At 71.7% G+C, this 57,671-nt stretch carries 46 protein-coding genes (2 of these 46 cut by a window edge); 23 read left to right on the top strand and 23 right to left on the bottom strand.

The window, feature by feature from the left end:
- Nucleotides 1-410, bottom strand: partial view of a serine/threonine-protein kinase gene (locus DB32_RS10605; RefSeq protein ID WP_053232305.1) — the 5' portion only. It extends 1,024 nt beyond the left edge of the window; the window shows 410 of its 1,434 coding nt (coding positions 1-410); the start codon lies at nt 408-410; its stop codon lies off the left edge, out of view.
- A gap of 230 nt (nt 411-640) precedes the next feature.
- Here DB32_RS10605 and DB32_RS10600 point away from each other — a divergent pair, with 230 nt between their 5' ends.
- Together DB32_RS10600 and DB32_RS10595 are read left to right on the top strand one after the other, a co-directional pair.
- A complete protein-coding gene (locus DB32_RS10600; protein WP_053232304.1) occupies nt 641-2,029 on the top strand; it encodes a sigma 54-interacting transcriptional regulator in 1,389 nt (462 codons plus the stop codon).
- Nucleotides 2,030-2,095: 66 nt separating this feature from the next.
- Nucleotides 2,096-3,460, top strand: coding sequence for a sigma-54-dependent transcriptional regulator (locus tag DB32_RS10595; RefSeq protein ID WP_053232303.1), 1,365 nt, complete (start codon nt 2,096-2,098; stop codon nt 3,458-3,460).
- A gap of 155 nt (nt 3,461-3,615) precedes the next feature.
- Here DB32_RS10595 and DB32_RS10590 read toward each other — a convergent pair whose 3' ends face one another.
- The gene (locus DB32_RS10590; RefSeq protein ID WP_157068934.1) at nt 3,616-4,038 is read right to left on the bottom strand and encodes a hypothetical protein; all 423 of its coding nucleotides are present in this window, start codon (nt 4,036-4,038) and stop codon (nt 3,616-3,618) included.
- A 14-nt stretch (nt 4,039-4,052) separates the two neighbouring features.
- Nucleotides 4,053-5,108 carry a bifunctional DNA-binding transcriptional regulator/O6-methylguanine-DNA methyltransferase Ada gene (ada, locus tag DB32_RS10585; protein WP_053238760.1) on the bottom strand — a complete coding sequence of 352 codons (1,056 nt, stop codon included), beginning with the start codon at nt 5,106-5,108 and terminating at the stop codon, nt 4,053-4,055.
- Nucleotides 5,109-5,442: 334 nt separating this feature from the next.
- Between ada and DB32_RS10580 the strand changes: the two genes are divergently transcribed.
- Nucleotides 5,443-6,207: an SDR family oxidoreductase gene (locus tag DB32_RS10580; RefSeq protein ID WP_053232302.1), complete on the top strand. Its 765-nt coding sequence runs from the start codon at nt 5,443-5,445 to the stop codon at nt 6,205-6,207.
- A gap of 72 nt (nt 6,208-6,279) precedes the next feature.
- Here DB32_RS10580 and DB32_RS10575 read toward each other — a convergent pair whose 3' ends face one another.
- Complete coding sequence (locus tag DB32_RS10575) at nt 6,280-8,322, bottom strand: ankyrin repeat domain-containing protein (protein ID WP_169791405.1); 2,043 nt, start codon at nt 8,320-8,322, stop codon at nt 6,280-6,282.
- A gap of 365 nt (nt 8,323-8,687) precedes the next feature.
- On the opposite strand from DB32_RS10575, the gene mmsA reads away from it, so the two are divergent.
- From mmsA to upp, 4 genes are all read left to right on the top strand, one after another.
- Nucleotides 8,688-10,169 carry a CoA-acylating methylmalonate-semialdehyde dehydrogenase gene (mmsA, locus tag DB32_RS10570; protein WP_053232300.1) on the top strand — a complete coding sequence of 494 codons (1,482 nt, stop codon included), beginning with the start codon at nt 8,688-8,690 and terminating at the stop codon, nt 10,167-10,169.
- 13 nt (nt 10,170-10,182) lie between these two features.
- Nucleotides 10,183-11,436, top strand: coding sequence for a GTP cyclohydrolase II (locus DB32_RS10565; protein ID WP_053232299.1), 1,254 nt, complete (start codon nt 10,183-10,185; stop codon nt 11,434-11,436).
- A complete protein-coding gene (locus DB32_RS10560) occupies nt 11,433-12,659 on the top strand; it encodes a URC4/urg3 family protein (RefSeq protein WP_053232298.1) in 1,227 nt (408 codons plus the stop codon). Before DB32_RS10565 ends, DB32_RS10560 begins: the two co-directional genes overlap by 4 nt.
- 65 nt (nt 12,660-12,724) lie before the next feature.
- Complete coding sequence (gene upp, locus DB32_RS10555; RefSeq protein WP_053232297.1) at nt 12,725-13,357, top strand: uracil phosphoribosyltransferase; 633 nt, start codon at nt 12,725-12,727, stop codon at nt 13,355-13,357.
- 54 nt (nt 13,358-13,411) lie between these two features.
- Here the strand turns inward: upp and mscL are convergent, their stop codons facing one another.
- Nucleotides 13,412-13,816, bottom strand: a complete 405-nt coding sequence (mscL, locus tag DB32_RS10550) for a large conductance mechanosensitive channel protein MscL (protein ID WP_205627042.1) — start codon at nt 13,814-13,816, stop codon at nt 13,412-13,414.
- An 80-nt stretch (nt 13,817-13,896) separates the two neighbouring features.
- Here mscL and uvrA point away from each other — a divergent pair, with 80 nt between their 5' ends.
- A complete protein-coding gene (uvrA, locus tag DB32_RS10545) occupies nt 13,897-16,791 on the top strand; it encodes an excinuclease ABC subunit UvrA (protein ID WP_083457297.1) in 2,895 nt (964 codons plus the stop codon).
- A gap of 993 nt (nt 16,792-17,784) precedes the next feature.
- Here the strand turns inward: uvrA and DB32_RS10540 are convergent.
- Nucleotides 17,785-18,879, bottom strand: coding sequence for a YihY/virulence factor BrkB family protein (locus tag DB32_RS10540; RefSeq protein ID WP_157068933.1), 1,095 nt, complete (start codon nt 18,877-18,879; stop codon nt 17,785-17,787).
- A 354-nt stretch (nt 18,880-19,233) separates the two neighbouring features.
- Here DB32_RS10540 and DB32_RS49045 point away from each other — a divergent pair, with 354 nt between their 5' ends.
- Nucleotides 19,234-21,405 (top strand): SEC-C metal-binding domain-containing protein, encoded by a 2,172-nt coding sequence (locus tag DB32_RS49045; protein WP_240481188.1) that lies wholly within the window; start codon nt 19,234-19,236, stop codon nt 21,403-21,405.
- A gap of 218 nt (nt 21,406-21,623) precedes the next feature.
- Here DB32_RS49045 and DB32_RS10530 read toward each other — a convergent pair whose 3' ends face one another.
- Genes DB32_RS10530 through DB32_RS10520 form a run of 3 tightly spaced genes read right to left on the bottom strand, consistent with a single transcriptional unit; the run spans nt 21,624 to nt 27,125 of the window.
- Nucleotides 21,624-22,859 carry a TolC family protein gene (locus tag DB32_RS10530; protein ID WP_053232293.1) on the bottom strand — a complete coding sequence of 412 codons (1,236 nt, stop codon included), beginning with the start codon at nt 22,857-22,859 and terminating at the stop codon, nt 21,624-21,626.
- Nucleotides 22,856-25,960 (bottom strand): efflux RND transporter permease subunit, encoded by a 3,105-nt coding sequence (locus DB32_RS10525; RefSeq protein WP_053232292.1) that lies wholly within the window; start codon nt 25,958-25,960, stop codon nt 22,856-22,858. The genes DB32_RS10530 and DB32_RS10525 overlap by 4 nt, the downstream gene beginning before the upstream one ends.
- A 31-nt stretch (nt 25,961-25,991) precedes the next feature.
- Nucleotides 25,992-27,125 (bottom strand): efflux RND transporter periplasmic adaptor subunit, encoded by a 1,134-nt coding sequence (locus tag DB32_RS10520; protein WP_157068932.1) that lies wholly within the window; start codon nt 27,123-27,125, stop codon nt 25,992-25,994.
- 331 nt (nt 27,126-27,456) lie between these two features.
- Here DB32_RS10520 and DB32_RS10515 point away from each other — a divergent pair, with 331 nt between their 5' ends.
- From DB32_RS10515 to DB32_RS10500, 4 genes are all read left to right on the top strand, one after another.
- The gene (locus tag DB32_RS10515; protein WP_053232290.1) at nt 27,457-28,839 is read left to right on the top strand and encodes a sigma-54-dependent transcriptional regulator; all 1,383 of its coding nucleotides are present in this window, start codon (nt 27,457-27,459) and stop codon (nt 28,837-28,839) included.
- A 15-nt stretch (nt 28,840-28,854) separates the two neighbouring features.
- Nucleotides 28,855-30,363: a sensor histidine kinase gene (locus DB32_RS10510; protein WP_053232289.1), complete on the top strand. Its 1,509-nt coding sequence runs from the start codon at nt 28,855-28,857 to the stop codon at nt 30,361-30,363.
- 52 nt (nt 30,364-30,415) lie between these two features.
- Nucleotides 30,416-31,684 (top strand): tyrosine/phenylalanine carboxypeptidase domain-containing protein, encoded by a 1,269-nt coding sequence (locus DB32_RS10505; RefSeq protein WP_053232288.1) that lies wholly within the window; start codon nt 30,416-30,418, stop codon nt 31,682-31,684.
- 65 nt (nt 31,685-31,749) lie between these two features.
- Complete coding sequence (locus tag DB32_RS10500; protein WP_053232287.1) at nt 31,750-33,078, top strand: lysyl oxidase family protein; 1,329 nt, start codon at nt 31,750-31,752, stop codon at nt 33,076-33,078.
- A 7-nt stretch (nt 33,079-33,085) separates the two neighbouring features.
- Here DB32_RS10500 and DB32_RS48110 read toward each other — a convergent pair whose 3' ends face one another.
- The 6 genes from DB32_RS48110 to DB32_RS10470 form a co-directional block, all read right to left on the bottom strand.
- Nucleotides 33,086-33,439 carry a DUF2141 domain-containing protein gene (locus tag DB32_RS48110; protein ID WP_169791404.1) on the bottom strand — a complete coding sequence of 118 codons (354 nt, stop codon included), beginning with the start codon at nt 33,437-33,439 and terminating at the stop codon, nt 33,086-33,088.
- 384 nt (nt 33,440-33,823) lie between these two features.
- The gene (locus tag DB32_RS10490) at nt 33,824-34,252 is read right to left on the bottom strand and encodes a hypothetical protein (RefSeq protein ID WP_157068930.1); all 429 of its coding nucleotides are present in this window, start codon (nt 34,250-34,252) and stop codon (nt 33,824-33,826) included.
- A gap of 26 nt (nt 34,253-34,278) precedes the next feature.
- Nucleotides 34,279-34,602, bottom strand: coding sequence for a hypothetical protein (locus tag DB32_RS46585; protein ID WP_157068929.1), 324 nt, complete (start codon nt 34,600-34,602; stop codon nt 34,279-34,281).
- The gene (locus tag DB32_RS10480; RefSeq protein WP_157068928.1) at nt 34,586-35,878 is read right to left on the bottom strand and encodes a radical SAM/SPASM domain-containing protein; all 1,293 of its coding nucleotides are present in this window, start codon (nt 35,876-35,878) and stop codon (nt 34,586-34,588) included. Before DB32_RS10480 ends, DB32_RS46585 begins: the two co-directional genes overlap by 17 nt.
- A gap of 78 nt (nt 35,879-35,956) precedes the next feature.
- A complete protein-coding gene (locus DB32_RS10475) occupies nt 35,957-36,751 on the bottom strand; it encodes a hypothetical protein (protein ID WP_157068927.1) in 795 nt (264 codons plus the stop codon).
- Nucleotides 36,752-36,891: 140 nt separating this feature from the next.
- Nucleotides 36,892-38,694, bottom strand: coding sequence for a GMC family oxidoreductase N-terminal domain-containing protein (locus DB32_RS10470; protein WP_169791403.1), 1,803 nt, complete (start codon nt 38,692-38,694; stop codon nt 36,892-36,894).
- Between the two features lie 292 nt (nt 38,695-38,986).
- Here DB32_RS10470 and DB32_RS10465 point away from each other — a divergent pair, with 292 nt between their 5' ends.
- The 5 genes from DB32_RS10465 to DB32_RS10445 all read left to right on the top strand — a co-directional run bounded on the left by DB32_RS10465 (nt 38,987) and on the right by DB32_RS10445 (nt 44,277).
- Nucleotides 38,987-39,901 carry a bestrophin family protein gene (locus DB32_RS10465; RefSeq protein WP_053232280.1) on the top strand — a complete coding sequence of 305 codons (915 nt, stop codon included), beginning with the start codon at nt 38,987-38,989 and terminating at the stop codon, nt 39,899-39,901.
- A 13-nt stretch (nt 39,902-39,914) separates the two neighbouring features.
- Complete coding sequence (locus DB32_RS10460; RefSeq protein WP_157068925.1) at nt 39,915-40,409, top strand: MYXO-CTERM sorting domain-containing protein; 495 nt, start codon at nt 39,915-39,917, stop codon at nt 40,407-40,409.
- 78 nt (nt 40,410-40,487) lie between these two features.
- On the top strand, nt 40,488-41,594 hold the full coding sequence (locus DB32_RS10455) for a hypothetical protein (protein WP_157068924.1): 1,107 nt from the start codon (nt 40,488-40,490) through the stop codon (nt 41,592-41,594).
- On the top strand, nt 41,558-42,178 hold the full coding sequence (locus DB32_RS10450) for a hypothetical protein (RefSeq protein WP_053232277.1): 621 nt from the start codon (nt 41,558-41,560) through the stop codon (nt 42,176-42,178). The genes DB32_RS10455 and DB32_RS10450 overlap by 37 nt, the downstream gene beginning before the upstream one ends.
- Before the next feature lie 344 nt (nt 42,179-42,522).
- Entirely contained in the window at nt 42,523-44,277 is a 1,755-nt protein-coding gene (locus tag DB32_RS10445) for a serine/threonine-protein kinase (RefSeq protein WP_157068923.1), read from the top strand.
- A gap of 30 nt (nt 44,278-44,307) precedes the next feature.
- Here the strand turns inward: DB32_RS10445 and DB32_RS10440 are convergent, their stop codons facing one another.
- From DB32_RS10440 to DB32_RS49920, 4 genes are all read right to left on the bottom strand, one after another.
- Nucleotides 44,308-44,733 carry a hypothetical protein gene (locus tag DB32_RS10440; protein WP_053232275.1) on the bottom strand — a complete coding sequence of 142 codons (426 nt, stop codon included), beginning with the start codon at nt 44,731-44,733 and terminating at the stop codon, nt 44,308-44,310.
- Between the two features lie 196 nt (nt 44,734-44,929).
- Nucleotides 44,930-45,598, bottom strand: coding sequence for an AlkZ-related protein (locus DB32_RS10435; RefSeq protein WP_053232274.1), 669 nt, complete (start codon nt 45,596-45,598; stop codon nt 44,930-44,932).
- A 50-nt stretch (nt 45,599-45,648) separates the two neighbouring features.
- Complete coding sequence (locus DB32_RS10430; RefSeq protein ID WP_053232273.1) at nt 45,649-48,054, bottom strand: tetratricopeptide repeat protein; 2,406 nt, start codon at nt 48,052-48,054, stop codon at nt 45,649-45,651.
- A gap of 179 nt (nt 48,055-48,233) precedes the next feature.
- Nucleotides 48,234-48,359: a hypothetical protein gene (locus DB32_RS49920; RefSeq protein WP_275935465.1), complete on the bottom strand. Its 126-nt coding sequence runs from the start codon at nt 48,357-48,359 to the stop codon at nt 48,234-48,236.
- 463 nt (nt 48,360-48,822) lie between these two features.
- Between DB32_RS49920 and hrcA the strand changes: the two genes are divergently transcribed.
- The 4 genes from hrcA to DB32_RS10410 all read left to right on the top strand — a co-directional run bounded on the left by hrcA (nt 48,823) and on the right by DB32_RS10410 (nt 53,548).
- Nucleotides 48,823-49,950 (top strand): heat-inducible transcriptional repressor HrcA, encoded by a 1,128-nt coding sequence (hrcA, locus tag DB32_RS10425; RefSeq protein WP_083457294.1) that lies wholly within the window; start codon nt 48,823-48,825, stop codon nt 49,948-49,950.
- A 122-nt stretch (nt 49,951-50,072) separates the two neighbouring features.
- Nucleotides 50,073-50,639, top strand: a complete 567-nt coding sequence (locus DB32_RS10420) for a nucleotide exchange factor GrpE (RefSeq protein ID WP_053232272.1) — start codon at nt 50,073-50,075, stop codon at nt 50,637-50,639.
- Nucleotides 50,640-50,694: 55 nt separating this feature from the next.
- The gene (gene dnaK, locus DB32_RS10415; RefSeq protein ID WP_053232271.1) at nt 50,695-52,500 is read left to right on the top strand and encodes a molecular chaperone DnaK; all 1,806 of its coding nucleotides are present in this window, start codon (nt 50,695-50,697) and stop codon (nt 52,498-52,500) included.
- A 4-nt stretch (nt 52,501-52,504) separates the two neighbouring features.
- Nucleotides 52,505-53,548, top strand: a complete 1,044-nt coding sequence (locus DB32_RS10410; RefSeq protein ID WP_083457292.1) for a TraB/GumN family protein — start codon at nt 52,505-52,507, stop codon at nt 53,546-53,548.
- On the opposite strand, the gene DB32_RS10405 is transcribed toward DB32_RS10410, so the two are convergent.
- The 3 genes from DB32_RS10405 to DB32_RS10395 form a co-directional block, all read right to left on the bottom strand.
- A complete protein-coding gene (locus tag DB32_RS10405) occupies nt 53,549-53,986 on the bottom strand; it encodes a DNA-binding transcriptional response regulator (RefSeq protein WP_053232269.1) in 438 nt (145 codons plus the stop codon). It lies immediately after the preceding gene.
- A 72-nt stretch (nt 53,987-54,058) separates the two neighbouring features.
- Entirely contained in the window at nt 54,059-54,931 is an 873-nt protein-coding gene (locus tag DB32_RS10400) for a TerC family protein (RefSeq protein ID WP_083458489.1), read from the bottom strand.
- Between the two features lie 35 nt (nt 54,932-54,966).
- Entirely contained in the window at nt 54,967-55,257 is a 291-nt protein-coding gene (locus tag DB32_RS10395; protein WP_157068922.1) for a hypothetical protein, read from the bottom strand.
- Between the two features lie 195 nt (nt 55,258-55,452).
- Between DB32_RS10395 and nhaR the strand changes: the two genes are divergently transcribed.
- Nucleotides 55,453-56,355 (top strand): transcriptional activator NhaR, encoded by a 903-nt coding sequence (gene nhaR / locus DB32_RS10390; RefSeq protein WP_053232266.1) that lies wholly within the window; start codon nt 55,453-55,455, stop codon nt 56,353-56,355.
- Between the two features lie 4 nt (nt 56,356-56,359).
- Here the strand turns inward: nhaR and DB32_RS10385 are convergent, their stop codons facing one another.
- On the bottom strand, nt 56,360-57,671 hold the 3' portion of the coding sequence (locus tag DB32_RS10385; RefSeq protein WP_053232265.1) for a serine/threonine protein kinase. The gene runs 308 nt beyond the window's last position; only the last 1,312 of its 1,620 coding nucleotides appear in the window; the start codon falls outside the window, past its right edge; its stop codon occupies nt 56,360-56,362.

The raw sequence follows: 57,671 nt of genomic DNA, 5'->3' as shown, positions 1-57,671 counted from the left end.
CCGCGCGTCTCGTGCGCCGCGTGCAGACCCTCCGCGACCGCGATCGCGATGCGCACCGCGACGTCGGGCTCGATCCAGCGCCCGGCGCGTCGCAGTCGATCGAGGATCTGCGAGAGCGACGCGCCGTGCACGTACTCCATCACGAGGAAGTAGCGGCCGCGCTCTTCGCCGAGCTCCTCCACGTGCACCACGTTGGGGTGGACGATGCGCGCGGAGAGGCGCGCCTCGTCGACGAACATCCGGCGGAACGACTCGTCCTCCGCGAGGTGCGGGTGCACGAGCTTGATCGCGACGTCGCGCGCGAAGCCCGCCGGACCGACGCGACGCGCGAGGTAGAGCGCCGCCATCCCGCCCGAGCGCAGGTGCGTGACGATCTCGTAGTGCGCGACCCGATCCCCCGGCTGGAGCACGGAGCCAGCCTACAACGCGGAGCGCACGGTCGCAGCGCGATCACGCGCCGGCCCCGCGCGCTGCCACCACGATGCGCCATGCGTCGCTCACCTCCGTCGCGATGCCGGCAGCAACGCGCGTGCCTCGCGCCGGGGGCGCACGACGCGCGCGACGCACGTGGGCGGCCCACTGGGCGTCGCGCCCGTGACCCTTTCTGGCTCGAATGACGCACACTCCTCGTTCGGAACCGATGGGCTGGGACGAGGACCGCACCGATCAGAGCAGTCGACGCGCGCCCGCGGCGCGTCCTCTCGTGGCCACGCTGGTCGTGCTGCACGGCCCTCGCGGCGTCGCCGAGCCCCGAACGGTCGTGCTGTCGCCGGGCGAGACGACGATCGGACGCGCGGCGGCGCCGCGCACGATCCAGCTCGAGGACGCGCGCGTCTCGCGGCGGCACGCGCTCGTCGAGGTCTCGCCGCGCGGCGCGGTGCTGCGCGACATGGCGAGCTCGCACGGGACGTTCGTGGGCAGCGCGCGGATCGAGACGCCGCGCGTGCTCGCCGACGGCGACGTGATCCGCACCGGCGACTCGTTCCTGCTCTTCCGCGTGCGCCCGCTCGACGCGCCCGACGCGCCGATCGCGGGGCTCTCCGGGAGCGCGCCCGCGATCGCGCAGCTGCGCTCGAAGATCGCGCTGGTCGCGCCGACCGACGTCAACGTGCTGGTCATCGGCGAGAGCGGCACGGGCAAGGAGCTCGTCGCGCAGGCGATCCACGAGATGAGCGCGCGGCGCGGGCGCTTCGTCGCGGTGAACACGAGCGCGATCCCCGAGTCGCTCGCGGAGAGCCACCTGTTCGGCCACGCGGCGGGCGCGTTCACCGGCGCGAAGACGTCGCACCCCGGCTACTTCGAGCAGGCCGCGGGCGGCACGTTGTTCCTCGACGAGATCGGCGAGATGCCGCTGCCGCTCCAGGCGAAGCTGCTGCGCGTCATCGAGGAGCGCGCGGTGGTGCCGGTCGGGGCGACCCAGCCGCGCGCGGTCGACGTGCGCATCGTCGCTGCGACGCACCGCTCGCTCGAAAGCGCGGTCGAGCGCGGCACGTTCCGCGGCGATCTCTTCGCGCGCCTGTCCGACGTGCTGCTGCGCACGCCGGCGCTGCGCGAGCGACGCGAGGACGTGCTCCCGCTGCTCGCGCGCACGCTCGGTCCGCACGCGCCGCCGCTCGATCCCGATCTCGTCGAGGCACTCCTCCTCCACGGCTGGCCGTACAACGTGCGCGAGCTGATCAAGATCGCGACCGAGCTGCGCGTGCTCGGCGCGGGGAGCGCGACGCTCGACCTCTCGATGATCGCGTCGCGCCTCGGGCGCCGCGTCGACACCGGGCCGCTGCTCGCGCCGAGCGCGATCGACGAGCCCACGCAGGTCACGGCGAAGGCCGACACGCGCCCGCCGCCGCGCGAGCCCGAGCCCGAGCCGCGCGACGCGCCCTCGCCGGAGGTCGTCTCGGCGCTCTATCGCGAGCACGAGGGCAACATCTCGCGCATCGCCCGCGCGCTCGGCCGGTCACGCCGTCAGGTGCATCGCTACCTCGAGGCAGCGGGGCTGCGGAAGAAGGGCGACCCCGACGACGAGACCTGAAAGATCCTTCGGGTCCTCCGCGGCACGCCTTGCAGCGACGTCGCGCGCGGCGGACGATGCGCGACCGTGAGCAAAGCACGCGTCCTGGTGGTCGACGACGATCGCGCCGTCGGTCTGGTCCTCGCCTCGTTGCTCAAGCAAGCAGGCTACGAGTCGCACCACGTCGCGAGCGGCGAGGACGCGCTCGCGGCGCTCGCCTCGCGCGCGATCGACGTCGTGATCTCCGACGTGCGCATGCCGGGGATGGACGGGATGGAGCTGCTCGGCGAGGTGAAGCAGCGCACGCCCGACGTGCCGGTGCTGCTGCTCACCGCGCACGGATCGGTGCCGCTCGCGGTGGAGGCGATGAAGGCGGGCGCGGCCGAGTTCCTGCTCAAGCCCTTCGATCGCGACGAGGTGCTCTTCACGGTCGAGAAGGCGCTCGCGACGAACGCGCGCGTCGCCGCGCGTCCGCCCGATGCCCCGGTGCGCGGCGAGGGCCAGGTGCTCGGCGACTCCGACGCGATGCGCGAGACGATCGCGCGCCTCAAGAAGGCCGCGCCGACCGTCGCGACCGTGCTGCTGCGCGGCGAGAGCGGCACCGGCAAGGAGGTCGCGGCGCGCACACTGCACGGCTGGTCGCCGCGCCACGCGGGCCCCTTCGTCGCGGTGCACTGCGCGGCGCTGCCCGACAACCTGCTCGAGAGCGAGCTCTTCGGGTACGAGAAGGGCGCGTTCACCGGCGCGACGCAGCGCAAGCCGGGGCGCGTCGAGCTCGCGCAGGGCGGCACGCTCTTCCTCGACGAGATCGGCGACATCAGCCCCGCGGTGCAGGTGAAGCTGCTGCGCCTCCTGCAGGAGAAGGAGTTCCAGCGGCTCGGCGGCACGAGCGCCGAGAAGGTCGACGTGCGCTTCGTCGCGGCGACGCATCGCGACCTCGAGGCGATGGTCGAGGACGGCACGTTCCGCGAGGACCTCTTCTATCGACTGAACGTGGTGCCGGTGTGGATGCCGCCGCTGCGCGAGCGCGGTGACGACGTCGCGCTGCTCGCGAATCGCTTCTGCGCGGAGCTCGCGGATCAGAACGGGCGCGCCGGTCTTCGCTTCGCGGCGGACGGGATCGCGGCGCTGCGCGCGCACGACTGGCCGGGCAACGTGCGCGAGCTGCAGAACCTCGTCGAGCGTCTCGTGGTGTTCGCCGAGGGCGACGCGATCCGCGCGAGCGACGTCGAGCGCGAGCTCGGCGCGCGCAGCGCGCGCAACGGGCGTCCCTCGGGCAGCCCGGCCCCGATCGACGCGGGCACGCTCGACGCGCACCGCGTCGAGGCCGAGAAGGGCGCGATCCGCGACGCGCTGGCGCGCGCGCAGGGCAATCGGACCCAGGCCGCGCGCCTCCTCGGGATCAGCCGGCGCACCCTCTACAACAAGCTCGCGGAGCTCGGCCTCGAGTGACGCGGAGCTGCGCTCGAGCGGCTCCGATCATCGAGCATCGAAGATGCTCGAACGAGAGAAGGAGCTGAGATCGTGGCCTGAGCGCGACGGCTACGACGTTCGAGCATCGAAGATGCTCGATCCAAAGTCGCAGCAGACGCGCTCAGTCCACGATCTCAGCGCATTCGGCGCAGCTGGAACTCGGTGCAGCCCGGGCCGTCGACGCGGCCGCGCATCACGCCCTGCGCGACGTCGAACGTCCCGCTCATCGCGACCATCACGTAGCCGCGCGGCTGCTGCACCCAGCGCTCGGGCACGAGCTGGACGACCTCCGAGGTCGCCGAGAGCAGGCCCGTCATCGTGTAGCTGCCGCTCGGCACGTCGGGGTTCTCGGGCACCGCGTAGAACGAGAACGTCGCGGACACCCGATCGGCGCCGACCGGCCGCACCGTGAGCGTGAGCCCGGTGACGCCCTGCGCGCAGACGTAGCGACCTTGCCAGACCGACTCGTTCGGCGGCAGCGTCGGTCCCTTCGCGAGCGCCAGCGCGGGAACGAGCACGAACGTCACGACCACGAGCGCAGCGGCGAGTGCTCTCATGCCGATCGTTGGTATCACGACTCGCGTCGTAGCAGCTCGCGCTTGCGCTCGACGCCCCAGCGGTAGCCCGAGAGCTCACCGTCGCGGCGCACCACGCGATGACACGGGATCGCGACCGCGAGCGGGTTCGCGGCGCACGCGCCCGCGACGGCACGCGCGGCGTCGGGCATCCCGATCGCACGCGCGACGTCGGCGTAGCTCGCGGTCGTGCCCACCGGGATCGCGCGCAGCGCGGCCCACACGCGCTGCTGGAACGCGGTGCCGCGTACGTCGAGCGGCAGATCGAGCCCGACGCGCGGCGCCTCGACGAGGCCGACCACGCGCGCGACCCACGCGTCGAACTCGCGCTCACCGGCCTCGAACGTCGCGTGCGGGAAGCGCTCCTGCAGCTCCGCCGCGAGCGCGTCGGGATCGTCGCCGAGCAGGATGCTGCACACGCCGACGTCGGTCGCCGCGACGAGGATCGCGCCGAGCGAGCACGCGCCGATCGCGAAGCGGATCGTCAGCGAGCGCGCGCCCTCGCGGAACGCGCTCGGCACCATCCCGAGCATCGCGTCGCTGTGCTCGTAGAAGCGCCCGCTCGAGCGGAACCCCGCGGCGTACATCGCGCTCGTCACCGACGCGCCGCGCGCGAGCTCGCTGCGCACGCGCTCGGCGCGACGTGCGCGCGCGTACGCCTTGGGCGTCACTCCGGTGATCGACTTGAACACGCGCTGGAAGTGGAAGCGGCTCATCCCGGCGGAGGCCGCGAGCGCATCGAGGTCGTGCTCGCGATCCGCGTCGTCGAGCACGCGACAGATCTCCGCGATGCGCGCGGCCTGGCGTTCCGCGGGCGAAGCCTCGCCAGGACGACATCGCCGGCACGCGCGGAACCCCGCGCGCTCTGCCTCCGACGCGCCGCGATGGAACTCGACGTTCTCGCGCCGCGCGAGCCGCGACGCGCACGAAGGGCGGCAGTACACGCCGGTCGTGCGCACCGCGTAGACGAACGTTCCGTCGGCCGCGCGATCTCGCGCGACCACCGCAGCCCAGCGCGCATCGTCCTCGGTGCCCATCACGACAGCATCCATGACGTGACTCTGCGGCTCGCCCGCGTCGAACGGCACTCCGGATCTTGCTCGAGAATTTCCGGACCGCTGAGGAGAGCAGGAGGAGAAGGAACACCACGTCGAAGCGTCTTCCCGTCGACCCACCGCGCGACGAAGCGCCTCGACCAGGAGTTCCTATTCCCGCGCGGCTCGCAACGTCGAGTCGCAAGCGGGCACGGCACCGTGGTCTGCCTTCTCCTCCTGCTCTCCTCGAAAATTGCTCGGCAACATCCGGAGCGCGCCCCACGAAGCGCCTCTCCAGATTGGCTCCCACGCGACGAGGCGAATCGATCCCTCGCGCGCACCAGGAGTCGTCATGTCCGCACTGTTCCAGAAGGTCGCCATCGTCACCGGCGCGAGCTCCGGCATCGGCCGCGCAGCCGCGAAGCTCTTCGCGCGCGAAGGCGCGAAGCTCGTCGTCACCGCGCGGCGCGCGCACGAGCTCGAGACGCTCGTCGCCGAGATCCGCGACGCGGGCGGCGAGGCGATCGCGTTGCCCGGAGACGTCACCGACGAGCGCCACGCCCGCGCCCTCGTCGAGCTCGCGGTCGATCGCTTCGGCGGGCTCGACGTCGCGTTCGACAACGCCGGCGCGAGCGGCGCGCTCGGGCCCACGAGCGAGATCTCGCTCGACGGATGGAAGCGCACGATCGACACGAACCTGACCAGCGCGTTCCTCCTCGCGAAGCACCAGGCGCCTGCATTGGTCGCGCGCGGCGGAGGCTCGCTGATCTTCACGTCGACGTTCGTCGGTCACACCGTCGGGATGCCCGGCATGGCCGCGTACGCCGCGAGCAAGGCGGGCCTGATCGGCCTCGTGCAGACTCTCGCGGTCGAGCTCGGCGCGCAGGGCGTGCGCGTCAACGCGCTGCTCCCCGGCGGCACCGACACGCCCGCGTACCGCGCGATGAACGCGAGCGAGGACGCGCATCGATTCGTGAGCGGGCTGCACGCGCTCGGTCGCGTCGCGACCCCCGACGAGATCGCGCGCGCGGCGCTCTGGCTCGCATCGGACGCGTCGTCGTTCCAGACCGGCACCGCGATGCTCGTCGACGGCGGCATCTCGATCCGTCGCGCCTGATCGGTGCCCTCGCCCGAGCGGCCGGATGGCTCGGGCGAGGGCCTCACTCGCGTGACCGACGACGCCTGGTGCTCACGAGCGCCGGCGCTTCGACGACCGCCCGAGGCGCGACGCGAGCGCCACGAGAACCTCGCGATCGCGCGCATCGAGCGTGCCATCGCCGTCGTCGTGCACGACGACGGCGAAGCGCTCGACGGCCTCGGGCCACACCCCGCGCAGCACGAGCCCGATCCGTAGGCCGTCCCGGAGCGTCTCGTACGCGCACATGAAGGCGCCGCGCTCGGCGCACCAGGCGTCGACGTCGCCGTCGCGCTCGGCCGCGACGCTCCCGTCGGAGGCGTGCTCGATCGCGGCCGCGGGCCCGACCGCGAGCACCCGCGCGCCGAGCGCCCGTGCGATCGATCCCGCCTCGCACGCACGCGGCACGGGGTGAGGGACCACGACGGTCCACGGATTCCCGCGCCAGCCGACGATCGCGTCCCATCGCGCGGCCCACGGCACCGTCGCGTCGGGCATGTCCACGAACGACCGAATCGCCCGCCCCGCGCGCGCCTCCGCGACCGCCGCGACCGGAGCGTCGACGAAGTAGAGGACGCGCTGCGCGCCGTGCTCGCGGGTCGCTGCCACCCCCCGAGCGCGCTCGGGATCGACGTTGCGACTGCGATGCTTCACCTCGAGCGAACACCCGCGCGGAGCGCCGCCAGCGAGCCGGTGGGCGCCTCGCAGCAGCGCTCCGAGCTCGGCGCACGCTGCGGGCAGCGCCTGCTCGACGTGGTCGACGAGCTTGCGCGCATCGGTGAAGCGCTCGACGAGCAACCTCGCGGTCGCGTGGCGATCGAGCCCCGCCGCCGACTGCAACATCGGAGCGGCGTACGCTCCGCGCCCTCGGCTCACGATCGCCGCGGGGTCGGCACCCGCGTCGAGCAACACGCGCACGAGATCCTCGCGCTCCGCACCCAGGAAGTTCGACACTGCGTGCTCGAGCCATCGCTCGAGGTGCTTCTTCGCACGACCGGGCGACGTCGCGAGAGCGCGCAGGGTCTCGACCATGCCGAGCTCGAGCGAGAGCTCGGCGAGCGAAGCGTCCTCGACCCGGAGGGACTCGGCGCGCGCTCCGAGCTCGCCGCGACGCACGAGCGCGGCGACCTGCACGTCGACGCCCGCGATTCGCTCGCGAGGGTACGGGGCCCGCGACGCTCGCGACCGACTCTCGCCGGAGAGGGGCACGACATCGCCGGCCGCAGCTCCGAGCAACCGCGCGATGCTGGCGTCGTACGCCCCAACGGCAGTCGCACGACCGACGCGGGGCGGCTCCGCGAAAGGCCGCTCGCGCGCCAGCTGCGCGAGCAACGCGATCGCATCCGCTGGGCGCTCGGAGCGTGCGCCGAGGTGCGCCGAGAGCCATCGCTCGATGGAAGCGAGCTCCGCGTCGCGGGGTCGCATCGCGCGCGCGAGCTCGAGCGCGCTGGTGCCGTCGACCTCGGCCCGCGGATCGGCGCCGCCTCCGACGAGGAGCTGCACACGCTCGAGGCTCCCTGCCCCCGACGCGATCGCCGCGTGCAGCGGCGCCGCGCCCGCGTGATCGCGCACGTCCACGCGCGCCCCGGCGTCCAGGAGCGCCCTCACGACGTCGGTCCCGCCGCCCGCATGGAGCTGCGCGAGCAGCGGCGTCGCGCCCTCGTCGTCGCGCGCATCGACGTCGGCGCCACGCGAGACGAGCACACGCACGAGCTCGGCGTTGCTCGGACCCCGCGTACGCACGTCCACGCTGCGCGCGACCACGGCGTGGAGCGGCGACTGATCTCGCTCGTCGAGCACGCGCGGATCGGCGCCGCGGTCGAGCAACGAGCGCACGACGTCGACGACGTCCGCGCCGGCGTAGAGCGTCAGGATCGTGTGGAGCGCGGGACCGTGCGGCGGGTACTCGACGTCGGGATCGATCGCCGTCGCGAGGAGCTCGTCGAGGGTCGCGCGGTCGCCGGCAGCGAGCGCGAGAACGAAGCGCTCCTCGTCGCGCTGCGAGAGAGAGCCGACGCGGATCGATGCGCGCGCGTCGTCGACGGCCGTCTCCGCGGGCGCGCCGTCGTCCTCCGACGCGACCTCGCCGTCGGACACGAAGCCCGCCTCCTCACGTACGCTCGTCCGATCCTCGATGCGCCACTCGCGCTCGTCCGCGGAGGGCACACGACGCGAGCGGACGATCGGTGCAGCGCCGTCGTCCTGCAACCATTCGTCGACGAATGGTGGGTCCGAGCGGATCCCCCACCGTCGCTGCGAGCTCGTGCGGTGTCGGTACACCAGCCAGTCGGGTCGAGCGTCTCTCGGCACGCGCGCAGGCTACCACCGCGTTTCCCAAGGGCGCCTGACGACGCAGCGCGTCGTGGACCTCGGCCCTCGACCCGTGCGAGAGTGCTCGTTTCCGCTCCGTTTCGTACTCGGCGGAGCGGGCCAATCGCACGGGGAGCGAGGGGACCGAACGAATGAAGCTGGTGGACGTACCGGCGGCGACCATCCGTTGCCGAAACCTGATCGCGGGTGAGTGGCGCGACGCATCGAGCGGCGAGACGCGCGACGTCGTGAGCCCGTACACGGGCTCCGTCGTCGGCACCGTGCCGATGTCGAGCGCGAGCGACGTCGCAGCGGCCGTCGAGTCCGCGCACCACGCGTGGCAGTCGTGGCGCCGCACGCCGCTCAAGGAGCGCACGCAGCTGCTCTTCCGATATCGCGAGATCCTGCTCCGCGACCTCGATCTGCTCTCGCACCGCGCCGCGCTCGAAGCGGGCAAGACCGTCGAGGAAGCGCGCGCCGGGATCATGAAGGGCATCGAGGTCGCGGAGTTCGCGCTCTCGCTCCAGAACCTCGACGACGGCGGCGCGCTCGAGGTCAGCCGCGGCGTCACGTGCGAGGTGCGTCGCGAGCCGCTCGGCGTCTGCGTCGGGATCACGCCGTTCAACTTCCCGGCGATGGTGCCCATGTGGCTCTACCCGATCGCCGTCACGCTCGGGAACGCGTTCATCCTCAAGCCGAGCGAGAAGGTCCCGCTCACCGCGGTCCTGCAGGCCGAACGGATGCTCGAGGCGGGCTTCCCGAAGGGCGTGTTCTCGCTCGTGCACGGCGGGCGCGAGACCGTCGAGGCGCTCGTCGATCATCCGCTCGTCGCGGGCGTCGGCTTCGTGGGATCGAGCGGCGCCGCGCGCGCCGTCTACACCCGCGCGTCGAACCGCGGCGCTCGCGCGCTCTGCCTCGGCGGCGCGAAGAACGTCCTGATGATCACGCCCGACGCCGATCCCGACGTGACGATCCCGGGCGTCGTCGCGTCGTTCACCGGCTGCGCGGGACAGCGCTGCATGGCGGCGTCGCTGCTCGTCGCGGTCGGCGACGTCGATCACCTGATCGACGGCATCGTCGAGCGCGCGTCGCAGGTCCGTCTCGGCCGCGACATGGGCGCGATCATCGATCACGGCGCGCGCGAGCGCATCGTGCACGACATCGATCGCGCCGTCGCCGAGGGCGCGAAGCTGCGCCTCGACGGACGCGCCCCCGAGGCGCCCGAGGGCTACGCGCAGGGCGCGTGGCTCGGCCCCACGATCCTCGATCACGCGCGCGCCGACATGGAGTGCGCGACGAAGGAGCTCTTCGGGCCGGTCATCACGATCGTGCGCGTGAAGAACCTCGAGGAAGCGCTCGCGATCGAGGCGAGCGGCACCTACGGCAACGCATGCAGCGTGTTCACGTCGTCGGGCGCGGTCGCGCGACACGTCGCGGATCGCGCGACGAGCGGGATGATCGGCGTGAACGTCGGCGTGCCGGTGCCGCGCGAGCCGTTCTCGTTCGGAGGCACGAAGACCTCGCGTTACGGCGCGGGCGACGTCACCGGCCGCCAGGGCGTCGAGCACTGGAGCTGGCTCAAGAAGATCACCACGAAGTGGCAGATGCAGGGAGACGCCACGTGGATGTCGTGAGGGGGAGCGACGAATGACCACCGAGAACAAGCCGAAGTCGCGCAAGCACATCCAGCTGACGTCGCATCCGACCGGCGAGGTCGCGATGCCGATCCGCTGGGGCAACCCCGAGCCGCGCCAGCGCGGCCCGGTGATCGCGACGCTCTCGAAGCCCGAGCACCGCAACGCGATCGGCACGCACTCGGGCGCGTACGCCGTCTATCGCGCGCTCGCGGTCGCCGCGGGATCGCTGCAGGCGGATCATCGATCCGACCTCACCAACACCGCGCCCACCGATCGCTTCGGACCGCACGCGCAGTGGGGCGATCCCGAGCGCATCGTGTCGATCGATCCGTTCGGCGCGGTCGTGCAGGAGGTCTTCGCGGAGCAGATCGCGCAGGGCTTCGACATCCGCCCGACGATCGCGGTCACGAAGGCGCACCTGCAGATGCACGAGCTGCGGGACGCGATGGACAAGGGCCGCCTCCACGCCGACGGCACCGTGCTCAAGGCGAGCGGCGACGTCGTCGTGACCAAGGCCGCGATCGAGCCGGTGTGGTGGCTCCCCGGCATCGCGAAGCGCTTCGGCTGTGACGAGCACACGCTGCGGCGCACGCTCTTCGAGCAGACCGGCGGCATGTTCCCCGAGCTCGTCACGCGCCCCGACCTCGACGTGTTCCTGCCTCCGATCGGCGGGCACACGGTCTACGTGTTCGGCGACCCGAGCAAGCTCGGCAGTCGAGAGCACTCGCTGACCTGCCGCGTGCACGACGAGTGCAACGGCTCCGACGTGTTCGGCTCCGACATCTGCACGTGCCGCCCGTACCTCACGCACGGCATCGAGGAGTGCGTGAAGAGCGCGCAGGAAGGCGGCGTGGGCCTCGTCGTCTACAACCGCAAGGAAGGCCGCGCGCTCGGCGAGGTCACGAAGTTCCTCGTCTACAACGCGCGCAAGCGCCAGGAGGGCGGCGACAGCGCCGCGCAGTACTTCGCGCGCACCGAGTGCGTCGCGGGCGTGCAGGACATGCGCTTCCAGGAGCTCATGCCCGACGCGCTGCACTGGCTCGGCATCACGAAGATCGATCGCTTCGTGTCGATGTCGAACATGAAGCACGACGCGCTCACGCGGAGCGGCATCGAGATCGGCGAGCGCGTGAAGATCCCCGACGAGCTCATCCCCGCCGACGCGCGCGTCGAGATGGAGGCGAAGATGGCCGCGGGCTACTACTCGGCGGGCGAGGTCGTCACCGACGAGCGCCTGCGCGAGACGAAGGGACGCGCGCTGTGAGCGAGAGCGACATCGCGCTCCTGCGCTCGCCGTCGACCATCCGCGCACGCTGCCGCGCGATCCTCGACGCCGGTGTGCGCGGCGAGCTCGCGCAGCTCGACGTGCGCCTCGATCGCATGGACGCGGTCGTGGCGCGCGTGGTGCGCGTCACGCGCGCCGCGTACCCGGATCTGCGCATCCCCTATCACAGCCGCTGGGGGCACTTCCGCGCGGGCAAGGTCGATCGCGTCGCGTCGTTCGATCGCGAGATCGCGGCGCTCGATCGCGACGAGCAAGCGCGCGTGCGCTTCGAGCTCGCGATCACGAGCGTGCTGCTCGACGCCGGCGCAGGCACGAAGTGGCGCTACCACGAAGCGTCCAGCGCGCGCGACTACGATCGCAGCGAGGGCCTCGCCGTCGCGAGCTTCCACATGTTCCGCGACGGGCTCTTCAGCGGCGATCGCCGCTCGATGCGCGCCGACGCGGAAGGGCTCGATCGCGTGGACGCAGCGACGCTCGCGCGCGGCTTCCACGTGAGCGACGCGAACCCGATGGTCGGCCTCGACGGGCGCGCCTCGCTCCTCGCGCGTCTCGGCGCCGCGATGCGCGCTGCACCTCGTCTGTTCGGTGCCGATCATCCGCGCCTCGGCGGTCTCTACGATCACCTCCGCGCGCAGGTCGATGCGAACGGCGAGCTCCCCGCGCGCCTCGTCCTCGCCGCGCTGCTCGAGGGTCTCGCGCCGATCTGGCCGGGGCGCATCGAGCTCGGCGGCGTGAACCTCGGCGACGTCTGGCGTCACCCGCACGCGGGCGGCGAGGGGCTCACGAAGGGCCTCGTGCCCTTCCACAAGCTCTCGCAGTGGCTCGCGTACTCGCTCGTCGAGCCGCTCGAGCACGCGGGCATCCGCGTCACGTCGCTCGACGAGCTCACCGGCCTCGCCGAGTACCGCAACGGTGGTCTCTTCGTCGACGAGGGCGTGCTCGCGCCGCGTCGCGCCGAGATCCTCACGAGCCCGCACGCGCCCGGCGACGAGGTGATCGTCGAGTGGCGCGCGCTCACGGTCGCGCTGCTCGACGAGACCGCGACGCGCGTGCGCGCGGCGATCGGCAAGAGCGCCGCCGAGCTCCCGCTGTGCAACGTGCTCGAGGGCGGCACCTGGGCCGCGGGCCGCGAGATCGCGCGCGAGAAGCGCGAAGGCGGCGGCCCGCCGATCCAGGTCGTGTCCGACGGCACCGTGTTCTGAACCGCACCGTCTCCCGAGCAGCTCCGAGTTCTGAAACAGTCGTTCAACAACTGTCGCGAGGCTCCATGTCCCCCGAGGTCCACGTCGTCTCCCACCCGCTCGTGCAGCACAAGCTCTCGCTGATGCGCCGCGAGACCACGAGCGTCAGCCAGTTCCGCCAGCTGCTCGAGGAGATCAGCATGCTCCTCGCGTACGAGCTGACGCGCGACTTCCCGCTGTCGACCGAGCGCATCAAGACGCCGATCGCCGAGATGGACGCGCCGGTGATCGAGGGCAAGAAGCTCGTGATCATCTCGATCCTGCGCGCCGGTGACGGCTTCCTCACGGGCATGCTCCGCGTCATCCCGTCGGCGCGCGTCGGTCACATCGGGCTCTATCGCGACCCGAAGACGCTCATGGCCGTCGAGTACTACTTCAAGGTGCCGGGCGACCTCGCGGACCGCGACGTCATCGTCGTCGACCCGATGCTCGCGACCGGCAACTCGGCGGTCGCCGCGGTGGATCGCATCAAGAGCCGCGGCCCGAAGTCGATCAAGCTGATGTGCCTGCTCGCGGCGCCCGAGGGCATCAAGACGCTGCACGAGACGCACCCCGACGTGCCGGTGTGGACCTGCGCGGTCGACGAGAAGCTCAACGAGAAGGGCTACATCGTCCCGGGCCTCGGCGACGCGGGCGATCGTCTGTTCGGCACGAAGTGATCACGCGCGGCGCTCACCGTGTGGAACGCGCGGTGAGCGTCGCTCCGAGCTCGATCACGCCGTGGTCGTCGGCGTGCGCAGCGCGTCACGGATCTGCACGAGCACGTCGTGGTCGGTCTCGACCCGTGCAGCAGGTGTCGGCCGGCGCAGCGCGTTCACGCCCTTCACCACGAGGAAGAGCGCGGTGCCGACGAGCAGCAGGCTCACGAGCGCGGTGAGGAACACGCCGTAGCGGATCGGCGTGCCGTTCAGCTCGACCGCGAGGTCGTCGAAGCTCGGCTCGCCCACCGCCGCGGCGACCAGCGCCATGAGGATGCCCTCGGTGAACGCGGTCACCACGCGGGTGAACGCCGCGCCCATGACGAACGCGACCGCGAGGTCGAGCACGTTCCCGCGGAGCAGGAAGTCGCGGAGCTCCTTCAGCATGACGATGTAGATGGGCTCCACACGTGCTCCCACCAGCCGCGGCAATCCTGACAGCACACTGTCAGAGAACATGCGTTCAGCAGCCGATCACCCGTGCTAGATCGGGCGCGCCCATGCCGCCCCGCCGCGCTTCCCGCCCTTCGACCTCCACGCCCAACCACTCGAAGCGCTCCGCCGCCGCGCGCGAGCCCGACACGATCGAGATCACCGGCGCGCGCGAGCACAACCTCCAGGTCGATCACCTCTCGATCCCGAAGAACGCGCTCGTCGTGTTCACGGGGCCGAGCGGCTCCGGCAAGAGCTCGCTCGCGTTCGACACGCTCTACGCCGAGGGCCAGCGCCGCTACGTCGAGTCGCTCTCCGCGTACGCGCGCCAGTTCCTCGGCCGCCTCGAGCGACCCGCGGTCGAGCGCCTCAAGGGCCTCTCGCCGACGATCGCGATCGAGCAGAAGAGCGCGACGAACAACCCGCGCTCGACGGTCGGCACGATCACCGAGATCCAGGACTACCTGCGCGTGCTCTGGGCGCGCGCAGGGCGACAGCACTGCGTCGAGTGCGGCAAGGAAGTGCGCGGCCGCAGCACCGACGAGATCGTCCGCGACGTCCTCGGCATGCGCGAGGGCGCGAAGTTCCTCGTGCTCGCGCCGCTCGTCACCCATCGCAAGGGCGAGTTCCGCGATCTCTTCGAGGGCCTCGCGTCGCGCGGCTTCGCGCGCGTCCGGGTGAACGGCGAGATCCACCGCCTCGATGCGCCGCCCACGCTCGACAAGAAGCGGAAGCACGACATCGAGCTCGTGGTCGATCGACTCGTCGCCGACGCAGCGTCGCGCTCGCGCATCGCGGAGGCGGTCGAGCTGGGTCTCAAAGAAGGTCAAGGAGAGCTGACCATCGAGCCGGAGGGCTCGGACAAGCTCACGTTCAGCGCGTCGCGCTCGTGCTGCGGTCGCACCTATCCCGAGCTCAGCCCGCAATCGTTCTCGTTCAACTCGCCGCTCGGCTTCTGCAGCGCGTGCAACGGGCTCGGCACGCGCACCGAGATCGATGCGGACCTCGTCGTGCCCGATCGCACCAAGTCGATCCGCGAGGGCGCGATCGCGCCCTGGGCGACGTCGGTGGAGCGCGGCGAGGGCTGGACGTTCCGCATCATCGAGGCGATGAGCGAGGCGACCGGCGTCGACCTCGACGTGCCCTTCGGCAAGCTCCCGAAGAAGCTGCAGGAGACCGTCCTCTACGGCATCGAGGGCAAGAAGATCCGCGTCACCTGGGGCCAGGAGGGCAGCGAGTCCCACGGCTCGTGGGGCATCAAGTTCCACGGCGTGATCCCCACGCTGATGCGCCGCTATCGCGACACGACGAGCGAGCGCATGCGCGAGCACTACCGCCAGTACATGCGCGACGTCGCGTGCGACGCGTGCGACGGAAAGCGCCTGCGCCCCGAGTCGCTCTCGGTGAAGGTCGGCGGCCGTGGCCTCGCGGAGATCACGAACAGCACGGTGCGCGACTGCGCTCGTTGGTTCGAGGAGGGGATCACGCTCTCGAGCCACGACGCGCGCATCGCCGAGGGCGTGCTGCGCGAGATCCGATCGCGCCTCGGGTTCCTCCTCGACGTGGGCCTCGAGTACCTCACGCTCGATCGCGCGGGCCCGTCGCTCTCGGGCGGCGAGGCGCAGCGCATCCGCCTCGCGTCGCAGCTCGGCAGCGAGCTCTCGGGCGTGATGTACGTGCTCGACGAGCCCTCGATCGGCCTGCACCCGCGCGACAACGAGCGCCTGATCGCGACGCTCCGTCACCTGCGCGATCTCGGCAACTCGGTGATCGTCGTCGAGCACGACGAGGACACGATCCGCACCGCGGATCACGTGATCGACTTCGGTCCCGGCGCCGGCCACCTCGGCGGTCGCGTGGTGTTCGAGGGCGCGCCGAGCGAGCTCGCGACGGCGAAGGGCAGCATCACCGCGGACTACATCACCGGCCGCAAGAAGATCGAGGTGCCCGCCAAGCGCCGCAAGCACGAGCACGCGATCACGGTGCGCGGCGCGCGCGAGCACAACCTGAAGAACGTCGACGTGAGCTTCCCGCTCGGCTGCCTCGTCGCGGTCACGGGACCGAGCGGCGCGGGCAAGAGCTCGCTGGTCGACGGCATCCTGCTCCCGGCGCTCGCGCGCGCGCTGCACAACGCGACCGAGCCGGTCGGCGTGCACGATCGCATCGAGGGCCTGCAGCACGTCGACAAGGTGATCGCGATCGATCAGCGCCCGATCGGTCGAACTCCGCGGAGCAACCCCGGCACGTACACCAAGGCGTTCGACGAGATCCGCAACATCTTCGCGCAGCAGCCGGACTCGCGCGCGCGCGGCTGGGAGGCGGCGCGCTACTCGTTCAACGTGAAGGGCGGCCGCTGCGAGTCGTGCCAGGGCGACGGCGTGGTGCGCGTCGAGATGCACTTCCTCAGCGACGTGTACGTCCCGTGCGAGGTGTGCGGCGGGCGTCGTTACGACAGCGAGACGCTGAGCGTGAAGTACAAGGGCAAGAGCATCGCGGACGTGCTCGACACGAGCATCGCGGAGTGCCTCGAGCTGTTCTCACCGTACCCGAGCCTCGCGCGCGTCCTGCGCACGCTGACCGAGGTCGGTCTCGGCTACGCGAAGATCGGCCAGCCCGCGCCGACGCTGAGCGGCGGCGAAGCGCAGCGCGTGAAGCTCGCGAAGGAGCTCGCGCGCACCCAGACGGGCCGCACGCTGTACCTGCTCGACGAGCCCACGACGGGCCTGCACTTCGAGGACGTGCGCCACCTCCTCGAGGTGCTCGCGAAGCTCGTCGAAGCCGGCAACACGGTGGTCGTGATCGAGCACCACCTCGACGTGATCAAGTGCGCCGACTGGGTGATCGATCTCGGCCCGGAGGGCGGCGATGCGGGAGGCCGCGTGATCGCGACGGGCACGCCGGAACAGATCGCGAAGAACAAGGCGAGCGTGACCGGCAAGTGGCTCGCGCCGCTCTTGAAGTGAGCGATTCCCGCTGCGGAGAGCAGGAGGAGCTGGCGAGAGGACGAACGGCTCCCTCGCCCGCAGCTCGACGTGCGCCCACGTCGCGTCGGTGAACGGGCAGACCCGGCCCGCCCGGCGAATCTCCCAGATTCGACCCCCGACTTCAGGATCGTCCGGCGAATCTCCGAGATTCGTCCCCTGGATTCAAAATCCACCCACCGAATCTCCGAGATTCGACCCACGATTCCAGAATCGCCCAGCCAATCTCCGAGATTCGTCGCCTGGATTCAAAATCCACCCACCGAATCTCCGACATTCGTCCCCTGGATTCAAAATCCACCCACCGAATCTCCGACATTCGACCCGCGATTCCAAAATCGCCCAGCCAATCTCCGAGATTCGTCCCCTGGATTCAAAGTCCACCACCGAATCTCCGACATTCGACCCGCGATCCTGCGGACGATCGAAGCCCGCGGTTCGGCTGCCGATGCCCAAGGCCAATCGGAATCCGCTCCACGATGCCCGAAGGGCGAGTCCGAAAATTCGGCTCCACGATGCCCGAAGGGCGAGTCCGAAAATTCGGCTCCACGATGCCCGAAGGGCGAGTCAGTCCGCGTGACGAGCGAGGTCGCGAAGCGCCCTCGCGCGTCACGCGTCCCTCCACCACACCGAGGACCGCTCATCCCTCCCCGCGCGGCCGAAGCGCTACCAGCCGGGGCGCGGGGTGGGGGCCCGCGCGCAGTTGCTGCTCGACCCGCTCCTTCGTCGCGGGTCGAGCATTGCGCTCACGCCCGGCCGCCGCTTCGCGTCGTCCGTGCTTCGCGTCCGCAGCGCCCACCAGCCGCCGTCACAGCAGCGAATGCGAGTCAGCGCGGTCGCGAAGCGCCCGCGCTGGCGAGAACCCCGGCCATCGACCTCCACACCGCGCAGCAGGACGCAATCGCGAGGACTGTCCGAGCACGGGCCCCCACCCCGCGCCCCACACCGAAGCCTCCTCCGCGCGCGGCGATCAGCTCAGCTCACATGAGCGACCCACCACAAGAGCACCCAGGCAATCACCCCGCTCGTCCCGACCAACCCCAACCGCGCGACGAGCTCCACCGAAGCCCCGACCAGCCGCCGCCGCCGCAACCGCCGATCGAACTCCGTCTCGATCGCCTCCACCGCGCGCGCCACGAGCCCCTCGCGATAGGGCCCTTCCTCCGCGGGCATCGCGCCCAATCGCGCGAACACACGCCCGCGCGGCTTCTCCACGAGCGACCCATCCGACGCGCGCCATCCACGCGCGTCGATGCGCACCACCGCGCCGTCCTCGTCGTGCGCCACGAGCACGCGGCCTTCGCGCCGCGCGAGCACGAACGGACGCAGATCGCGCAGCCCCCACGACGTGCGCGTCAGGCGCGCGAGCTCGATGGCCGCCGGGAGCGTCGTCAGCACGCACGCCGCGGTCAGCGCGATCCCGAAGAGCGCCCACGCCGGCGGCATGCACGCGCACCCGATCGACGCGAGCACGATGAACGGGAACACCACGCGCGACTGCATCCACCACGCGTCGGGCCGCACACGATCGCGCGCATCGGGCCGCGCGATCCCGCGCGGGAGCGAGCGCAGCCGCGCCGCGAGCGGCTCGAGCCCGCGCGTCGTGCACGCGCGATCGGGCTGCCACTCGGGGAACGCGCCCTCGCTCGTCAGCATCGAGATGCAGCGCCCGTCGTCGTCGAACACGTGCGCCCACGCGATGCGCGCGTCGCGCGTCCCGAGCTCGGCGCGCGCGCGCTCCCACGCGATCGCGGTGCGCACGTGGAAGCCGTCCCACTCGACGATCCCCCAGTCGTCCCAGCTCACACGGAGCCTGCGCGACGCCACGCGTCGCACTGCGACGAAGAGCAGCGCCCACATCACGCTCGCCGGCACGAGCGCGCGTAGCGCATCTCCCCAGCGCGGCCCCTCGGAGGCGAACGCGCTCGACTCGCCCGCGATCGCCCAGATGGCGATCGGCACGCCGATCATCGTGGCCAGCCCCGCTCCTCCGAAGAGGGCGAGCATCCACAGCGGCGCGGGCTCGTGGAGCTCGAGCTCGCCCAACACCCCGGCGTCGTCTCGGTCCATCTCGAACAGCATGGGTGCCGACCCGCCGCGCGTCACGCGGTCACGAGCCCTCGCGCGATCTGCGCGCGATGCGTCCACGCGCGAGATCGACGTCGTGCCGCGTTGGCCGCGCTCGTGCTCCCACACGCTCGCACGACGCTTGCGTTCCGTCCTCGAGGTCACCATCGAAAAGACACGACGGTGCGGTCGCCCACCGTACCGCGCGTGTCGCGGCGCCTCGGTTCGCGGCGGTCCGTCCGCGAACCGGCAACCTTCGAATCGGCCCGCTGGCCGATTCGACAGCTCCCGAAATGCGGAGTGCGAACGCGGTGTTGGGACGGGCATCCGATGACCGTGCATGTCAGGAATTCCCAGTTGGCTCGACCCCGAAAGACGGCCCGCGCGAAGGCCACCGAGTCGACCGAGGTCGCCGTGCGCGACGCGTCGGACGTCAGCACCGCGCGTCCCATCGTGGAACGCGCGCCCGCGGACCCCGCGCTGATCGCGCGCGCGCGCAGCACGCCGCTCACGCGCGACGGCATCGCGGAGCTCGCGCGCGAGAGCGAGAGCGCGCTCGAGGCAGCGCTCGCCGAGACGCTCGACCGGCGCGACATCAAAGCCGCCACCGCGCTCGCGTTGGCGCTCGCGGCGGCGGATCGAACGCTCGATCCCGCGCTCGTCTCGCGCCTCGTGCCCGACGTCGATCAGCGTGACCTCGTTCCATCGCTCCTGCGCGCCTGCGGCGACTCGCCCCAGGCGCGCCTCGACGTGATGCGTCAGGCGCTCGAGCGCGGGCAGCTGAGCCACGACCGCGAGGCGATCGTCGCGTTCGTCGCGTCGCAGCTGCTCGGCGATGCGCCGTGGCCCGCGCCGTGGCCCGGCCTGTTGCGAACGCTCGCGCGCCAGCGCCTCGGCACCGAGGCAGGCGTGCTGCTCGGCACCGTCATCCAGCGCGCGGCCGACTCGCACCTGACAGCGGTCGGTCAGGAGTGGGTGGACCTCGCAGGCCGCAGCAACGCCGAGGAGATCTCGAAGTTCTGGCTCGAGGGTTGGACGCAGCCGGTGCTCGAGATCCTGCCCGAGACGGAGCCGCCGCGCGTCGTCGCGGGCTACACCGTGCGCAAGGCGCAGGAGCGCCCGGGCCGCAACGACCCGTGTCACTGCGGGAGCGGCAAGAAGTACAAGAAGTGCCACGCGACGCAGGACGACGCGCAGGATCGCGTCGCCGATCAGCCGCTCGTCGACGCCGCGCGCGTGAGCGCGACCGACGTCGACGGCATGCGCATCCAGGAGGTGCTCGCGCTGCCCTTCGAGCGGCTCGCGCGGCCCGCGCTCGTCACCGCGATCCGCCAGCTGCGCGCCTACCACCGCTGGGAGGACGCGGAGCGGGCGCTCGACGTGCTCGCCGCGATGCCGAAGGAAGGCGACGGCAGCGACGTCGAGCACCAACGCGAGGATCTCATCGAGGAAGCGCTGCGCATGCGCTGCCTCGACGTGCTCGATCGCCAGCTCGCGAAGGTGAAGGACCGCGAGGCGCTGCAGTCGCGGGTGCGCGCCGGGATCGCGTGCGCGCGTCCGAGCGACAGCACGGTCGCGGTGCTCGACGAGCAGGCGCGTCGTGGCCTGCACGGAGACGCGGACGCGATCGCCGACGTCGCGTACGCACTGCTCGATCACGCGCCCGCGCTCGGCATCCTGGTCGCGCGCGGGGCGCTCGATCCGGAGCACGTCGAGGCGAGCGACACGATGCTCGACGAGATCGAGCTCGCGCGTGATCGCCTCGAGCTGCCGCCGGGCGATGCGTACGGACCGCTCTACGACGAGTGGGTCGAGGGCCGGAAGGCGGAGAGCGCGCGCAGCGAGGCCGAGGCCGCGGAGATGACGCGGGTGCGCGCCGAGCTCGAGCGCGCGGAGTCCGAGGTCGACGCGCGACAGGCGCAGGTGGTCGCGCTCGAGCACGAGATCCGCGAGCTCCGCGAGCGCCTCGATCGCTCGATGTCGGCGGTGCAGCGCGAGCATGCGGGCATGCCGCACGATGCGGTCGCGGCGGCGTATCGCACGGCGGAAGAGCATCGCCAGCGGCTCGCGCGCAAGGTCGAGGAGATGAAGTCGCTGCTCGCCGAGGGCAACGCGGAGCGCGCGTCGCTGCGCGAGCGCGTCGCGGAGCTCGAGGCGGCGCGCACGGCGGCGTCGCGCAGCGACAGCGACAGCGCGGAGATCGCGCTCGGCCCGGCGGACGACGGCGGCTCGAGCGACGAAGCGACGATGCCGGTGCGCATCCCGGTGTTCGATCCGCGCGCGATCGAGTCGCTGCGCGAGCTCCAGCCGAAGACCTCGCGGCAGGCGGTCTCGATCGCGGGCCGTCTCGCCTCCGGCGACCGCGCCGCGTGGCGCGACGTGAAGCGGATGCAGGGCATGGAAGGCGTGTGGACCGCGCGTGTCGGCATCCACCATCGCCTGATCTTCACGGTCGACGAGGACCAGCTCGACGTGCGCGACGTCGTCACGCGCGAAGCGCTGCTGACGACGCTCGAGCGCTACCGCTGACGAGGCCGCGCCCGACGTGCTCGTGTGCGTCACGAGGATGGCCCGATTCCACTGCACGAAGTGGGGTCGCCTCTGCGACGTCCGATCCGGCGCGCTCGTGCTCTTCGCACGTCACCGTGGTGCACGACGGCGTCGCGGGATGTCCCGAGCAGTGCGACCACGCGCAGGGCCGGGATCTCGTGCTCGGCTGGCTCGCGGCCCACGTCACGCGACGCTGATCAGTCGGCGAGCGCCGCGCCGAGCGCCGCCTCGAGCAGATCGATCTCCGAGAGCCGCAGGGACTCCTCGCGATCGACGCGCTCCGTGCGGAGCTCGCGCGTGGCGCGCACCGCGTCGAGCACCTCGAACACGCCGACTTCGCCGCCCTGGTACGCGGCCTCCGCCATCTCCGCGAGCAGCGGCAGGCGCTCGACGACCTCGCGCTCGTACGCGGCCAGCGCGTCGCGCCGCAGCGAGACCACGCGGCGCGCGCCTGCGAGCGCGGCCTCGAGCTCGAGGCGCGTCGCATCGCGCGCGAGCTCGGCGGCGTCGGCCTCCCGCTCCGCGCGCTCGATCGCCCCCTGGTTCGCGTCGAAGAAGGGCAGCGGCATCGCGACGCCGCCGATCAGATAGCCGCCCTCTGGCGCGGTCGACACGATCGTACCGAGCGTCAGCTCGATCGGCGGGATCGCCAGCGCGCGCTCCGCCTCCGCGCGCATGACCGCGGCGCGATGTGCCCCGCGTGCGACGACGAGCATCGGATGGTCTTCGAGGAGCTCGTCGCGCGGGCGCACCGGCGGCAGGTCGGCGAGCACGCCGCGCGCGCGTGGGAGCCATCCCGGCGCGCCGAGCAACGCGCCGATACGCGCCGACGCGGCGAGCAGCTCGGCGGCCGCGACGTCGCGCGCGGCGCGCACCGACGCGAGCTCCCCTTCGATGCGCGTCACGTCCCAGCGCCGCCCCGCGCCGGCCTCGGCCCGTCCGCGCACGATGGACGCGAGGCGCTCCATCGACGTCTCTGCCTCGACGAGCACCGCCGCGCGCTCCTGCGCGCCGAGGAGCGCGACGTACGCACGCCGCAGCTCGATCGAGAGCGCCGCGCGCAACGCGTCGGTACGGGCGCGCGCCAGATCGAGCCGCGCGCGCGCCGCGTCGATGCGGCGATCCACCTGGCCCGGCCAGAGCAGCGGCTGCGACACGCGGAGCTCTTGTTGCGATCCGCCGTTCGTCTCGATGCCGCCGAGGAACCCTGCGACCTCGTACGAGAGCACGGGATTGGGGTGCTGACCGGCCTCGCGCACGTCACCGCGGTAGGCCTCGGCGAGCGCCGCTTCGACGCGCACGCGCGGACTGCGCTGCGCGCGATCGAGCAGGTCGGCGAGCGAGATCTCGTCCGGCATCGCGTCCTGCGCCCGCACGATCGTCGGAGCGAGCGCGAGCACGAGCGCGAGCCACGGAGCACGGAGGTGGGTCACGGCGCCGCCTCCTCGTCCTCGTCGCGCCGTCGCGCGAGCGTGCCTGGGGCGACGAACGTGTAGAGCGCGGGGAGCACGAGCAGCGCGGTCGCACAGGTCGTCGCCATGCCGCCGATCAGCACGAGCGCGAACGGTCGCGACGTCTCCGCGCCCATGCCGCGTGAGACCGCCATCGGCAGCAGCCCGAGCATCGCGAGCAGCGTCGTCATCACCACGGGCCGGAAGCGCTGCACCGCGCCGTCGATCGCGGCGTCGGCGAGCGGGACGCCGCGCGCGCACAGATCGTCGATCGCGCCGATCACGAGGAGGCACGCGAGCGCGACCTGACCGAGCAGCGCGATGAATCCGATCATCGCGCTGACCGAGAGGTTCACGCCGCTCACGGCGAGCAGGAACGCACCGCCGGTGAGCGACGTCGGGGTGACCACGAGCACCGCGGCGGCGCCGCGCGCGGACCCGAGCGCGAGGTAGAGCAACGAGAGCACGACGAGCACCGCGAGCGGCACGACGATCGCGAGGCGCGCCATCGCGCGCTGCTGGTTCTCGAACTCGCCGCCCCATCGGAACGTGTAGCCGTCGGGAAGCTCGACGCGGCGATCCACGGCGGTGATCGCCTCGGCGACCACCGAGCCGAGGTCGCGCCCCTCGACGTTGAACTTCAGCGCGAGCATCCGCGCGTTGCCTTCGCGCACGATCGACGCACGCCCCGGCGCGACGCCGATGTCCGCGACCTCGCGCAGCGGGATGCGCACGCCGCCGGGCGCGCTCAGCGTGATCTCGGCGATGCGCCCGAGATCGGCACGCTCGCGTGCGGGCAGTCGGAGGCGTACCGGCACGAGCCGTTCGCCCTGCCAGATCTCGCTCACGACCGAGCCTGCGAGGGCTGTCTCGATCGTGCGCTGCGCGCTCGCCATCGAGATCCCGGCGCGCGCGAGGCGCTCGCGATCGGGCGTGATCTCGAGCTGTGGCACGTTGCGATCGCGGTAGAGCGACGCGTCGACGACGCCGGGCACGGTGCGCACCGCGTCGAGCGCGCGGAGCAGGTGCTCGCGCATCACGATCAGATCGGTCCCGAAGATCTTCAGCACGACCTGACCCCGCACGCCGCTGATCGACTCCTCGACGTTGTCGCGGATGGGTTGCGAGAAGTGGAAGCGGATCCCGGGCAGGCGCTCGAGCGACGCGCGCATCTGCTCCTGCAGCTGGTCCTTCGTCATGCCTTCGCGCCACTGCTCGCGCGGGACGAGGTGCACGAAGGTCTCGCCCATGTTCACGCTCTCGTTGTCGGTACCGTCCTCGGGGCGCCCCTGCTTCGTGTCGACCTCGCGTACCTCGGGGAACGCGAGCAACCTCCGCCGCACCTCGCGCATCACGCGCTGTCCGTTCTCGAGCGAGATGCTGGTCGGCAGCTCGACGAACACGTTGAAGTCGCCCTCGTCGAGCTCGGGGAGGAACTCGGTGCCGAGCCGCGTCGTGACCACGAGCCCACCGCCGAGCAGCGCGAGCGCAGCCGCGAGCGCCACCACCCGCCGCACGACGAGCCATCGCACCGCGCGCGCGTAGATCGCGCGCATGACGCGCACGAACGCGGGGTCACCGTGCGCCTGGTGCGCTCCCGGCCTCAGCACGAGCGCCGCGAGCGCGGGCACGACCGTCAGCGAGAACACGAGCGCGCCGAGTAGCGCGAAGGTGTAGGTCAGCGCGAGCGGGCGGAAGATGCGCCCCTCGACGCGCTCCAGGCTGAACACCGGGATGAGCGCGGCGACGATGATCGCCATCGCGAAGAGCGTCGGTCGCGCGACTTCGCGCGCCGCGTCGGCGACGAGCCGGAGCCGCTCCCGCGTGGTGCGCGGCGGCGTCTCGCCCATGCGGTGCACGACGTTCTCGATCAGGATGACCGCGCCGTCGACGAGAATCCCGAAGTCGATCGCGCCCATCGAGATCAGGTTCGCGGGCAGGCCGATCGAGCTCAGGCCGATGAACGCGACCAGCAGCGCGAGCGGGATCACGGCGCCGACGATCAGCGAGCCGCGCAGGCTGCGCAGGAAGAGCCACACCACCGCGACGCAGAGCAGCGCGCCCTCGAGCAACGAGTGGTGCACGGTCTCGAGCGTGTGCGCGACGAGCGTCGTCCGATCGTAGAACGGGACGATCTCCATCCCCTCGGGAAGACCGTCACGGTTGAGATCGTCGACCGCGGCGTGGATCCCGTCGAGCACGACGCTCGGGTTCTCGCCGCGCCGCATCAGCACGACGCCTTCGACGCTCTCCAGCGAGGTGCCGTAGCCGACGGCGCCCTGCCGCGGCACGTGCGACACGACCACGCGCGCGACGTCGCCGATGGTGACGGGTGTTCCGTGATCGGCGCGCAGCACCGCGCTCTGCACGTCGCTCGGCTCGGCGAACGCGCCGACGCCGCGCACGACGAGCTGCTGATCTCCTTGCCGGAGGAAGCCGCCGCCCGCGCTGCGGCTCGCTCGCTCGAGCGCGTCCTCGACCTCCTCGAGCGACAGACCGCGCGCGTGGAGGCGCGCGGGATCGACCTCGACGTGGATCTCGCGGAGGAACCCGCCACGCCCGATCACGTCGGCGACGCCGGGAACGCGGCGGAGCGCGGGGCCGACGTTCCACTCCTGCTCGCTCCGTCGCTCGGCGAGCGTGTGGCGGGCCGAGACGATCCGATAGTGGAAGATCTCGCCGAGCGGCGTCGCGTCGGGCCCGAGCTCGGGCACCACGCCGTCGGGGAGCTCCGCTGTGCGCAGGCGCTGCTCGACGAGGATGCGCGCGCGGAACGCGTCGGCCGCGTCCTCGAACGTCAGGTAGACGAGCGAGAGACCGAAGAGGCTCTCGCTGCGCATCCGGATCATGCCCGGCGTGCCGTTGAGCGCGCGCTCGATCGGGATCGTGATCTGCCGCTCGATCTCCGGTGGCGCGAGCCCGGGCGACTGCGTGATGACGTTGACCTGCAGGTTCGTGACGTCGGGGAACGCCTCGACCGGCGTGCGCAGGTACGCGTGCACGCCGTAGGCGGCGATCGCGAGCGTCACCACGACGGCCGCGACGCGACGCCGCACACAGAGCTCGATCAGCTTCGCGAGCAAGACTCTTCCTTCCCGAGCGCGCGAGCGCGCTTCAGAGCATCAGGTCGGCGGCACCGTCGAGCAGGAGCGCGCCCTCGACGACGACACGTTCGCCCTCCCGCAATCCGGCGAGCACCTGCACGCGTCCGTCGATCGAAGGACCGACGACGACATCGCGCCGGCGGAACCGCCCGTCGCCTTCGTCGACGTAGACCGCGGTGCGCTGTCCGTCGCGCACCAGCACCGCGCTCGCGGGGAGCACGAGCCCTTCGTCGACGAGCGAGATCGACGCACGCCCGAAGAGGCCCGGCCGCAGCAGGGAGGGCACGCTCTCGAGCTCGATGCGCACCGGCACCGTGCGCATCCCGGCGCTCACGACCGGCGCGACGTGGGTCACGCGCCCGCGCAGCGGCGAGTCGATCGAGGGCAACGCGATCTCGGCGCTCGCCCCGACGCGGACCATCGCCGCGTCGCGATCGAAGACCTCCGCGACGACCCCGATGCCGTGGGGATCGCCGATCTCGAGCAGAGCCTCCCCTCCGGGCTCGACCGCCATGCCGATCGCCGCGCGTCGCGAGAGGATCGTCCCCGCGATCGGCGCGCGGAGCACGACCTCGCCGCCCGCGCCGCGACCGACGATCGACACCGCGGTGCGCGCGCGCGCGAGCTCGATCTCGAGCTCCGCGACGTGGAGGTCCGCCGCGCGACGCTCGCGCTCGGTGCCCACGCCGCGCTCCAGCATGTCCGCGCTGCGCCGTGCCTCCGCGAGCGCGTTCGCGAGCGCGGTGCGCGCGGCCGCGAGCTGTGCGCGCGTCGCGGCGGCATCGGGCGAGCGTAGCGTCACGAGCGGAGCACCCGCGGCGACCTCGTCACCGACGCGCACGTGCACCTCCGAGACGCGCCCGGGCACCGGCGTGCCGAGCTCGGCGATCGCGCCGTCACGAAACGCGACGCGCGCAGGCGCGCGAAGCGCGGTCACGCCGTGCGAGAGAGCGAGCACCTCGCTGCGCACGAACGCGCGCGTCTCCTCGTGCTCGAGGGCGACGAGGTCGTCGTCCTCCTCGTCGTCGCCGCGATCGGGGAGAGGCGGTGCCTCGACCGCGTCGTGCGCGGAGGACCGACCACCGCAGCCGGCGAGGGCGAGCACGATCGAGAGCACGACGAGCGGATGCGTTCGGAGCAGCACGCCGCGCCGTCGAGCAACGCACGCGCCACGCGTCGCGGCCTGCGATTCCGAGGTGCGCCGTCGATCGCGCCGCATCCGCGTGTCGCAGCTCGCGAGCGGTGTCGCGCTCACGCGACGCGAGCGGAATCGCGCCCGTCTGGCGCAGCGTTGCCGGTCTGTCGCGTCTGCGCGACAGCGTCGCGACGCGCGCCTCGCGAATCTCCAGGATTCTCGCGTGGGCAGGTTCTTGCTGAGCACGCGGAGGTCCCTGCCCGAGCCCAGGGGAGACTCACGGATTCCCGGCCGCGAGGGTCCCCTGGGCTCACCTCTCACACTCGATCTCTCGTTCCCCATGTCCACGCGCGGCCGCGTTCTCGTCGTCGACGACGACCCGAGCAGCTGCGAGATGCTCGACGAAGCGCTCTCGCACGCAGGGTTCGAGGTGATCTGGCGCACGTCTGCGGAAGAAGCGCTGCCGATCGTGCGCGAGCACCACGCGCTCGACGTCGTCCTCACGGATCTCCGGATGAGCGGCGCGTCCGGGCTCGATCTCTGCCGCGCGATCGCCGAGCACGATCCCGCGCTGCCGGTGATCGTGATCACGGCGTTCGGCAGCATCCGCACCGCGGTCGACGCGATCCGGGGCGGCGCGTACGACTTCATCACCAAGCCGTTCGATCTGGCGGTCGTCGCGCTCGCGCTCGATCGCGCCGCGGCGCACCGCGCGATGCGGCTCGAGCTCGACCGGCTCCGATCGCGCGTCGCCGCCGAGGACCACGGTCATCTGCTCGTCGGTCGCACCGACGCGATGCGAAGAGTGATCGACCTGATCGATCGAGCCGCCAAGTCCGATGCGACGGTGCTGGTCACGGGCGAGAGCGGGACGGGCAAGGAGCTCGCCGCGCGCACGCTCCACGACAAGAGCCCCCGCGCGCGCGGCCCGTTCGTCGCGATCAACTGCGCCGCGCTCCCCGAGGCGCTCCTCGAGAGCGAGCTCTTCGGTCATGCGAAGGGCGCGTTCACCGACGCGCGCGGCGATCGCCCCGGCCTCTTCGTGAGCGCGAGCGGCGGAACGCTCTTCCTCGACGAGATCGGCGACATGCCGCAGGGCATGCAGGTGAAGGTGCTCCGCGCGATCCAGGAGCGCAGCGTGCGACCGGTCGGCAGCGATCGCGAGATCCCGTTCGACACCCGCATCGTCGCGGCGACGCACCGCGATCTCGAGGCCGAGGTCGCGGCGGGACGCTTCCGGCAGGATCTCTTCTTCCGCATCCACGTGATCGAGATCGGTCTGCCGCCGCTGCGCGCGCGCGGAGGGGACGTGCTCGCGCTCGCGCAGACGTTCGTCGATCGCATCGCCGCGCGCACCGGGCGCACCGGTCTGCGCCTCTCGCACGAGGCCGCCGAGCGCCTGCTCGCCTACGACTGGCCCGGCAACGTGCGCGAGCTCGAGAGCTCGATCGAGCGCGCCGTCGCGCTCGCCCGCGGCGACGAGCTCCGCCCCGAGGATCTGCCCGGCCGCGTGCGCCGCAGCACCGCGAGCGCGAGCGATCCGGACACCAGCGGTACGAGCGAGCTCGTCCCGCTCGAGGAGATGGAGCGTCGCTACATCCTGCGCGTGATCCGCGCCGTCGGCGGCAACAAGAAGCTCGCCGCGCAGGTGCTCGGGGTCGATCGGAGCACGCTGTATCGCAAGCTCGATCGGTGGAAAGCTCCCGAGCGCGACGAGGCCTGATCGCGCGGTGCGCGGATGAAGCTCACGTGGAAGCTCTCGCTCGCGATCGGGCTCGGCATCTGCCTGGTCCTCGCGGCCAACGCCTACGTCCGCCTGCGCACCGACAGCGCGGCGTACCGCGACGACGTGCGGCGAGACCACGACACCACCGGGCGGAGCCTCGCGACCGCCGTCGAGCTGCTCTGGCGCACCGACGGAGAGACGCGCGCGCGCGAGGTCGTCGAGGAGCTCAATCTCCGCACGAGCCACGCGACGATCCGTTGGGTATGGCGCGCCGCGACCCCCGGCGAGCCCGAAGCACCGCAGCGCCCGGATCTGGTGCCCGCGCTCGGTCCCGGCACGCGCTCGGAGATCGTCGAGCGCGACGACGGCGCGCCTCGCATGCTCAGCTACACGCGCGTCGATCTCCCCGGGGATCGCGACGGTGCGATCGAGATCGACGAGTCGCTCGCGGACGAGCGCGAGCACGTGCGTGCGACGCTGGTCCGCACCGCGACCACGACCGGGGTCCTCATCGTGCTCTGTGTCGGCCTCACGCTCGCGTTCGGCACGCTCTTCGTCGCGCGCCCGCTGCGGCGGCTCGCCGAGAAGGCGCGTCGGATCGGCGAGGGCGATCTCTCGGCGCCGCTCGACATCGAGCAGGACGACGAGATCCGCGACGTCGCGCGCGCGATGAACGACATGTGCGATCGCCTCGGCGAGGCGCGCACGCGCATCGAGCGAGAGACCGGCGCGAAGATGCGCGCGCTCGAGCAGCTGCGGCACGCCGACCGGCTGCGCACCGTGGGACAGCTCGCGTCGACGATCGCGCACGAGCTCGGCACTCCGCTCAACGTGGTGCGCGCGCGCGCGGCGATGGTCGCGGACGGCTCGGTGTCCGAGGCGCGCGTGCGCGAGCTCGGCGGCGTCATCGTGGTGCAGTGCGATCGGATGACCGGGATCATCCGCGGTCTGCTCGATTACGCGCGGCGCGATCCGCCCGATCGCTTCGAGAGCGATCTCGTGCGCGCGGTGCGGGAGTCGGTGCAGTGGCTCCAGGACGTCGCGCGCGAGCGGAAGGTCGCGATCGAGCTCGACGCCGAAGCGAGCGAGCTCTTCGCGTGGATCGATCCGCGCCAGATCCAGCAGGCGGTCACGAACCTGGTCCTCAACGCGGTCCAGGCATCGCCCGCGGGCGCGACGGTCACGGTGCGCGTCCGCGCGGAGCGCGTGGACCGCGACGGCGAGGCGATCGTCGAGGTGAACGATCACGGGCCGGGGATCGCGCCCGAGCACCGCGACCGACTCTTCGAGCCCTTCTTCACGACGAAGGGCACGGGCGAGGGCACCGGCCTCGGGCTCCCGATCGTCGACGGCATCGTGCGCGAGCACGGCGGCTCGATCGAGGTGACGAGCATGCCCGGTGACGGCGCCTGCTTCCGCATCCGCCTTCCGCTGCAGAGCGCGGGCGCGATCCCCGAGCCGCGGGAGCCTCCGCGAGGGAGCGCGCGGCCGGGCTCCTGGCGCGGCAGCTCGCGCCCCTGAGCCGTGGATTCGCGCGCGTCGAGCGCGCTACGCTCGCGGGTCCACGGAGCGAATGTCGCCCTCTCAACGTCGCGAGCGCATCGTCGACGTCGATCGCCGCCTCGTCGCGATCGCGAAGGAGATCCGCGTGCTCGGGGAGCTCTCGTGGCCGGCCGAGACCGTCGACGCGTTCCTCGTGTCGTGGCGGCGCGGCGCGCCGCAGCTGCCCTCGGTCACGTACCCGCACGGCCGTCATCACGCACAGCTCGAAGCGCTGCGCGAGCTCCGCGCGCAGCTCGACGTGCACGACCCCGTGCAGAGCTTCCTCGACGACACCGCGGGCTCGTATCGCGCGGCCGGCCGCATGCTCGAGCACGCCGGTACGCCCTCGTTCCTCGAGCTCTCGCAGGCGCTCTACGGCAAGCCCGACGACCGCCTGCCGGGCGCGTCCATGACCCACCTCGAGGCCGCGGATCAGCTCCTCGCCGCGACGGACAAGCTCGCCGACGCAGGGCTCGACTTCGATCCCGGCGCGACGATCCCGAGCGAAGAAGCGGCCGCGCGCATGCGAGAGCGCCTCGCGTCGTACTTCACGAAGCACGACGTCGAGGTGGTCGTCGATCCCCACCTCGGCGCGAAGGCGATGGCGGGCGCGAAGCGCGTGCGGCTGCGCGGCGACACGCTCTTCTCCGAGCTCGACCTCGATCAGCTCGTCGAGCACGAGGCGTTCATCCACTCCGCGACCGCGCTCAACGGGCGCGAGCAGCCGGTGCTCACGGTGCTCGGCCTCGGCGCGCCGCGCACCACGCTGACCCAGGAGGGCCTCGCGACGGTCGCCGAGCTCGCGACGCGCGCGATCGATCTCGCGCGCCTGCGCCGCATCGCGCTGCGCATCCGCGCGATCCACCTCGCGATCGAGGGCGCGGACTTCGTCGAGGTGTTCCGCTTCTTCCTCGAGCACGGCCAGAGCGACGAAGAGTCGGTGCGCTCCGCGATGCGCGTGTTCCGCGGCGGCGACGTGCGCGGGCGCTGGGTGTTCACGAAGGACGTCGTGTACCTCCAGGGCCTCGTCGCGGTGCACACGTTCCTGCGCAAGTCGATCGCAGACCACAAGCCGTTCTTGATCGAGCGGCTCTTCGCGGGACGCATGGCGCTGTCGGACGTCTTCCTGCTCGAGGAGGCGTTCACCGACGGGCTCGTCGCGCCCGCGCTCTACGTGCCCGCCTGGGCGCGCAACCTGCGCGCGCTCGCGGCGTACCTCGCGTTCACCGCGGTCGCGTACTCGATCGATCTCGGCGCGATCGAGCTCGAGCAGATCCTTCCCGCGTACGACTTCGAGTGAGCGAGTCCGGGGTCTCGACGCCCCGGCGATTGCGAGCGCGACGAGCGCCTGTGCACACTGGCCCGATGCTGGTGATCGGCTCGCGCCACGCGCTGCGCTTCGTCGTCTCGATCGCGCTGCTCGCGGCGTGCGACGCGGGACGAAGCGCCGACGAGCGCGATGCCGGCGACAGGATGGACGCGAGCCAGTCGCGCGACGCGGGACGACGGCCCCCACCGGTCGACGGAGGCGGCGCGTGCGTGCCGCCCGCTGCGCCCGCGCCGCACGAAGGGTGCAATCCCGAGAACGGGTTCGAGTGCGACGGTGACTACGACGCTCGCTGCAATCCCGCGTGTCCCGACACGCACTGTTGCAGCCCGCAGGCGGGACGGTTCGAGTGCGTGGAGCGAGACGAGGCGGGGAATTGTCCCGCGGCGGATCTCTGGGTCGACGAAGCGCGCATCGCGCCGTACTTCGAGTATCGCTACATCGGCCCGAGCGACTGCGCGCTCGTCGAAGGCTGCGTCGCGGAGCCCGGGATGCGGCGGCTCCTGCGCTTCGACGCGTGGACGCCGAACACCGGAGACGCCGACCTGTACCTCGGCGTTCCGACCGCGAGCTCGCCGAATTTCGAGTACTCGTCGTGCCATCGGCACTTCCACTTCGAGACCTACGCGGCGTACGAGCTGCTCGATGCCGAGGACGACTGCGTCGTCGCGGAGGGCCACAAACAGGCGTTCTGTCTTCTCGACTACTACACGTATCCTTGTGACGAGAACGACTCGAATCCCGATCCCGAAGTGCCCGACTGCCGTCGTCTGAGCGGATATTCGTGCGTCAATCAGGGCATCCGCCGCGGCGCACAGGACGTCTACGAGGCGGACGTCGACTGTCAGTGGGTGGACGTCACCGGTCTTCCGCCCGGCGACTACCGACTCCGTGTGCGCATCAACACCGACCACCTTCTCCGCGAGTCGGACTACGGCAACAACGAGGTGATCGTCGGCGTGACGATCCCCGAAGATCCCGGCCCGCCGGCCACCGACATCGGCGCGCCGTGCGAGGAGAGCGAGCTCGGGCTCGATCGCACGTGTGGCTTCGCGCGCAGCTACGACGGCGAGTGCGAGCCGGGATCGACGGTGACGCTCGGCTGCTCCGCGGCGTGCGGATACGGCGAGTGCAGCGGCGACACGATCCTGATGGTGTGCGAGGCCGCGATCGGCGCGTCGTGCACGTCGGCCGCGGCGATCGCGACGAACGATGCGTCGGGGTGCGGCGTGGGCGCGTGCCGCGGCGGAACCGACTGCTGCTCGAGCGCGACCTTCGAGTGCCCGACGACCGGCAGCTACACGGTCTGGACCGGCGCGTTCAACACGTCACGGAGCGCGACGTGCGAGATCGCGCTGGCTCCCTGACGCGGCGTCAGATGCCGTAGCGCATCGTGATCGAGAGCGAGCGCGCCGAGCGCCCGTCGTAGTCGAACGCCGCCGAGTCGAACGAAGGCGCGCCGAGCGTCCCGCGCGCGTCGCGCGAGAAGCCGTAGCCCTCCTCCGGGATCCCCATGAATCCCTGGTCGAACACGGTGTCGTCGTCCTCGTCGTGCATCATCCCGATCGCGAATCGCCCCGCGGGCACGCTCTCGAAGCGACACCGCGCGACGCCGTTCGCGATCGCGGCGCTGCACGTCGCGACCTCCTGGCCGCCGTGCGTGAACGTCGCCTGCGAGCCGTAGAGCCCACCACGTACGTGCCCTCGATCGGAACGCAGGCCCCGCACCACGGCGATGACGGCGGGGACCACCGGGGGCTCGACCCGCAACGCGCCACGCGCGCGCAGCGCGTCCTGTCCGCGCGATGGTGTCGGCCCGAATGACGCGAGCCCGAACGCGCACACGGCGAGTGTGATCGCCGCGATCGATCCGGCTCGTGCTCGCCCCCCGACGTTGCTCCGAGTCACCGCTCGACTATGGGCTCGCCATCGCACGGCCGCGAGGCCCCCACCGCTCGATGACGCGCTTCGATCGGCTCCGCCCCTCATCGACACGCGCTCCTCGCGGCCCGCGCGCCATGCTCGCCGCGCACGGACGCGCTCGCCGCGCGCGCGCCGAGGACCACCCGCACCGACACGCGCCTGCAGCCGCCGACGTTCACGCCCGGCTGATCACGACGCGGGCTCGGGCGGCGCGCCATAGGCGGGCACGGCGCCACCTCCAGCGTCGATCGCGCTCCCCGCGTCGATCGGCGTCGGACCGCCGTAGAGCGCGACGCTGGCTCCGGCGTCCTCCTCCTGCGCGGTGCCCGAGTCGATCGCGGGCGCGCCGTACGCCGGCACCGCGCCGCCGGAGTCGACCTGCGCGCCGCCGTCGGGCGCGCGCTCGTCGCTCTCGGCGCAGCCGGCCACGTTGAGCGTCGTCGCGACCGCCGCGCCGAACGCGAACGTCGCCGCGCGACCGAGGCGTGTCGTGGGCGCGCGCGGCGGCGCTGCGCTCGCGATCGCATCGGCGAGCGACACGCCACAGAACGGGCACGCGCTCTCGCTCGCACGCACGTGACGCGTGCACCCCGGACAAGGCAGAAGTCGATTCGTCATCTCGTCCCCCATCGCTGCAAGAAGGGTCAGTCCGCGGGCGCCGCGCCGTACGCGGGCGCGACGGCCCCCGCGTCGACGCCGGCGTCGGTCCCGCCATCCGGGACCTCGGGCCGTGGCGCGCCATACGCGGGCACGGGCTCGAACATGTCACAGCCCGCGAGACCGATCGCCGTCGCCATCGCGACCGCGCCCGCCTTCGCGCGGAACGAGACGAGCTGCGCGCGGCTCGTGACTACCACCTCGCGTGTCTCGGTCTCGACCGCGACCGCCTCGATCGCGACGCCGCAGAATGGACACTGCGTCTCGCTCGCGCGCACGTGTCGATGGCACGACTCACACGGTCTCAGCATCTCTCGTCTCCTCCCCCGACACGTCCTCGACGATCAGCTCGAAGCGCGCGTGGTCGAACGGCTGTCCCGGCGCGCTCTCCACCTTCACCACGCGCTCGCGCTTGCCCGCGCGCTGCATCTCGAGCGCGCGATGGTGGCAGTACGGATTGTTGCCCGCGCGCCCGAAGAGCACGAATCCCGTCCACGTACATCCAGCGCGGCACTCGTCGGCGTAATAACAAGTGCGGCAATAGCCCCACAGATCGTCGACGGTGCGATCACGCGTGTAGCGCATCGCGGTCCCGCCGCGCTCCCAGATGTCGACGAGCTTCGCGTCGCGGATGTTGCCGCCGGTCCACGAGAGCGTCGGCAGCGAGGGGCATCCTTTGATCGAGCCGTCCGCCTCGACGCCGAGCGTCGAGCGCCCCGCGCCGCACGAGTACATGTGGCCCTTGGGCAAGGTCCCGCGCAGCGCGTGCTCGTAGGGCCCGAAGTAGCCGACGTTGTTGCCCGGCCACAGCCGCACGCCGCGCTCGCGACATCGCTCGGCGAGGCGCGCGAGCATCGGGAACACCTCGAGCAGGTCGTACGGCTGCAGCAGCACCTCGGGCTCGTCGGCGGCGCGCCCCATCGCGACCGTCAGCTGGATCTGCCAGCTGTGCGCGCCGTGATCCGCGATCGTCTCGAGGACGCTCGGCAGGTCGGGCGCGCTGAGCCGGTTGATCTGCGTGTTCGCGCTCACCTGCACGCCCGCGGCGCGCAGGTTCTTCATCGCCTCGAGCGCCGCGCGGTAGCTGCCCACGACCCCGCGCAGTCGATCGTGCGTCGCTTCGTCGCCGTCGATCGACACGCTCGCGCTCTGCAGGCCAGCCGCTGCCGCGTCACGCGCGCGCTCCGGCGTGATGCCGCGCCCGCCCGTGGTGAGGATCGCCATCATGCCGCGCGCGCGGATGCGACGGATGATGTCGGTCCAGTCGTCGCGCAGGTACGCCTCGCCGCCGATCAGCGAGACCTCCTTCACGCCGAGCTCCGCCATCTGATCGACGAGGTCGAGGCACTGCTCGGTCGAGAGCTCGTCGGGTCGATCACGCCCAGCGCGCGAGCCGCAGTGACGGCACGCGAGATCACACGCGAGCGTGATCTCCCAGACCGCATAGATCGGACGCACGCGCCGATCGATCGCGCGCGCGTCGTCCGCGAGCGGAAGGCGACGTCGCGCGGGCTCGGCCATCGGCGCGAGCGGGAGCGATCTCGGGCGCGGCGCGCGCAGGAGCGCGTCGCGCTCCGCTGCGCTCAACGGATCGGGCCCCTTTTGCTGCGACTCCGACACGGCCACCGATGGTAGTGGCCGCGCTCCGCGGAATCCATCGAGCGATCAGAATCGATATCCGACCGCGACGCTCAGCTGCGGCGTGAACCCGTACGACTCCAGCGCGTCGGTCACGTCGTTCTCGATGTCGTCGAACATCTCGGGCGCGAGCCCGCGCACCTCGTCGGGCACCGCGATCGACGTCGACGCGTCGAGCGTGTGCGCCCATCCGATCGAGCCGCGGATCACGAGGTGATCCCACACGAGCGCGCTCCAACCGAGCTCGACGTGCAGCATGTGGAGCTCGGCGTCGATGCCGACCGCGTCGAGCCCGGGATAGCTCATGCTCTGCCCCACGGCGGCCTCGAAGTCGTCGATGCCGACGCGCGTCTCCGAGCCGATGCGCGTGTAGCCCGCGAGGATCTCGAAGCCGTAGCCGGGCACCGGGCGGATGCCGCCCGCGACGCGCACGACGAGCGCGTTCGATCCCGCGCGATCGACGAGCGACGCGACGTCGTCGCCGTACGCGCCGATGCCGTGCACGACGTCGTTGATCAGGCCGAGGTAGGGCTCGGGCATGAACCCGAGGTGGCCGCGGATCAGCAACCCGAGCGGCAGCTCGACGGTCGCCTCGATGCCGACGGTGAGCGGCACCTGCGTCGCGATCGCGAGGTCGAGTCCGATCGGGAACGGCTCTCGACGTGGTGGTGTGGACGTCGGGTCGCCGAGGTCCTCCGCGCGTTCACGCTCTGCGCGCACCGACGACACGGACGTGGCGCCCGCGCTCGCTGCCTCGGGCACTGCGAGCACGCGCGCCTCACCGCGCTGCGCCGAGACGATCGATGGCTGGAGCGCGCACACGGCCAGCACTGCGATCGAGACGAGGATTCCACGTGCCGAGTCGCGCCAACAGCAATGCACGCGACCGCGAGGAGCAGCGCTCATGCCATCTCGGTGGTCCGAGACGGCAGGAACCTTCGATCAATCTCGCGCGACGACGATCAGAGCCGCGCGGCGATGCGCTCGGCGGCGCGCGTCGCCATCGCCATGATCGTCAGCTGCGGGTTCACGCCGAGCGGGCCCGGCACCGTGCTGCCGTCGACGATGAAGAAGCCGGGCAGGTCGTGCGCCTCGTGGTCGAGCGACACCACGCTCGTCCTCGGGTCCTTGCCCATCTTGCAAGTGCCGAGCGGGTGATAGCTCGTGAGCAGACACTGGCTCGGCGCGAGGCTCTGCTTGCGGAAGCGCTCCCACTCGCGACGGCTCTCGAACGTGTGCGCGCCGAGCAGCGCGGGCCACACCTTCTTCGCGCCGGCCTCCCAGCAGATGTCGCCCATCGCCATCACGCCGCGGTGATAACGATCGGCGTCCTTCTGCGTGAGGTTGTAGAGCACGGTCGCGGAGCCCTGGACGTCGAACGCGATGCGCCCGCGCGACTCGTCCGCGATGAGGATGCCGAACGACGCGATGTGCTCGAGCTCGTTGAGGCGCTCCATCAGGCGCCGACCGCCGACGGGGTACATGAGCGCGGCGTAGTTCCAATCGGGCTGGGCCGCGCTCAGCAGGATTCCGTCGTCGAGGTGCTCGTCGCAGCCGTAGCCCTGCGGGATGTGATTCATCCCGCGGATCTCGTCGTCGAAGAGCGCGTTGAGCCCGCCGCTCGGATGCAGCGTGAGGTTGCGACCGACCTGACCGCTCGAGTTGCAGAGGCCGTTCTTGAGCAGGAAGAGCGGCGTCGGCAGCGCGCCGCCCGCGAACACGACGGCGCGGCCACGCACGCGGATCGTCTTGCCGTTCTTCGCTTCGCCCTCGATGCCCACGGCGCGACCGTTCTCGACGATCACGCGCTTCGCGCTGAGCCCCGTGAAGAGCATCGCGCCGCGCTCGAGCGCGGGCGGCACGTAGCTGATGTTCGTCGAGCGGCGCGCGTCGGTGCGGCACCCGAAGTCGCAGAAGCCCGAGCCCTCGCAGCCCGGCGCGTTGCGCACGATCGAGAAGTGGCTCCAGCCGAGCTTGTCGCAGCCGCGCGCGAACACGTCGGCGATGCGACCGATGTGCTGACGCGACGCGGGCTGCGTCTGCAGGATGCCCTCGACGCGCTCGAAGTAGCCGCTCATGCGCTCGCGCGCGAACTCGTCGGTGCCGATGTCCTCGCACCAACGATCGAGCACCGAGGCCGGCGTGCGGAAGCACGTGCCGCCGTTCACCGCGGTCGAGCCGCCGACGAGGCGGCCCATGAACACCGGCATCAGGTTCGTGCCGACCGCCATGCCGCCGCGATAGAAGTCGCGATGCGCCTTCTGCGAGCTGCCGGTGAACGCGTCGCGCCGATGGAGCTCGCCCTCTTCGACGAAGCACACCGCGAAGCCGCGCTCCGCGAGCTCGCGACCGACCACCGCACCGCCCGCGCCGGTGCCGACGACGACGACCTCGCACTCGACGTCGCCGTCCTCCCACGTCTCGGCGCGCACGACCTGCTCGAGCCAGCGCGGCTGCTCGAGCGTCTTCACGACGTTGAGCTTGCCGCCCATGCGCTCGTACACGGGCTCGCGATCGAAGTGCGCGAACTTGATCGCGAACTGCATCACCTGGAACGGCGCGCGCAGCACGGGATCGCTCTCCCACGCGCGCATCACGTCTTCCTGATCGTCCGCGCTCAGATCGCGGAAGCGACGACCCTTCTTCGCGATCGCCGCATGATCGTACGCGAGCGCGACCGCACCGAGCGCCTTGGGCAGCTGCGGGAAGAGATGCGCGACCGTCTCCTCGACCATCGCGATCGTCTGCTCGTCCGCGCGCTGCACGCGACCACCGCCGGGGATCGTCGCTTCGGCGAACGCCAGGAGCGCTTCGTACTCGCGCGGACCGAGGTGGCTCCCGTCCGCAGGATGCGTGGCTCGCGCACGGCGCGCGGAAGATCGGCGCGAGCCCGAGAGGGCATCCGAAACGTCCGCATCGACCGCCGTACGACGCAACAGGTCGATCATGCAGCGGCCGAGTATTGGGCGCGTCCGGCCGATCGGCCAGTCACGCTCCCGGCGCTCGTGACGATTCTCCGCGCGTGCGTAGTAGGCTTCGCACCTTCGAGAAACGCCCATGATGGTCAGCACGCGCGGCTCGCTGCTCGGGATGCTCCAGTGGCAGCAACACTCCGTCGTCCTCTTCGCGGCATCCGCAGGGCTCGTGATCGCGCTGCGCGAGGTGCTCGGATGGCACTGGCTGCGCATCCCGACGACGCCGGTCGCGATCGTCGGCGGCGCGCTCGGGATCTTCGTCAGCTTCCGCACCAACGCGGCGTACGCGCGGTGGTGGGAGGGCCGTCAGCTCTGGGGTCGTCTCATCAACGTCTCGCGCATGTTCTGCTCGCAGGTGCTCGCGTACCTGCCACGTGCGGAAGACGGCGCGCCGAGCGCGCTCCAGCGCCGCCTGATCGAACGGCACGTGCTCTACGTGCACGTGCTCCGATGTCTGCTGCGCGATCAGGTGCCGTGGACCGACGAGGACGTCGTGCGCTTCAGCGACGCGGCGACGCGCGAGGCGCTGAAGAGCGAGACGAACGCGACGCACGCGCTGCTCGATCGACAGCTCGCGGAGCTCGCGCGCGAGGCCGACGCAGGACGTCTCGCGCCGCTGCGGATGGACGCGCTCGATCGCAGCATCGGCGGTCTGCTCGACGTGCAGGGCGGGTGCGAGCGCATCAAGCGCACGCCGATGCCGCGCGGCTACGGGTACTTCGCGGAGCAGCTGATCCGCGCGTTCGGGCTGCTCTTCCCGATGGCGATCGCGGAGGATCTCTGGGTGCTCTCGATCCCGATCAACGTGCTGGTCTGCCTCGCGTTCATGATGATCAGCGAGGTCGGTCGCGTGCTCGAAGATCCCTTCACGCTCTTCTGGAACGCGCTGCCGCTCTCCGCGCTGACGCGCACGATCGAGAGCAACCTGAGGCAGCGCCTCGGCGACGAGGACATCCGACCGATGCTGCGCCCCGACGCCAACGGCGTGCTGATGTGACGAGGAGATGCGCATGAGAGCGAGGCTCGCGCTGGTGATCGCGATCGCATGGACCGACGTCGCGCGTGCGGACGCGATCATCCCGTTCGAGGGCGAGTGCCCACCGGGGCTGCGGATCGGCGTCTCGGGCCACGCGGAGTCGTGCGTGCCGATCGCGTGCTCGAGCGACGCGGAGTGCGGGCGCGGCGCGGCGTGCCGCGAGGTGCACGAGTGCTTCGCGCCGCGCCGATTCACGTCCGACGGTCGCGTGATCTACGACACGCCGGTGATGCGCGAGGTCGTCGTCGGGTCGTGCGGCGGCGATCGCACCTGCGCGGAGGGCGAGTGCCGCACGCGCCGGCAGTGCGAGCCCACCGACGACACGCCGGCATGGGATCCGCGCATGCGACGTTGGACCGGCGAGACGCACCGCAGCGGGACGTGCAGCGTCGGCCACGGCGGCGGATCGCCGGCGTGGCTCGCGCTGGTCGCGATGGTGATCGCGCTGCGCGCGCGGCGCTTCCGATAGGATCACCACATGTGGTGGAGGCGACGTGCATCGCGCGAGCCGGCGGCGAGCACGCCAGCGCCAGCCGCGAGCGCGCGCGTGGGTTGGTGGTTCGCGCCCGCGGGAGAGATGCCGCGGGAAGGACGCGTCGATTGCTTCGACGGCGAGCTCGCGCCGGGCGTGTCGGGGCTGCACGCCGCGCGCACCGTGCTCGACGCGCTCCCGTTCGCGCGTAGCGCGCAGCTGTGTCGGGTCTCGCTCGGCGGACGCATCGTCGAGCGCGGGCCGCTGATCGCCGCGAGCGAGCGCACGATCGAGCGACGCTTCGATCCACGCGCGCTGCTGCGATCGATCGCGATCGAGATCGCCACCGGTGCGCTCGACGGCGAGGTCCTCGAGGATGCGGTGCGCGACGCGCTCCGCGTGATCGTGCACGCGCCGCTGTCGAGCGCGATGTCGGGTGTGATCGACCGCGAGACCGAGCGCGCGTCGGAGCGGATGATCGACGCGGACCAGGCGCTGCGGGACATCAGCTGGCGCATCGAGCGCGGCGTGGAGCGCGCGGAGGTGCTGCGCGATGCGCAGCGCGCGGCTGCACGAGCACGCGCGCACGCCGTCGCGCTCGAGACCCTCGCGATGATCGACCGACGCGGTCCGTCCGAGCTCGAGCCGATGCTGGAGGGCGCGCTGCGCGCGCTCGCATGGCGCATCGCGGCAGACGCGGAGACGATCGACAGCACGACGCTCGATGACGCGCTCGCGCGTGCCCGCGCCGAGTGGAGCGCGATGCTCGACGCACGCGTGCTCGCGATCCTCGACACGACGCGCCCGAGCGAGCCGGAGCTCGAGTCGCCGATCGTGGCGATCGAACCGACACCCGACGAGACCTCACCGCCCGTCGAGCCACCGCCATCCGACGACGCGACGCGCGTCGTGACGCGCCCGCGGTGCGCGACTCGGAAGCGCCCTCCGCGCCGAGCGCGATGCGCGATCGACGGTGGCGACGCGTCGTCGATCCCTCGGGCGAGATCGTCCGCCTGGGCTCGTTCCTCCCGCCGCTCGCGCCGGACGCGACACCGCCCGCGATCGTCGATGCGACGGAGCGCACCACGCGCCACCGCGACGCGCTCCTCGCGTGGAAGCTCGAGATCGCCCGCCATGCCGCCGTGGTGGGCGTCATCACGCGTGTCGCGAAGCTCGAGCTGATCCCGCCCGGCATCTTCGGCGTGCACGATCCGACGTTCGCGATCGTGGTCGCGATCGCGCGATGGGATCTCCACGCGCCCATCGTGCAGCACCTCGCGGACATCGATGCACCGGGCGGAATGCCCACCGAGATCGTGATGCTCGGTCGCATGTCGCCCTCGGAGGCGATCGATCACGGCGAGATCCTCGTCACGGCGGGGATCACCGAGCTGCTCGTCGACTGGCGGCGTGGCCTCCTCGAAGGCGCGATCGAGCGAGCATGGAGAGGCGAGGTCCTCTACGCATGGCGCCGTCAGGTCGGCGCCGTCGATCCGGCGACGGGCTTCGTCACGTTCACGCCGATGCGCGTCCGCTGTACCGAATGCGACGGCACCTACCTCGTTCCGCAAGGCACGCACCTCGACGGAGCGTCGTGTGGATGCGGGCGCACGGGCTCGCTCGTCGCGTACCAGACCGATCCCGCGCCGCGCGCCGCGGTGCCGCGCGAGATCGAGTGCCCGTACTGCTCGTGGCGCTTCCTCCAGTCCGCGCCGACACCCGACGACGTCTGTCCGCACTGCCATCGATTGGTGCGCGCCGAGTGATGCGTGCGCGAAGCGCGACGACGGCGTGCCCGTGCTCTTCGCGATCACGGCGTCCGGCGAGATCTCCGAGCTGATCCCCGCGGGTCCCGGAGACGTGCCCTTCGGCCTCTCGCGCTCCCCGCCAACGGCGTCTTCGGCGACGACGCGTTCGGCACGACCACGCTCGACCTCACGAGCCACGCGAACGAGTCGCTCCAAAGCCCCTGCCCTGATCGGCAGGTCGCAGCCAAGATCGCGGCGCCGGCCGACGTAGACTCCGTCGTGATGCGCTCGCTCGCGCCCCGCGTTCTGCTCTACGCTGCACGCGATCCCGAGCGCGCGGCGCGCGGACGACGGAGGAGCACGTGGCGGGCAGGTTGATCGGTGGACGCTACGAGATCGTTCGCAAGATCGCGGAAGGCGGCATGGGCGCCGTCTACGAGGCGCAGCACCACCTCACGAAGCAGACCGTCGCCCTCAAGATCCTCTTCCCGCACATCGGTCGCGACGAGAACGCACGGCAGCGCTTCCTCCGGGAGGTGAGCGCGCCCGCGCAGATCGGCCACGACGGCATCGTCGAGGTGCACGACGCGGGGTTCGACACGCAGGACGGCTCGCTCTTCGTCGCGATGGAGCTGCTGCGCGGCGAGACGATGCGCGATCGCCTCGCACGCGGCGGGCTCACGCGCGATCAGGTGCTCGACCTCTTCGAGGCGATGCTCGATCCCCTCGCCGCCGCGCACGCGCGCGGGATCGTGCACCGCGACCTCAAGCCCGAGAACGTCTTCCTCCACCGCGAGCGCGACGGGCGCGAGGTGCTCAAGCTCCTCGACTTCGGCATCGCGCGCGACCTCGACGAGAAGTCCCAGTCGGTCACGCAGACCGGCATGGCGATGGGCACGCCGCACTACATGGCGCCCGAGCAGGCGATGAGCGCCCGCAGCGTCAGCTTCCCCGCGGACGTGTGGGCCGTCGGCGCGATGCTCTACGAGGCGCTCTCCGGGAGCCCTCCGTTCGGCGGCGAGACCGCGAGCGCGATCGTCGTGCACGCGGTGAGCAAGCCGCACGAGCCGCTCGCGCACGCCGCGCCCGCGACGCCGCACGCGATCGCGGCGCTCGTCGATCGCTGCCTCGCGAAGGAAGCCGACAAGCGACCGAAGGACGCGCGCGAGCTGCTCGGCGAGCTGCGCGTCGCGCGCGGCAAGAGCGCGGGCATCGCGACCGGCCCGGTCGCCCCCTCGCAGGTGATGCTCCCGGTCGCTCCGCCGCAGAGCTACGGCACGCCCTCGCAGCAGAGCTACGGCGCGACGCCCGCCCCGCAGGTCACGCCGCAGCCCTCGTACGGCGCGCACGTGCCCTCGGCGCCGCATCCGAGCGCGGCTTCGTTCGGCGGCGTGCCGACCCCCGCGCACGTGACGCCTCCGCCCGCCGTCTCGCCAGTGCCGCGCAGCGGGTCGGGCTCGGGGCGCCTCCTCGTGATCGGCGGGCTCGTGATCGGCCTGGGCCTGCTCGCGGTCGCCGGGGTGGTCGCAGTCGGCGCGTACGCGGCGTTCTCGGGCAACGGCGCGGCCTCGCAGGGCACAGGCACGCTGCGCGTCATGACGACGATCCCGGGTCAGCTCGTGATCGACGGCGCGCCGCAGGGCCCGGTGCTCATCGGCGGCCAGGACGTCGTGCTCGCCGCGGGATCGCACGTCGTGGAGGTGCAGATCGCGGGCGCGACGATGGCCTCGCAGCGCGTCGACGTGAGCGCCGGGCAGGTGCAGCAGATCGAGCTCGTGCGCGGCGTGGTCGCGGGCTCGAGCGGCAGCGCCGGAGGCGCGGGTGTCCACGGCGGCACCCTCGGCCCGGGCGATCAGACGCTGAGCACCGGCGAGTACATGGACTTCTACGAGATGTCGTTCAGCGCCGGGCAGCACGTGCACGTCGAGCTCGCGTCGCCGAGCTTCGACACGTACTTGATCCTGCGCTTCCCGTCGGGTCGCCAGCGCGACAACGACGACGCGACGGGCACGAACTCGATGCTCGATCAGACGCTCGACGAGACCGGCGTGTATCGCGTGATCGTGACGAGCTTCAGCGCCGGCGAGACCGGCCCGTACACGCTCACGATCCGCTGACGCGCGGCCTCGTTCGTCGCGCGCGCGCGCTCAGACGGGCAGCTTCTTCAGCAGCTCGCGCGCCTGATCGGTGCCCGCGGCGAAGAACGCGGCGACCGGCGCGGCGACGTAGCAGAAGATGATGTCGAACATCTGCGTGTGGTACTCGAGCCAGCTCCAGCCCTCGGGCGCGCCGACGATCACCTTCGCGAAGAGCACCGCCGCGAGCGTCGACGCCGCCGCGATCCCGCCCGCGACCATCGAGCGCCCACCGCCGAGCTTCATCGAGCCCACGCCCGACGCCGCGCCGATCAGGAACGCGACGTACGAGTACTCGCCGACGAAGCGCCCGATGATGCCGTAGAGCAGCCCGACCGCGAATGCGCCCGCGACCGCACCGATCGCCGCCTTCGGAAGGCTCACGTTGCCCTCGCCCGCATCCGCCGTCGTGAAGCCGCCCATGTTCAGGTTCGCCATGACTCCCTCTCTCCTCGTGGAGCGCCGCGCGTCGGCGCGTCGCTGCGTCCCCTCGGTGCAACGAACGTCGCACCGCCGAGGCCGCGCGCTCCATCGCGCAACCACTTGGAATCATGAATGAATTAGCGAACCGATGCGGCGCGGAAACCGCACCGTACGCGCGCAACTCTTGCGCGAACGCGCAGCGTCGGCGTGCTCACCCGCGCACGGTCGCGAGGATCTTCGCGTGGTGCTTCGCGAACGCCGAGCCGTGCGGCAGGAACGCCGCGATGGTGCGCGATGCTTCCATCGGATCCATCGCGCCCGCCTCGTCCCACAGATCCTCGAACAGCGTGCGCGTCGCGCCGATCGCGAGCGAAGGGAACGCGCCTTCGTCGATCTCGCCGAACCCGACGATCAGCGCGCGCGCGAAGAGCTCGCGCAGCGCGCGCTGGTACGCGCTCTCGAACGCGCGAGCGGTGAGCCCGGACGCGGCGCGCAGCTGCTTCGCGCCGAGCGGCGAGTCCGACTCGAGCGCGGCGAGCACGTCGAGCGCGTCGGGCTCGAGCCCTTCGCGGATGCGCCCGGTCGCGCGCAGCTCGCAGAGCATCGCGGTGAAGAGCGCGCGCGAGAAGAACGTCGCGCGGTTGCGGAACCACTTCGAGTACACGACGCGCCGCGAGCGGGCGAGACGCTCGCGCAGGCGCCACATCCCGACCACGCGCTCGTCGCCGCTCTCGTCCCAGTCCCAGCGCATCCGCTCGCCCGGATAGAAGCGATGCCACAGCGAGGGCGGCTCGGAGCGGTTCTCGATCGGATAGACGAGCAGCACACCCGCGCGATCGATCGCCGCGATCGCCGAGGCCAGCGTCGGCGCGCGAGCCATTCATCGACCTACGTAGGCGCGCTCGAAGGCGGTCGAAGCCCCGCCGGTCCCTACTGCGCGGGGCACGTCGCGACGCGCTCGCGCAGCGCGCTCGCGATCCCACCCTCGGGCGCAGCGCGCAGGTAGCGACGAGCGAGCCCGCAGCGCTCTGCGTTCATCTCTCCGACGAGCGCGAGCCGTCCGTACGCCTCGACGCTCGGCGACGGGGCTTCCATCGCGCGTCGATACCGCGCGCTTCCGTCGCGTCGCTGCTGATCCTCGATCGCGCCCATCAGCACCAGCGCGTCGGCGTTCGTCCCGTCGAGATCGAGCGCGCGACGTCCGTAGACGCTCGCGCGCGGGAGCGTCTCGTCCATGAAGGCGAGCCACGCCTCGGCGGTGAGCAGCCGCGCCTCCTCGGCGCGCGTCATCGGCGCCTCGGTCGCGCCCTCGCGGATCTGCTCCGCGAGCTGCTCGACCATCGTCTCGCGTCGCGCACGCGCGAGGGCCAGCGCGCGCCACAGGAACACGTCGCGCCGTTCGGTCGCGCCCGACTCCGGCAGCGCGTCCTGGAACGCCTCGATCGCCTCGAACCAGCGCTCGGCCTGCATGTAGAGGCGCCCCTGCGCGTACGCGAGCGCGAGATCGCGACGCGACGTGCGGCGCGCGCGGCGAAGCGCGGAGAGCCCCTCGGCGCCGGCCATCGTGTCGACGAGCCAGCGCGCGCGCAGCTGCTCGATCTCGAGGCTCGTCACGTTCGCGGCGTCGATGCGCGCGATCGTCGCGCCCGCGGCCTCGAGGTCGCGCTGCTGGAGCTGGATCGAGAGCAGCGCCCGCAGCACCTCGGGCTGCGCGGGCTCGACCTCGATCGACGTCTCGTACGCACGCCGCGCCTCGTCGAGCTGACCGAGCTCCATCGCGGCACGACCACGCTCGGCCTGGAGCGCGGGATCGCGCGGCGCGACCTCGGTCGCGATCCGGAGCGCGTCGAGCGCGGGCTGCCACTCGCTCGACGCGAGGTGCACGCGCGCCTTCGCCGCGAGCAGGAGCGGCTCGCGCGGATGCGCCTCGAGCGCGCGCTGCGCGATCGCGAGACCGCGCGCGCGATCGCCGGCGCCCGTGTGCGCGCTCGCCGCGGTCGCCGCGATCCGCGGGTGCGTCGCGCGCTGCTCGAGCAGCGGATCGACGAGCGCGATCGCCTCCTGCGCCGCGCCGGTGCCCACCAGCATCGATGCGAGCCCGAGGTTCGCTGCGATCCGCTCGGCCGGTGCGCGAGCCGCTTCCTCGTAGAGCGCACGCGCCGGCGCCACCTGTCCGCGCGCGTCCGCGATCCGCGCGCGCAGCAGCGACGTCCGCGGGCCCGCGGGCGCACCGCTCAGCGCGCTCTCCGCCTGATCGATCCGCGCCGACGCGAGGTGCAGCTCGGCCGCGAGCTGCGCGCGGCGTCCTGCATCCGTCGAGATCCCCGGCGAGAGCGCGTCCGCGATCGCCTGCGCCTCGGTGCGCCGACCGAGCGCGAGCCACGCCTCCGCGAGCTGCACTCGGAAGAGCTCGTCGCCCGGCGGCGGCGCGCCCGCGGCCGCTTCGATCGAGCGCGTTGCGGTCTCCGTGTCGCCCGCGTCGATCGCCGACAGCCCGGTGAGCAGCTGTGCCCACGCGCGCTCGGCGGGCGTCGCGCTCGCGTCCTCCGCGATCGGCGCGACCTCGCTGCCCAGCTGATCGCGCTGCTCGCCCGCGTCCCAGCGCACCCGCGCGCGCGCGAGCCGCAGCGGGATCGCATCCCCCTCGATCGCGATCGGCGCGCCGCTGCGCGCCGACACCAGCCCGAGCAGCGCGCGCACCCGCGGCGCGTCCTGGCGATCCATCTCCTGCGACGACGCCTGCGCCGCCGCGAGCGCCTGCTGCACGTTGCCGATCGCCAGCGCGACCAGCGCCCGTGCGTACCCCGCCTCGGCGGCGCGCGGCCCACGCGCGACGAGCGCCGACGCGTGCTGCGCCGCCGCGTTCGCGTCGCCCTGCGCGAGCGCGAGGTAGGTCTGCGCGATCCGGTGATCGGACGCGCCGTCCGCAGCAGGATCGTGCGACGCGAGGAGCTGCTCCGCGGGCGCGCGATGGCCCGTGATGCCCGCGAGCTCGGCCGTCGCGTGGACGCGCGCCGCGAGCGCGACGTCGCCGGCGCCGGTCTCCCCGTCGAGCGCCGCGAGCGCGTCCTCGATCGCGTCCGCGCGCCCGGTGCGCTCCACCTCGAGCCGCGCCTGATCGATCTCGCGCCGATGCAGCAGGTACACCGCGAGCGCGATGAGCGCGAGCGCGCTGACCGTGCTCACCACCGCGATCGAGACGCGTCGCACGCGGCGGCGGCGGATCTCTTCCTTCGTCTCGGGGACCGCGGTGATCTTCGGGATCGACCGCTTCGCTTCCTCGACCGAGAAGAAGTCGGAGCGCTCGCGCTTCTCGCTGTCGCCCTGCTGCGCCAACGGGGCGATGATGCGTCAACCGCTCACACGCTTCCAGAGAAAGGCGAGCGCCTTAAAAGGCGAGAGGGTGGTGGGCTGCCAGACCCGCCACCCTCTCAGCTCATCGGGGAGGGGCCGTCAGTCCGACAGAACCTCCAGCGAGAGCGCGAACACGATCTTCGAGAAACACTGCGTACTATTCACTGGCCTTCTCCCTCCCCGGCAAATGCCGGCGCCTCCGGGCTGCGGCAGCGAATGGCCGCGCTCGCGTCGAGGCGTTCCATGGCGGGGGGGCGCTCGGGCAGGTTCGTCGATGCGCCGATCATCGCGGCTCCTCCGAGCACGGCCCGGAAGAGTCGAGACGAGGCGAGCGCATCCTGCGCTCGAGCCGCGAGCACCCCCTCGTACGTCACGGCAGGAACCCCCGGGAGCCTTTCGGCGCCCGTTTGCCGAAACCGTGAAGTTTCGTCGGGATTTCGCACCATTGCGGGGCTGTGGTGGCCCATCCGCCGTGCTCTGTGGGGTGTCCGCTCCGGAGAATCCGGATCGAACACGGAGGAGGATAGCGGCCTCGCTCGGTGTCAACAAGGCTTCGGCACGCCGCGCCTGCACGAAGGCGCAGGCGGTCACCGGAAAATGGAGTGTTTTCGCGCAAGGCGTTCCGCGCGATCCCGCTGCGATCCGAATTCGGTGCTCGGCCGGCACACGGTCCGTCGATCGACGAGCGCTGCCATCTCGCTTGACACCAGCGCGGCGTACTTCTAGCAATTCCACGGTCGTCAAAAGACGATGCCGTCCGCGCCCTTCCAACCGACCGTGGTCCCGCTGCGAAGGCCCGAGCTGAGCTATCGGGCCCGTCGGATCCTCTACGCGGTCGTGTCCGAGTACATCGCGACCGGAGAGCCCGTCGGCTCGCGTCGGCTCTCGAAGCGCTACGGAATCAACCTCTCGCCCGCGACGATCCGCAACGAGCTCGCGGATCTCGAGGAAGCGGGCTGCCTCGCCCAGCCGCACCACAGCGCGGGCCGCGTCCCGACCGAGGTGGGCTTCCGCGTGTTCATCGACGCGCTCTCGCAGATGCGCGAGGTCGCGGCCGAGGATCGTGCGGCGATCCTCGCGCGCATGCGGCAGCTGCGCCCCGGTGTGGACGACGTGCTGCGCGAGGCGGGACGGCTGCTCGCGTCGCTCACGGGCGCCGCAGCGCTCGTGTCGCGGCCGCGCACCGAGGTCGAGCAGGTCACGCAGATCCGCTTCATGCCGCTCTCGGAGAAGCAGGTGCTGGCGGTGATCGTGACGCGCTCGGGCACGATCCAGAACCGCATCGTCGAGGTCCCGGAGCTGCCCGACTCCGGTGACATGGAGCGGATCCACAACCTGCTCTCGTCGCTGCTGACCGAGCGCACGCTGCGCGAGGTGCGCGAGGAGCTCGCGCGCGCGATGGCCGACGAGCGCGGCGCGTACGATCGTCTCGGGCGGCGCGCCAAGCAGATGCTCGACGCCGCGACGGCGGGCCCGGCGCGCGAAGAGGACGTGATCATCGAAGGGCAAGGCGTGCTCTTCGACCGCCCGGAGTTCGCGGACGCCGAGAAGATCCGCGGCTTCCTGCGCGCGTTCGAGGAGAAGGAGAAGCTCCTCGACCTGCTCGATCGCACCCTCGCGGCGGGCGGCGTGCAGGTGCTGCTCGGGTCCGAGGCGAACATCGTCGACGTGCCGGACGTCGGCGTGATCTCCGCGAACTACCGCGCGGGCGGGGTGCGCGCGGGGAGCCTCGGGATCATCGGCCCGACGCGCATGGACTACGCGAAGCTGATGCCGCTCGTGAGCTTCGCCGCGCAGATCACGACCGACGTGCTGAACGGCGACTCGCTGCGCGACGACGACGACGAGCCCCCGCTCGGCGAAGCATCCGGCGCCTGAAACGGTGAGCACCCTCCGCGCTCTCGAACATGAGGGTGCTTGAGGTGCGGAGGATGGCTGCTTACAGTCGGGGGCCCCATGCCACTCGATCTCGAGCGATCGAGTCGAAGGAGCGCCAGGACGTGAGCGGAGAAGAACGGGACGACACCACGGCCACGCTGATCGACGCCGAGGACGCGCCGAGCGGGACCGAGACGCTGACCGACGCCGATTCCGGCTCGGGCGCCGTCGTGAACGCGCTGCGCGAAGAGCGCGATCGCCTGAAGGAGCAGCTGCTCCGCACCGCCGCGGACTACGACAACTTCCGCAAGCGCACGAAGAAGGAGCTCGAGGACGCGGAGCGCCGCGGGCGCGAGGACGCGGTGCGCGAGATGCTGCCGGTCTTCGACAACCTCGAGCGCGCGGTGCAGGCAGCGGGCGCGGCGAGCGACGTCGCGGCGATCGTCGACGGGATCAAGATGGTCCTCAAGCTCTTCGAGGATCAGTCGCAGCGCATCGGCATCACGCGCGTGCCCACGGTGGGTCAGCGCTTCGACCCGTCGGTGCACGACGCCATCCAGCAGACCGAGACCGACGAGCATCCGCCGGGCACGGTCATCGCGGAGGTGGTCGCCGGGTACAAGCTCGGGGAGCGCTTGGTGCGTCCCGCGATGGTCGTGGTCGCGCGCAAGCCGACCGCGAGCGCCTGATTCGCACGCGCTCGCGCGCGTCACTTGTGTACGATTGGGCTCTCGTTCCGGCGTCATGAGCAAGGTCATCGGCATCGATCTCGGCACGACGAACTCGTGCGTCGCGATCGTCGAGAACGGCGAGCCGATCGTGATCCCGAACGCCGAGGGCTCGCGCACCACGCCGTCCGTCGTCGCGTTCACGCGCGACGGCGAGCGGCGGGTGGGCAGCGTCGCGCGGCGTCAGGCGGTCACGAACCCGGAGAACACCGTGTTCGCGGTGAAGCGCCTGATGGGCCGCCGCTTCGAGAGCTCCGAGGCGAAGCGGCACGCGCAGTCGGTGCCCTATCGCGTCGTGCAGGCGATGAACGGCGACGCGTGGGTCGCGATCGGCGAGCGCGAGATGTCGCCGCCCGAAGTCTCCGCGATGGTGCTCGCGAAGATGAAGGAGACCGCCGAGGCGTACCTCGGCACGAAGGTCGACGGCGCGGTGGTCACGGTGCCCGCGTACTTCGACGACGCGCAGCGCCAGGCGACGCGCGACGCGGGCAAGATCGCGGGCCTCGAGATCAAGCGGATCATCAACGAGCCGACCGCGGCGGCGCTCGCGTACGGGCTCGAGAAGAAGAAGAACGGGCGCATCGCGGTCTACGACCTCGGCGGCGGCACGTTCGACATCTCGATCCTCGAGATCGCCGAGGGCGTGTTCAAGGTGCTCTCGACCAACGGCGACACGCACCTCGGTGGCGAGGACTTCGATCGCGTGCTCGTCGATCACCTCGCGGGCACGTTCGCGAAGGAGAACCGCGGGATCGATCTGCGGAAGGATCGCGTCGCGCTCCAGCGCCTCAAGGAGCAGGCGGAGAAGGCGAAGCACGAGCTCTCCACCGCGCTCGAGACCGAGATCAACCTGCCGTTCATCGCGGCGGACGCGACGGGGCCCAAGCACCTCGTGAGCGCGCTGCGGCGGAGCGAGCTGGAGATCCTGATCGGTGATCTCGTCGAGGGCACGCTCGGGCCCTGCGCGAAGGCGCTCAAGGACGCGGGGATCACGACGAAGGACATCGACGAGGTGATCCTCGTCGGCGGCATGACGCGCATGCCGCTCGTGCAGCGCAAGGTGAGCGAGTTCTTCGGGCGCCCGCCGCACAAGGGCGTGAACCCCGACGAGGTCGTCGCCGTGGGCGCGGCGATCCAGGCCGCGTCGATGGAAGGTCAGATGGAGGAGGTGCTCCTCCTCGACGTCACGCCGCTCTCGCTCGGTGTGGAGGTCGGCGGCGGGATCTTCCACACGCTGATCTCGCGCAACACGACGATCCCGTGCAGCGCGTCGGAGATCTTCACGACGAGCGTCGACAACCAGCCGTTCGTGCCGATCCACGTGCTCCAGGGCGAGCGCCAGATGGCCGCCGACAACAAGTCGCTCGCGAAGTTCGAGCTCGCGCCGATCCCGCCCGCGCCGCGCGGCGTGCCGGAGATCGAGGTGCGCTTCGAGATCGACGCGGACGGTATCGTGCACGTCGGGGCGAAGGACATCCGCAGCGGACGCGAGCAGAAGGTGCGCGTCGTCGCGTCGAGCGGTCTGACGAAGGAACAGATCGAAGGGCTCGTCGGCGACGCGGAGAAGCACAAGCAGAGCGACGCGAAGCGCAAGGAGCTCGCGGAGCTGAAGAACAGCGCGGCCGCGCTGCTCTACACGAGCGAGAAGGCGGTCGTGGAGTGCGCCGAGCTCGTGCCGCCGAGCGTGATCGACGTCGTGAAGAAGGACATCGCGACGCTGAAGGCGACGCTCGAAGAGGGCGACGCGATCGCGATCCGCGAGGCGCTGCAGTCGCTCGAGCTCAGCGCGTACAAGATCGCCGAGTCGATGTACGGAGGCTGAGGCCTTGCGGCATGCGTGCGTGATCGGGATCGTCGTCGCGCTGTGCGCGGCGTGCGGAGGCAGCGCTCCACGACGCGTCGAGAGCGCGGACGTGTCGCGGCAGGAGACGCTCGAGGAGTCGCGGCTCGCGGAGCGCCAGCGCGAGGCGTGGACGCCGCCGGTGTTGCTCTGGGAGGTCGGCGACGAGGCCGAGGCGAGCTACGTGCACGCGGCGTTGCCGTTCGGGACGACGATGCGACACGCGCTGCCGGAGCCGCACGACGGCGCGCTCGATCTCTCGCGCGCGATCGTGACGACGTTCGATCCGCGCGAGGCCGTGGCGCTCGATCACGTGCCCGAGAGCGCGCTGATGGGACGTCGTGATCGGCTCGATCGCATGCTCGGCGCGGAGGCGTGGGCCGCGCTGCGCGCGCAGCTCGGTCCGGCGATCCCCGACGAGTCGCTGCGGCGCATTCCGCCGATGATCCTCGTCGAGCACCTCGTGCGGGTGCGGATGGCGGAGGTCGAGGCGGAGGCCGACGGGCGCAACCCGGTGCCGCATGCGATCTCGACGTCGAGCGTGATCGGCGACGTGCTCGCGTGGGCGCGCATGCAGGGCGCGCCGATCGTGTCGCTCGACACGCACGAGCAGGCGGCGGAGCGGCTCGCTGCGATCCCGCGCGACGTGTCGCTCGAGGGGCTGCACGATGCGCTGACGAACGTCGATGCGTGGCGTGCGCGGTGGAGCGCGCTGCGGAGCGCGTACACGTCGGCCGACGATCGCGCGCTCGCGAGCGCGTGCGAGGCGTCGCTCGGAGAAGGTGCGCTCGCCGAAGCGCGGCGCGCGGAGCGCGCGGCGCGCATCGAGGCATGGGCGACGACGATCGCCGCGCAGCTCGGACAAGGGCGCGCGTTCGTCGCGCTGCCTGCGTGCGACGTGGTCGGTGACGACGGTGCGCTCGCGCGCATCGCGTCGACGGGGACGCGCGTGCGTCGCCTCGGTGCCGCGCCGGGCAGCGCGCCCCCGCGCGACCTCGGGCGATCGCGCGAAGCGGGCGTGCTGCCCTGATCATTCGGCGGCGCGTGCGCGGCGCGCGGACCGCCGCGTGAGGCGCGACGCGCGCAGCACGAGCGCATCGTCGATCGCGCCGACCAGCTCGTCGACCCCGACGGGACGGCGGAGGATCACGTCGTAGGCGCGGCGCGCGACCGGGCCGAGCGCGGCGGGGGATCGGGCGATCGCGACGAACGCCGGGGACTCGTCGCCGTGCGCGGCGCGCACGCGATCGGCGAGCGCGAGCCCTTCGACGTCGACGCCGGCGTGCGCGATGACGATCGCGTCGGGGCGGCGCGAGAGCGCGGCTGCGAGCGCGGCGCTCGCCGCGGTGAAGCCGAGCACTCGCAGGCCGATCTCCTCGAGCACGCGGCGGATCTCGCGCAGGCTCGCGCTGTCGTCGTCGACGAGGACGACGAGCTCCGCGACGTCGTGGTGGTCGTTGTTCATCATGGGGTTCTCCAGGCGCGAAAAAAGAAACGCGCGCCGCGACGAGCGCGACGCGCGCGAGGGGTCGATGCGGAATCAGGCGCGACGAGCGCGGCCGACCACGAAAGGCAGCGCGAGCATCGTCGTCACGATCGCGAGCGACACGAGCGGCGGGATCGACACGACGTCGACGAGCGCCATCTTCGCGCCGACGAACACGAGCACCGCGGAGAGGCCGAGCTTGAGGTGGTGCAGCTTCTCGACCGCGCCCGCGAGCAGGAAGTAGAGGTTCCGCAGGCCGAGGATCGCGAAGACGTTCGACGTGAAGACGATGAAGGGATCGCGGCTCACCGCGACCACGGCGGGGATCGAGTCGAGCGCGAACACCACGTCGGTGAGCTCGACCAGAACGAGCGCGACCAGCAGCGGCGTCGCGACGCGACGACCGTTCTCGATCACGAAGAAGCGCCCGCCGTGCAGCGACGTCGTCGACGGGATCCAGCGACGCACGAAGCGGAACAGTCGTCCGTTCTCGAGCGCCGCTTCTTCGTCGTCCTCGCCGCGATACCAGCCGCGCAGCAGCTTGAGCCCGGTGACGACGAGCACGCCGCCGAACACGTAGATCAGCCAGTGGAAGCGCGAGAGCAGCTCGAGCCCGGCCGCGATCATCGCGCCGCGCATCACGAGCGCGCCGAGGATGCCCCAGAAGAGCACGCGATGTTGGTGCTCGGGGCCGATCCGCAGCGCCCCGAACACCACGAGGAAAACGAAGAGGTTGTCGACCGAGAGCGATTTCTCGATGACGTACGCGGTCGCGAAGTCGAGCGCGGGGCCCGCGCCGAGCGTGGCCCACACCAGGAGATCGAAGCCGATCGCGAGACCGACCCAGATGGCGCTCCAGCGCGCGGCCTCGCGCATCGAGACGGTGCGCGTCGATCGGTGGAGCACGCCGAGATCGAGCGCGAGCATCGCGACGACGAACGCGAAGAACGCGAGCCAGGCGATCAGTGGTAGCGACCGTTCGGACAACGCAGGGCCTCCTTGGAGCGATCGCGACGGGGCGCGCGCGGATGGACGCCGACGCGGCTCTCCGCCTTCGCGACGAGCGCCCAGCCCACGAGGAACGCGAAGATCGCGAGGGCGCGCGCGGGCTGATCGCGCGACATCGTCGTGAGCGCAGCCGCCGAGCCGACCGCCAGGAAATGACCGAGCGCAGCGCCGACCGCCGCGCGCTTCACGCGCGGTGCGCGCCCGTCGAAGCCCCGCGCACGACGGGGCTCACGAGCTCGCGTCATCCCGACCGCGCGGGGCTCCCACCCGTGCCGCGCACGCACCCGTCCGGCGACGGTGCGTGGATTGCTTCATCCACGACGTCCATCACGCCCTCCGCCACGAGCAGACCTGCTGTTCCTAGCGGCTCGCGCTCCTATTGGCGAAGAGATAAATAGAGCACCGTCCATCGTGAAACTCGATGGCACCGGAGACGCGTGATGAAGTGGCTGAATTACCATCATCTGCTCTATTTCTGGACCATCGCGCGCGAAGGGAGCGTGTCCGCGGCCAGCCGCAAGCTGCGGCTCGCGCAGCCGACGCTCAGCGGACAGCTCAAGGCGCTCGAGGACGCGCTCGAGGTGCAGCTCTTCCATCGCCGCGGCGGCAAGCTCGTGCTGACCGACACCGGCGCGCACGTCATGCGCTACGCGGACGAGATCTTCTCGCTCGGCAGCGAGCTGCAGGACTCGCTCGAAGGTCTGCCCACGCGGCGCCACCCGCGGCTCGTCGTCGGAGCGGCGGACGAGGTGCCGAAGCTGATCGTGCAGCGGCTCCTGCAGCCCGCGCTGGAGCTCGCGAGCGAGCTGCGGCTCGTCTGCTACGAGGATCGCCAGGATCGGCTGCTCGCGGATCTCGCGGTGCACACGATCGATGCGGTGATCGCCGAGGCGCCGGTCGAGTCGGGCTCGCCGATCCGCGCGTACAGCCACTTGCTCGGTGAGTGCGGCGTCACGTTCTTCGCCGCGCCCGCGACCGCACGACGGCTGCGTCGCCGCTTCCCGCAGTCGCTCGAGGGCGAGCCGCTGCTCGTGCCGATCGAGAGCACGTTCATGCGGCGCGCGATCGAGCGATGGCTCGAGGAGCGCTCCATCCGCGCGCGCATCCGCGGTGAGTTCCAGGACTACGCGCTGCTCGGCGCCTTCGGCCGCGCCGGCGTCGGCGTGTTCGCCGCGCCGTCGGTCATCGAGGACGAGATCCGCGAGCAGTACGGCGTGCAGCGCGTCGGCGAGCTCGAGGACGTGCGCCAGCGCTTCTACGTGATCACCGTCGATCGCCGGATCAAACACCCGGCGGTGCTGGCGATCACGGAGCGCGCGCGCGACGAGCTGTTCGCGCGATGAGCGCTCAGTCGAACTGGTAGAAGCGCGGTCGCGGGCGCGCGGTGGCGCGCTCGCGCAGGCGCACCACGACGCGCTGGTCGAGCTCGGGCACGATCGAGAGCTCGCTAGGTTGGTGGCCGAGGCGCTCGACGACGACGTCGACCGGCTCGGCGCCGCGCGGCAGCTCGATCGTCAGCGGCGTCGTGCCTCGGACGCGTCGGCCGATCCGGACCTGCGCGCGGGACGGCGTGCTCTCGATGTGGATCGACACGGTCGCGCTCAGCGGCTCGGGCGCCGGCTCCGAGGGCGGCGGCGGAGGCGCGATCTCCTGCGGCGGCGAAGGACGCACGGGCTCGGCGGGCGCGCGCTCGGCGATCGGAGGCGCGGTCGTCGGGGTGCCCGCGTTCGCGCGTGGCAGCAGCGCGAAGCCGAACGCGCCGAGGAGCACGAGCCCCACGAGCGATCCCGCGAGCGCCCAGCCGCGCAGCGAGCGCTCGTAGAGCCGCACCGGACGCTGCGGCGACGTCGCGCGGTCGCCGTCGAGCACGACCTGCACGTCGATGTCGCCCGAGCGCGGCGCTCCATCGGTCGAGACGAGCCCGGAGAGCTCGGTCATCGTCATCGCGTCGAGCTCTTCCGACGGACTGTTGCGCGCGGCGCAGCGCATCAGCTCCTCGGTCTCCGCGAAGCGGTGCGGGAGCACGCGGCGCGTGAGCTCGACCAGGCGCTCGTGCGCGCGCTGTCGCGGATCGAGCTGCGGCATCAGCTCGCGCAGCGCGTCGCGCATGGCCTCCGCGCTCGGGAAGCGCTCCTCGCGATCACGCGCGAGCGCCTTCATGCAGATCTCGTCGAGCGCGTCGGGGATGAGCACGTCGTCGTCCGCGACCTGGCTCGGCAGCGGGATCGGATCGTGGAGCACCGCCTTGAGGACCTGCGCCTCGGACTCGCGCGCGAAGAGACGCTTGCCGGTCAGCAGCTCGTGGAGCATCGCGCCCGCGGCGAACACGTCGGCGCGGCGATCGAGCTTCTCGCCCGCGAACTGCTCGGGCGACATGTACGCGAACTTGCCCTTCGTCATCCCGGTCTTCGTGTGCGCCGAGCGGTCCTCGAAGCACGCGATGCCGAAGTCGAGGAGCTTCACCTCGCCGTCGAAGGTGATGAAGAGGTTCTGCGGAGAGACGTCGCGGTGGACGACGTGCAGTGGCTTGCCCGACTCGTCGCAGACCTCGTGCGCGGCGTGCAGGCCGGCGCACATCTCGGAGATGATCAGCGTCGCGAGCGCGGGATCGAGGCGCTCGTTGCGACCGAGCAGCTCGCGACGGATCCCCGAGAGGCTC

The sequence above is a fragment of the Sandaracinus amylolyticus genome, from assembly GCF_000737325.1.
GTDB lineage: Bacteria > Myxococcota_A > Polyangia > Polyangiales > Sandaracinaceae > Sandaracinus > Sandaracinus amylolyticus.
This window is presented reverse-complemented; position numbering and strand designations above follow the sequence as displayed.

Excerpts from the sequence above, each read along its gene's own strand:
- DB32_RS10600 (WP_053232304.1), top strand. The coding sequence starts at position 641 with ATGGGCTGGGACGAGGACCGCACCGATCAGAGCAGTCGACGCGCGCCC.
- DB32_RS10590 (WP_157068934.1), bottom strand. The coding sequence starts at position 4,038 with ATGAGAGCACTCGCCGCTGCGCTCGTGGTCGTGACGTTCGTGCTCGTT.
- ada (WP_053238760.1), bottom strand. The coding sequence starts at position 5,108 with ATGGATGCTGTCGTGATGGGCACCGAGGACGATGCGCGCTGGGCTGCG.
- DB32_RS10580 (WP_053232302.1), top strand. The coding sequence starts at position 5,443 with ATGTCCGCACTGTTCCAGAAGGTCGCCATCGTCACCGGCGCGAGCTCC.
- mmsA (WP_053232300.1), top strand. The coding sequence starts at position 8,688 with ATGAAGCTGGTGGACGTACCGGCGGCGACCATCCGTTGCCGAAACCTG.
- DB32_RS10565 (WP_053232299.1), top strand. The coding sequence starts at position 10,183 with ATGACCACCGAGAACAAGCCGAAGTCGCGCAAGCACATCCAGCTGACG.
- upp (WP_053232297.1), top strand. The coding sequence starts at position 12,725 with ATGTCCCCCGAGGTCCACGTCGTCTCCCACCCGCTCGTGCAGCACAAG.
- uvrA (WP_083457297.1), top strand. The coding sequence starts at position 13,897 with ATGCCGCCCCGCCGCGCTTCCCGCCCTTCGACCTCCACGCCCAACCAC.
- DB32_RS10540 (WP_157068933.1), bottom strand. The coding sequence starts at position 18,879 with ATGGACCGAGACGACGCCGGGGTGTTGGGCGAGCTCGAGCTCCACGAG.
- DB32_RS10515 (WP_053232290.1), top strand. The coding sequence starts at position 27,457 with ATGTCCACGCGCGGCCGCGTTCTCGTCGTCGACGACGACCCGAGCAGC.
- DB32_RS10510 (WP_053232289.1), top strand. The coding sequence starts at position 28,855 with ATGAAGCTCACGTGGAAGCTCTCGCTCGCGATCGGGCTCGGCATCTGC.
- DB32_RS10505 (WP_053232288.1), top strand. The coding sequence starts at position 30,416 with ATGTCGCCCTCTCAACGTCGCGAGCGCATCGTCGACGTCGATCGCCGC.
- DB32_RS10500 (WP_053232287.1), top strand. The coding sequence starts at position 31,750 with ATGCTGGTGATCGGCTCGCGCCACGCGCTGCGCTTCGTCGTCTCGATC.
- DB32_RS10490 (WP_157068930.1), bottom strand. The coding sequence starts at position 34,252 with ATGACGAATCGACTTCTGCCTTGTCCGGGGTGCACGCGTCACGTGCGT.
- DB32_RS46585 (WP_157068929.1), bottom strand. The coding sequence starts at position 34,602 with ATGCTGAGACCGTGTGAGTCGTGCCATCGACACGTGCGCGCGAGCGAG.
- DB32_RS10465 (WP_053232280.1), top strand. The coding sequence starts at position 38,987 with ATGATGGTCAGCACGCGCGGCTCGCTGCTCGGGATGCTCCAGTGGCAG.
- DB32_RS10460 (WP_157068925.1), top strand. The coding sequence starts at position 39,915 with ATGAGAGCGAGGCTCGCGCTGGTGATCGCGATCGCATGGACCGACGTC.
- DB32_RS10440 (WP_053232275.1), bottom strand. The coding sequence starts at position 44,733 with ATGGCGAACCTGAACATGGGCGGCTTCACGACGGCGGATGCGGGCGAG.
- DB32_RS10435 (WP_053232274.1), bottom strand. The coding sequence starts at position 45,598 with ATGGCTCGCGCGCCGACGCTGGCCTCGGCGATCGCGGCGATCGATCGC.
- DB32_RS49920 (WP_275935465.1), bottom strand. The coding sequence starts at position 48,359 with ATGATCGGCGCATCGACGAACCTGCCCGAGCGCCCCCCCGCCATGGAA.
- hrcA (WP_083457294.1), top strand. The coding sequence starts at position 48,823 with ATGCCGTCCGCGCCCTTCCAACCGACCGTGGTCCCGCTGCGAAGGCCC.
- dnaK (WP_053232271.1), top strand. The coding sequence starts at position 50,695 with ATGAGCAAGGTCATCGGCATCGATCTCGGCACGACGAACTCGTGCGTC.
- DB32_RS10405 (WP_053232269.1), bottom strand. The coding sequence starts at position 53,986 with ATGATGAACAACGACCACCACGACGTCGCGGAGCTCGTCGTCCTCGTC.
- DB32_RS10400 (WP_083458489.1), bottom strand. The coding sequence starts at position 54,931 with ATGCTCGCGCTCGATCTCGGCGTGCTCCACCGATCGACGCGCACCGTC.
- DB32_RS10395 (WP_157068922.1), bottom strand. The coding sequence starts at position 55,257 with ATGACGCGAGCTCGTGAGCCCCGTCGTGCGCGGGGCTTCGACGGGCGC.
- nhaR (WP_053232266.1), top strand. The coding sequence starts at position 55,453 with ATGAAGTGGCTGAATTACCATCATCTGCTCTATTTCTGGACCATCGCG.